Raw genomic sequence first — 57,671 nt, forward strand, 5'->3', positions numbered from 1 at the left:
TGCCAGATCAATACCAATTATCTTATGCTTAACCATGGTCTTATCCTTCTCGATTTCAGATAGTAGAAACAACACTATCTTGGCGCATTATGACGCCGTTTGGGAGAGGGAGGAGACCATCTCATCATTACATTCTGCCCCATTCCTTGTTTGTAACAGTCAGACGTTGCTTTCATGACTGTCCGATTGGATCACATCTAATGACGCAGAGTGCCAGCTCGAGTATTAATCAGTACAATCTATTTGACCTTTTTACTTTGGCATATCCTAGCTGATTTTGGTTTCTCAATCTTGCCAGAACTTCCACCACTTCTTACTGTTCTCTTCTCTTTGTTCCTGACCTTTTTCAGAGCCTTTTCCTTGCTCGTTGCGCTCTTGCTCGGCTTTTTTCTGCTGCTGTTTATCCAGATCACTTGACGATGAGCCATTACTTTTATTCTTCTTATCTTTATCGGTCTTTTGGCCTTTAACTTTTTCTTTCAGGGTATCAACTTCTTCTTGAGCCTCTTCAAGCTCTTCGATTTCCTTTTCGAGCTTTTCCTTCTCTTTTTTATTTTTTGTCTTTTTATGTGCCTGTTGTTTGTCTTGCAACAGCAACTCTAATTGTTGCTCGCGTTCTTCCAGATCAGAGATTACATTTTGCTTGTCTTCTGCATTTCTGATCTCTGCAAGATTAGGTTTTCCTTTACCAGCCCAGTCAGGCTTATCTGCGTAGACTGATGGCGTAAAAATAAGTGCTATGGCAACGGCCAGAAGGTATTTTTTCATGTGACGTCCTGTTTATGCTCAATTTATTATCTGCTTACTTCCTTTGATAAAAGGATAAATTAGGATCCTCTTTTTTACCATTTTAAAAGGAATTAAACTTTCCGCTTATCTCGGAGCTGAGTTCAAATATACGCGCCATACAATAAACCGCTGAGATGAAAAAGGATTGTCGGTGCCTATCCAAGACTGCGAACAATTCCGGCCTGACTTTCCTGTCGATTCTAATGAAATATTTTACAAAATCTCTGTCGCCCCCTTATACCGGGTCACTAAAAGTGGTTAAACTCTGACAATCATAATTCTAAGACAACCAAGGGATCTTACTCTGGTATGAAAATGGCTTTGATACACGCCCTCAGCCGCTTCAAGCGGGCTCCTAAATCAGTGCGAGTTCTCACTAATCTATTGTTGGCCTATGGCTGTTATGCCATGCTGCTGGCGCTGCTCATACCGGCAGTCATCCAATCTCAAGCGCCAAAAAAGCTCAGTGAACTTCTTGGACGTGACGTCCGGATAGCTGAGGCCAGCATTAACCCCTTTTTGTTGCGGGCGCGGATTAGCGGTTTCGAAATCAGCGAGCAAGAGAAGCCCGTCAACTTTGCCAGCTTTCAGCAGCTTGAGCTTGAGTTCAGCTTCTGGCGCAGCCTTTTGCAATTTACCCCAAGCCTGGATCACCTGCATATTGAACGGCCACAGATCAACATCACCAGATTGGCCGCCGCGGCAGACAACCCCGAGTTTAACTTTAGCGACATACTTAAGCGTTTGACCGTGCAGCAGAGCGAAGCACCTCGGCCCGATGCGAACCAAGCCCCCTCCGGCATTCCTCCCTTTCGCGCTCGTGTTATCAAAATCGAACAAGGTAGCTTTAGCTTTCAGGATCAGCAGACCGACGCTAACCTTCAATATCAGGGACTCAACTTCAGCCTGCAGCAACTTGACTCACAGGCGCTGACTCTGAACCAGCCACAAATCACATCCGCGGATAAGAAAAAGCCTCAATTCAACCCAGAGGCCAACCGCTATACCTTTGCAGTAACTGGTGCAGACCAAGGCCAGTTGCAGTTGGAGGGACAATTCCAGTTGCAACCACTGGAGATCCGCGGTGAACTGACGCTGGCCAAAGTTACTCTACCTCCCTTCTGGCCCTTTGCTGCCAAGTTGGTGAAGGCCAAATTAAGCAGTGGTGAAGTCAATGTTGAATCCAGCTTTCATCTCAAGCAGGAGCAAGAACAGTTCAGCTTTGATACTGACAAGGGCCGTTTTGTTCTCGCCAATCTGGCGTTCAATGACAATGAAGCACCAAAAGTGAAACTGCCCCAACTGGTGGTCGATGGCATAGCCCTTAGCAGTGCTTCGCAAACTGTGGATCTGAAAGCCCTGCAAGTGCAGGGGATCTGGGTTGATGCCAGCCTGAACGACAAGGGTCTGGATCTGCAGCAGCTCTTTATGCCCGCTGGCACCAAAGCGGCAGAAGACTCAGCACCGGGCAATCCCGACGCGGCCGATAAGGCTGCCGCCAAAGGCTGGCAGGTACGCCTCAATAGCTTCGAGATGGCAGACACCGATCTTAATCTCACCGAAAACCTTATCAGCCAGGGTGTGCATTGGCGTATCTATCCGCTGACACTAAGTACTAGCGCTGTGCTGAGCGACTTGAGCCAGCCACTGGATTACCAGCTGGCTCTCAGCTTAAGTTCTGACACTAAGGCTCCGCCGCTCAATGATCGCGGCCAGTTCAGCAGCAGCGGCAGTCTGGATGCCAAGACACTCGGTATCGACGGCAAACTGCAATTAACTGCGCTGGATCTCAGCCAGTTCCAGCCCTATCTGGAGTCCTTTCTGAATCTGCAACTGAGCAGCGGCAGCCTGACCACTGGCGGTGATTTCAGTGCCAATCATCAGGGCAAAGTTGTTTATCAGGGGCAAGCTGCAATAGATGATCTGCTGATCAAGGACAGGCTGGAATATCAACCCCTGCTGAAATGGCAACAGATGTCTATAGACGCACTTCAGTTTGACCTGCAGAACAAGCAGATGAAAATTGACAATATTATGCTGGATGCCCCCTATGCCAAAGTGCTGATCGCCAAAGACAGGCGCACCAATATCAGCGAAATTCTGGTAACCGAAACCAAGACGCCCGCGGATGCTACATTGGCAAACAAGCCAGAGAGTGAAACTGTTCAATCTAAGGATACTGAAACCACCCAATCCGCACCGATGACAACAGAACCGCAACCAGAGCAGGCTTTTGCGCTGGATATCGGCAGTATTAAAATCGCCAAGGGCTCGGCCTATTTCGCCGACAACTCCCTGACACCTAACTTTGCCTCCGGCATAGAGTCGTTGGAGGGTCACATCAGCCACCTGTCCTCGACCCCGAGCACTAAGGCTCAAGTTGATCTCAAAGGTAAAATTGACAAATACGCCCCGATGACACTTAGCGGTGAGATCAACCCGCTGCTCCAGTCGCCCTACCTGGATCTGGATCTGGTGTTCAATAGCGTGGAGCTGACATCCGTCAACCCTTATTCCGGTACCTATGTCGGCTATTACATCGATAAGGGCCAGCTCTCGTTGACACTTAACTATCAACTGGAAAACAATCAGCTAAAGGGCAGCAATCATCTGGTCATCGATCAGCTGCAGCTGGGTAAACCCAGCGAATCGGATCTGGCCACCAGTTTGCCGCTGACACTGGGCATTGCCCTGTTGCAGGATCGCCATGGAGTCATCGATCTGGGACTCGACGTGTCGGGTGATGTCGATAGCCCCGATTTCAGCTTCGGCAGCATCATAATGAATGCCATCACCAATGTGATCACCAAGGCAGTGACGGCGCCCTTCTCCCTGTTAGCCGATCTGGCTGGCACGGATGAGGAACTCAGTCATGTGCAATTCCGCCCGGGGCTCGCCAGCCTTGATACCGCAGAGCAGGATCGCCTTAGCAAGCTCGCCAAGGCCTTAGATGACAGGCCCATACTCAAGGTCAGCATTGAAGGCTCGGTGGCCCTTGCCGACGACAGCAAAGCACTGGCAGAAGAAAAATTACAACAGGAGCTACTGCAGCTCAGCGGTCTAGCCAGTCTGCCCCAGGATCTCAGCGCCAGTCGTTTCCCTGCATCTGGCCCACTGGCCACGGCACTGGAACGCCTGTTCGTTCAACAGCTGAAGCTGGACATCAACGCGGAGCGTGCCAAGGTGGAACAGATGCTGAAGGAAAAGGCCAACACCGAGGCGGAGCTGGATCCGGCCCAGATAACCACAGTTGTGCATATTGGCATGTATAACCAGTTGCTCAATGCACAAGAGATCAGCCACAGCGAACTGGGCAATCTTGCCGAAGCCAGAGCACGAGCGATCAAAGCCTTTATGGTGAATGACAAGATGGTGAATCCGGAGCGGGTCTTTCTCCTGGACAGCAAGTCACAGCTCAATACACAGGAAAGCCGGGCCATGCTGACTCTGAGCGCTAGTTAACAACGCCAGGTGCAATGTCGGTCCGAGTGGTATGCAGCCATTCGGGCCGGGAGTATCTTAGACTGGCCTTCTGTTGTTTTCTTAAGTATCCCTATTCTCTTTCCGGATGGAAAATTCCTGTTGTTGTTCCTACACTTTCATATACATTGGCCTACTGAAGGGAAATTATAGCGCTGTGCTCTGTGCTCTGTGCTCTGTGCTCTGTGCCATGAAAACCAAGGGCCAAAATAAGCTATAGCAGATCAACAAGATCACGAAAGTTTATTACTAAGGATGTTTCCGATGGATAAGCTATTTCTACATCACGTCAAGTCGCCATTTGCCGTCGGCGACCACCCCAAAGACCTCTTTGTGGTCAGTTTTTCCGATAATATCAATACAGCAGCAAGAGAACTGCAGGCCAAGGAGTGCCTTCTGTACACACGGCACAAAAACTTGGCCCAGTCCCTTATCAAACTGACAGAATCTTTTGAATTTAAGGCCGATCTAAAAACGGTTGCCTTTATACTTCGATCGCTCGATAGCACGAGCTACACGTCATACCTGGATCAGATGAAGAAACACTGTAATAACGATACTGAGTATTACCAGGTACTGAAAAACCTCATTGACGATTACATACAAAAGGAATACGTGCCTGACAGCAACGGGCATTTCACCGATTATACGCCTTACCACGATTTTCACTGCAGGAGCAAAGCCTCTTTCGTTAAGAGGTATCGCTCCTATGATTAGAGTCCGTATCAAATAGTCACTTTATGCATCAGTGACCTCAGAGATGGATGACGTTAAAAATAGAGAATACATATACCCAAGCCACTTCCTAGAGTGGTATCAATTATGAATTCAAAAAAACGCTATTGTATTACCAGCGGATAGACATATAATATTCTAAACTAATCAATAACTTATATTTACAGGGACGATAATGACCGCAACCGACTACCTTAATTCACTGAACCAACGCTATTTATCTATTCATAGAAAAAAAGAAGACTTCTTTTGGGAAACGTACATGGGGATCAGTGATGACCATGATGGTTCAACTAAAGCAGAAACCGAGTGGAATCAATTTTTAAGCGCTTCTTCTCAAATCACAGAGCTTAAAAAGCAAATAGAGATGGCAAAATCGCTTACTGATCCTGACGAAAAAAATCAAACCCTGATCGGATTAAAGGGCTGGCTCGCCACTTTTCAAGCTCATGCGCTAGAGTCTGAACAGGCACAAACGCTTAAGGCGGAATTGATTAAGTTCGAAGCGGATTTGTTTGAGAAAAAACAAAACTACGTCATGACTTATGTCGATGAAGACGGTAAAGACGCGGAGGGATCTTTGCCTGTGCTTGGTGCAAACATTCGTACCAGTGCCAACGAAAATGTTCGTCAGACATCTCATCAAGCCCTGCTCGATTTAGAACAGTGGCTACTGCAAAACGGTTTTTTAGAACTCGTCAAACTACGTAATAAGTTTGCAAAATCATTAGGATATGACAACTTTTTTGATTACTCGATAGTTAAAACAGAGCAGATGACGACCGCAGAGCTGTTTACTATTCTTGATGACTTTGAAGCCAGAACCAAAGACAGCCACCGAAATAGCGTAAATCGTTTAGTTGAAGCCATGGGTCCTCAATCCCTTCAAGGGCATAACTTTGTATTTTCGTTTTCGGGTGATGCGATGCGCGACTTTGATCCCTATGTCCCGTTTTCACAATCATTACGCCGCTGGGTAGAATCATTTGGCCGCTTAAACATTGATTACTCTGGCGCTGAACTCACGCTAGATCTTCTTGACCGTAAAGGAAAATATCAGAACGGCTTCTGTCATGGCCCTGTTCCCGCGTTTTATGATCAAGGCAACTGGGTTGCCGCTAAGGTCAACTTCACCAGCAATGCCAAACCGGATCAAGTCGGCAGTGGATATGACGGGATCAACACCTTGTTCCACGAAGGCGGACATGCCGCCCATTTCTCTAACGTAAAAATGAATGCCCCGTGCTTCTCGCAAGAGTTCGCGCCGACCTCGATGGCATATGCTGAAACTCAGTCGATGTTTTGCGACAGCCTACTAGGCGATGCCGATTGGTTAAAGCAGTACGCCTTTGATGCAAAAGGGAACGTCGTGCCAGATGCAGTCATTAAATCGATGATTGACAGTAAACAACCCTTCAGAGCGTATATCGAAAGAAGTATTTTGGTTGTGCCGTACTTTGAACGAGCGCTGTATCAACTGAATGACGATGAACTGAGTGCTGAGACGGTGACACAGTTAGCGCGGGCGATGGAGAACAAGATCCTCGATCTGGAATGCAGCCCGCGTCCGTTAATGGCTATTCCACATCTTCTCTCCGATGAGTCGGCATGTTCTTATCAAGGCTACCTACTGGCCAATATGGCGGTTTATCAGACCAGAGCTTACTTTACCGAGAAGTTCGGCTACTTAACCGATAACCCGGAAATCGGCCCGCTACTTGCGAAACACTATTGGAATCGAGGCAATAGCGTTAATCATAACGCCACAATAGTGAGTCTAACAGGCGAAGGATTTAACGCTAAATATCTCGCGGATGAATGCAATCTGTCTGCCGAGCAAGCGTGGGAAATCGAGAAGGAAAAAATCTCAGCGCTTCAATCCAGATCACGAGCGGATGTTGCTTCTTTAAATGCCAGTATCAACATTGTTGATGGTGCTAACCAGATTGCCAGTAATCTTAGATCTGACAGTGACATGTGCCGCGAGTTCGAGCAGTACATTGTGTCGACATACGGCCGATAAATAAAAAATGACTGCTCTGCGGTTGTGGAGTGGTCATGAATTTAAATTGGGCGGATAGGCATCAGCAGAGGCTGTATTTATCCAGTTAATACCTGACTCTAATGCAGCATGAACGGTGTTTATCGGGGACTTTTGTTACATATAAGGGATCATTATGCGTACATTACTGCTGAGTTTTATTTCTCTTGTTTTCTTCTCCGCATCAGCCTTAGCTGATAATGGCCTTATGCGTATAAAAAGCGCTCATAATGTAAAGAGCACAGCGGATCGCCTTGAAAAGGCGCTTACGATGAAAGGCATGACGGTGTTCGCAAGGATTTTTTGAACTCAATTCGATTATTGATGAGGATAATTTTATGAATTTTGGTTATATGATCTATCAAGAGGGAACCGGTTATACCGATGGTGTTTACAGCGACTTAAACACAGCAAAAAAGATTCTCGAACATTTCAAAGAAAAAGACCCATCTGGAAATTATTTTTTAGTGCTCGTTTTTGATGGCGATCTGAGTAGCGACTATCAACATAAACTAAAAGATTTACCATAAACGCATTATGCAATCTAAACAAAAAAATGAAGGGAAATACATTTTAAACCTAAGCAACCTCAAGATGCTCGTTTCAGCGAGAATCCTGCATCTTGAGGTAACTTGGGAATATAGCCCCCAATAAACCGTCCCCAATTACGAAACATATCTTACGACAATCATTAACAGCTTTAGTATTAACAACCGTCGATGTGCAAATAATCAGCAATTAAAGCCATTTATACTCAACAATAACTTTAATTATCTTACTATCGCTGTAAAATCCAGCCCTTCACTCTAAATTCAATATCAGAATCATGATCGATTTTTCTATACTGCCGGTGTATTTGACCGCTGTAATTGCCCTGCTGCTGATCCCGGGGCCAGACATGCTGCTTATCGCCAGTTCCAGCCTTAGCTATGGCCGTAAAGTGGGCGTATTTGCCAGCTTAGGTAACGCGACTTCAGGCCTGCTGCTAACGCTGTTAGCGGCTATGGGCGTATCGGCACTTATCGCGGTGAATCCAATCGCATTGCAGGTGCTTCGCCTGCTGGGAGGTGCTTACCTGCTGAAAATGGGCTGGGATTGCATGCGCACCACGCCAGCAGATACACCAGAACTAGAACAGCAATCGGGGATGGCAGCGACACTCTACCGCCGTGCAGTGATCAGTAACCTGCTAAACCCGAAAGCATTGATTTTCTTTGTCCTGTTCTTGCCGCAGTTCGTGTCAGCTCAGGCGACAGCAACCTCTGGCGAACAGATGCTGGTGCTGGGTCTGCTGCTCAATGTTCTCGGCCTGCTGTTTAACCTGTTTCTGGTGACTATGGTAGGCAGCTTAGGTAAGCCGTTACTGAAGAATGAAAAATTCCGTACCAATCAGCACAAGTTTATGGGCCTGATCTTTTTTGTTCTTGCTATCTGGTTACTGGCTTCTCAGGTGCCGACGCCAGCAATTTGACGCCTGCCAGACTAAATATACCAGATATAAAAAAGGCTTTAACCTCCCCTCATCAGAGAGTTCGGTTAAAGCCTTTTTTGTTACTTTAGGGATTATGCCTGTTGGGATCCGTCGTTTTCAATCAACAAGACACGGCATTCATAAGGTTTCAGTGCCAGCTGATGGCAGGGTACTTGATGTTGATGATCAGAATAGTTACCCAGAATATAATGCCCTTGCTTAACATGAAGCGTCTCTGGCAGCTGGCATTCGGTTTCCTGACCATAGTAGTTATTGATACAAACCAAGGTTTGCTTGTCAGACTGGCGGCGATAGCAAAACAGCTGCGGGTGCTCGGGCATTAAATCCGTGTAATCACCGGTTGTGATCACGGCTAACTCTTTGCGTAATTTAATCAGCTTACGATAATAATGGAATACGGAATCGTCATCCGCCACGGCTTTTTCGGCGTTGATTTCAGGATAATTCACCGCCACTTCCAGCCATGGCTGACCTTGGGTAAATCCGGCATGTTTACGGTCATTCCACTGCATTGGCGTACGTGAGTTATCACGGGATTTCTGCGCTAAAATAGCCAGCATCTCGGCTTCACTCACACCTTGCTGATTCACCATGATGTCGTACATATTGGTACTTTCCACATCACGGTACTGCGCAATTGAGGTATACCCCGGATTGGTCATGCCAATCTCTTCGCCTTGATAAACGTATGGTGTGCCCTGCATCATGTGCACAGAGGTCGCCAGCATTTTCGCCGATTCGACACGGTACTGCTGATCATCACCTAAGCGGCTGACCACCCGTGGCTGATCATGGTTACACCAGAACAACGCCCCCCAGCCTTTGTTGTGCAGCCCCTGCTGCCAGTGGCTGAATATTTGCTTAAGCTGAAGAAAATCAAACGGCGCTTTCGTCCATTTGTCGCCATTAAGATAATCGGCTTTCAGGTGGTGGAAGTTGAATACCATCGACAGCTCTTTACCGTCAGGCGACGAATACTGCTGGCAATGCTCAAGTGTGGTTGATGACATTTCACCGACCGTTACCGATCCGTATTGCTGGAATACCGCCTCGCTGATTTCCTGCAGGTATTGATGAACACGCGGGCCATCAGTATAAAAACGGCGGCCATCACCATTATCGTCATTCTGAAAGTCTTGCTGCTTGGAAATCAGGTTGATCACATCCAGGCGGAAACCGTCTACGCCCTTCTCCGCCCAGAAACTGATCACTTCTTTCACTTCGGCCCGAACCTTTGGGTTTTCCCAGTTCAGATCGGCTTGTTCTTTGGCAAACAGATGCAGGTAGTACTGACCGGTTGCATCATCCAGCGCCCAGGCATTACCGCCGAATTTAGATTCCCAGTTTGTTGGTGCCTGACCGTTAACCGGATCTTTCCAGATGTAGTAATCACGATACGGGCTTTGTGTATCGCCCAATGCCGACTTAAACCACGCATGCTCTGTTGAGGTATGGTTTACCACGATATCCATCACAATGCGGATACCTTTTTGGTGCGCCTCGGCCAGTAGCTGCTCGAAATCAGTCATGGTGCCAAAATCAGGATTGATATTGTAATAATCAGAAATATCGTAACCGTTATCGACCATTGGCGAACAGTACACTGGGGTTAACCAGATGGCATCGACACCCAGCGTTTTGAGATAATCGAGCTTAGAAATAATCCCTTGAATATCGCCAGTACCCTGACTTCCGCTGTCACAAAAGCTTTTCGGATAAATTTGATAAATAGTCGCAGTACGCCACCATTCCTGTTGTTCTGTCATCATGCTTGTTTACTCACAGAAAATTGATTCAAAAGAAAATTTACTTATAAAAGCGAGGATAGCCCAGGCGCTTGGGCTATCCCATTATGAAGATTTAAATGGTTTGCGGTGTTTGCTCAGTGCTCTCAATCTGGCCCTTGGCCTGTGCGCGCTTATAAAGCACCAGCGTTAAGGCAATAGGGACGATAATCGCGACCAGCATGGCAACCAGGTACACCATCCAGTACTGTGGCTGAATAGACAGAATGCCCGGCAGACCGCCGACACCGATGCCGTTGGCCATCACGCCGGCACTGCCACAAATCGCAGCGGCGATGGCGGAACCAATCATCGCGGTTAGCATCGGGAATTTGTATTTCAGGTTGATCCCGTACATCGCGGGCTCCGTTACCCCAAGGAAGGCCGAGATTGCTGCAGGGACTGATATTTCACGCTCATTATGTTTTTTGCTGATCCAGATAATGCCGACAACCGCTGAGGCCTGAGCAATATTAGACAGTGCAATCAAAGGCCAGATCGGTGTACCGCCCATATCCTGCATTAGCTGCAAATCGACGGCATTGGTCGTATGATGAATCCCCGTAATGACCAATGGCGCATACAAGAAGCCAAAGATCATCGAGCCGAGCACGGCAAAGTCACCGGTCATCGCTATTTTTGCCGCATAGGCCACACCATTACCAATCACCCGGCCAAACGGACCAATAAAGGCATGCGCCAGGATCACAGCCAGAATGAGCGAAATAAACGGCACGATGACTAAATACAGATAAGATGGAATGATCCGCTTCAGGTTAGTTTCAATCATTGCCAGTGCGATACCCGCAAGCATGGCAGGAATAACCTGAGCCTGATATCCCACTTTCTCTATCACAAACCAGCCAAAGTCCCAGACTTCGGGCACTTGCTTGCCGATCAGGTAGGCATTCATTAATTGTGGAGAAACAAGGGTGACACCCAGAACGATACCCAGGATCGGTGTACCGCCAAGCTTTTTCACCGTAGACCAACAGACGCCGACCGGCAGGAAGAAGAAGATCGCCTCACCAATCAGCCACAGGAAGGAATGCACTGTGGACCAGAATTGGCTGATTTCAACCAACGTTTTGCCATCGAACATCCGAATGTCGCCGATAACATTACGGAAGCCCAGAATTAAACCACCGGTAATAATGGCCGGTAAAAGGGGAACAAAAATTTCGGCCAAGTGGGAAATACTGCGCTCAAGCAGGCTCATATTCTGACGAGCAGCGACTTTCGCTTCTTCTTTCGATGCGCCAGCATTGCCCGTCATGCCTGATAGGATCTTATAAACTTCATCAACCTCTGTACCAATCACCACCTGAAACTGGCCCGCATTGGTAAAGCAGCCCTTTACCATCGGAATGGTTTCAATTTCTTTAACCTTTGCCAGATCCGTATCGTTTAGTACAAAGCGTAGTCGGGTAAGGCAATGACTTACGCTGGCAATATTGTCAGCACCGCCGATGAATTCAACCAGGCGCTCTATGTGCTGCCGATTTATCTTACTCATACCGTTGTCCATCTCATGTTGTGAAAGGTACTTATCGTTGTTTAGTGTTCCCGCAAGCGGGAATGTTCCCACTCGTGGTTATGATAATGACAAAAGAGTAGCAAAAACGAAATGGGAACATTCCCAATCCGTGAAAGAGTTCACACCGTGCGGGCAAAAAAACGTCCCGACACATTATTAGAATAGAAGGTAACGATGACTTTTTAGCTGATCGTGTTTTAATTTAAGGGTTAATTAGACAGGGTCGCTTGCTGCGTCAAATGAGTTATCGCACACTGACCTGACAGCTGCCTGATCAGCAAGTTTGCCGAGGCTTTACCCGCCTCAAAATAACCGGGGTCGATACTGAAAGTATTAGGAAAAATAAATGATAGCAAATCGGTGGCTCCTACCCCTGATACCACCACATCGCTGCGGTTTAATTCCTGCAGACGCTTAGCAACCCCCATCGCAAGGGTATCACTGGCACAGACGATGGCCTCTGTTAGCGGAGTTAATACGCTATCGGTCAACGCATAGGCACTTTCATGGCTGAGCTGACCGGTCTGATAGAGCGGAGTAATATCAGCCGCTTTACAATAGGTTAAGTAGGCATTCAGGCGCATTTGGCCGGTCGTCTTATCACTCGGATCAACCCCCACAAAACTGATCTCGCGTTTACCTTGTTGCAGTAAATGCGTCATCGCCAGCTCAATGACACCATGATTGTCATAGCCGACCGATGAAATTGTGTCGGTATCAATGGCAATAACAACGGCTTTATGCTGTAACATTTCTACCGCCGTTAAATCACAGCCGGTAAAACCAAACAAGATCACACCATCGACATTACGCTTTTGTAAAACCGCTAAATGTTCATTGGTTTTCTCGGCACTAAACTGACTTTCCATGATCACCGCATCATAACCAGCAGCATAAATCACATCCAAAATGCCACTCACCGCTCTGTTCTCAGACGGTGAATCGAGACGAGACAGAATAATTCCGACAACTTTTGTGCTGCCTCCTCGCATGGTCTGTGCGGATTTTGACGGCACAAAACCAGAATCCCTGATCACTTGCTCAACCCTTTCACGGGTTGCCGCTTTTACTCTAGGATCATTGGTCAATACGCGAGAAACCGTGGATTTTCCAACCCCGGCTAATTTAGCAATATCCAGAATGGTGAGCTTTTTAGTCATAAATAAGTTCAGGCTAAGATAAACCTCTTTATTGTCACTCTCCGCAACGATATTTCAATCAATTTTCTTCCGAACAACAAAAAACCTTTCGGTAAACATGATTTTTCCACGAAAACGCTGCGTTTATACCCATAAGACACCTAAATGGAACCTTAATTAAATAGTGTCCTAATCACCACGAAGGCAAATACTTAGTAACAACTCTGTTCTAAATCTCTACAAGCAAAAAATGGCTTTAAAACTGACATACAGCAAACAAAAAAGGGAGTGATTTCAGATATATTGGATTTTGTGCAATTATTTGAAGATGATTACGGGTATTGCATTGAAATACGGTTTTTCAATACCCATATTATTCTAAATACATAGATTAAATAACCTTGTGTTGGCATCCTCTTTTCTTTTTGCCTTTTAGTGCCCACAAGAACTATCAGTCCCTGTTCATTCGGGAAGAGGCATTAAGGATTTTTATGATTACTCATGTTGGCGTTATCGACCAAGACCCCGTAAGACTTATTACCCCGTTATTAGACCACGCTATTCCGGCCGATAAGATGATTTTTATCGGCACGGCAAGCCAGAAAGAGCAGTACGAGCGCTTGGCATCAATACTGACACCCAGAGATATTGAGGTTGAATTTTTCCAGATCCCTGATTCCATCAGTATCACTAGCCTTCGTCAACGACTCAACGAATTAGCAGATAAGCTCAGACAAACCCAGACTGAAGTCTGGTTTAATACCAGCTGTGGTTTACGTCACCGCCTGCTTTCTGCGTATGAAGTTTTCCGTTCTTTTCATTGGCCGATTTATGTCATCGAACCTTTCAGTGACGAAATGTGCTGGCTCTACCCGTCGGATCGCAAACAACAACAAGTTGAAGACCGTATTCAGCTGGCTGACTACCTCACTATTTTTGGTGCGAGAAGTGAGCTGCCAGAAACAACAGTACCGGATTCACTCAACAATCAGCTATGGGAACTGGGACAACGCTGGGCAAGCTCGGCACTGGAACTGGGGCCTGGATTGGCAACGCTGAACTACCTGGCAACCACCTGCCGTAAAGAGCAGAAGCTCGATGTTGCCCTGAGTGAAAAACAACAAGGCTATAGAGAGTTAGGCATGTTAATTGCCGATCTGCAGGATACCGGGCTGGCAACCTACGAAAAGGGCATTCTGACTTTCAAACATGAAGACGCGCGTCGTTTCGCAAATGGCGAATGGCTGGAAAATCTGGTGCACAGCACGGTTCGTGCGATTCAGAATGAACTGCCAACCATTCAGGATCACTCATTAGGGGTTCAGGTTTACCGTAAGATCGGAGACCGTGAAGTCCGTAACGAACTGGATGTCGCGACAGTTGTAAATAATAAGCTGCACATTATTGAGTGCAAAACCAAAGGAATGCGTGATGATGGTGACGACACGCTTTACAAGCTGGAATCACTGCGTGATTTATTAGGCGGCCTGCAAGCACGTGCAATGCTGGTGAGCTTCCGTCCATTGCGTCATCATGATTTAGTCCGTGCCCAGGATTTAGGCCTTGCTATCATTGGCCCGGATCAACTTGGTGACTTGCAAACCCACCTTCACAACTGGCTGAAAGATGCTGGTGGCCAGACGCATAATATTGCGTAAACTAGAAACTAGAAACTAGAAACTAGAAACTAGAAACTAGATGAGGTTCATTGAAAAAGGTCGAAATTACGACCTTTTTTGTACTTTCTTTACTCTTTCTATATGTACAAAAAAACCGATACATTAGTATCGGTTTTCATCTTGAATAGTGAGATAACTCGTAGGTATTTAGCTCGATGGCAAGGCGGAAGCGCGGAGTTGATGAACATCAATGAGCACTTCCAACACAGCTATCGTGTTAAATAACAAGAGTAATCATATTATTCAGCTAGCATAAGACGAGCAGCTTCTACTACCACTTTGATTGAGCGTGCTTCCGTCTCTTTCAGCGTCGCGTGATCAGGGATCTCTTTCTGAGTACGGTTGATGATAACACCCGCAACACAACCGGCACGCAGACCAGAACTAGCACACATAGTTAACAGTGTTGCTGATTCCATTTCATAGTTCAGAACGCCCATCTCCTGCCACTCTTTCATTGAGCCCTGGAAACGTCGAACAACACGACCTGAGAACGTATCGTAACGCTCCTGACCAGGGTAGAACGTATCACTCGAAGCCGTTACACCTGTGTGTACTGTTGCACCTTCTGCTACAACTGCAGCTTTCATTGCTGTTGCAACATCAAAGTCAGCAACCGCTGGGAATTCCATTGGGGCAAAATGCAAGCTCGCACCGTCAAGGCGTACAGAACCCGTTGATACGATCATATCACCCACATTGATGTGTGGTTGAATCGCCCCCGTTGTACCAACACGCAGGAACGTACGGATACCTAATTGCGCCAATTCTTCAACCGCGATAGACGTTGACGGACCGCCAATACCTGTAGAGCAAACAATCACAGTTTTACCGTCTAAAACGGCGCGATAAAGCGTATATTCGCGTGAGCTTGCTAGAAACTCAGGGTTATCCATCAGATTCGCGATCTTTTCAACACGTGCTGGATCACCTGGAATAATAGCGAGTTCCGCACCATTAAGATCCGCTTTTGTCACACCTAAATGGAAAACTGTAGTATCAGACATAATCATATCCTTTTATTGTTTGCCGCTCTGTATAGGGAAGTCAGAGGTTGTGGCTTTAAACTAATTTTGATGTTTAGGCAGTACTCATCACATATTATAAATATATATAAATAAATACTCTCAAAACACCCGCTAAAGATATCCTATAGAATCACAGTTTTAAGTGATGGAACTCACAGTATACAAAATGAAACAATTTGCGAGTTACACGGAAAAGTGATCGAGATCACCCTTAACCGTTTGCTGTTGTCCTTCATCACAAATTAAATTAAAAAAACGGCATCACCTTTATCCACCTCTGAGAGCTATAAGAATAGGTGATGCCGTTTTTTTTGTGGTATTAATTCTGTGCGCTATATCCAGTTATTTTTTCAACCTGCCTTCAGGGTTAAAGCGCAACAAACGCAATGCATTCAATGTCACCAGTGCCGTTGCCCCGCTATCGGCCAGTACCGCAACCCATAGACCTGTGATGCCCAGCAAAGTCGTTACCAGGAATATACCTTTCAATCCTAACGCCAGAACTATATTCTGACGGATGTTTCTGAGCGTGGCACGAGACAACTCAATCATCATCGGAAGTTCCGACAGGCGGTTATGAGTGAGCGCCGCATCTGCCGTTTCCAGCGCGACGTCTGTTCCGCTGCCCATTGCTATACCAATCGATGCTGTTTTCATTGCCGGGGCATCATTAATACCATCACCGACCATTGCCACATTGGCTTTTTCATTGGCGGTTTGTACTTCTGTTACCTTATCTGCAGGTAATAACCCGGCACGATAATCGATGCCGATTTCCTCGGCGATAGCAGCGGCTGCCCGGGGGTTGTCACCGGTTAACATCACTGACCTGATCCCCATCTGCTTAAGCTGTTTAATGGTATTAGCTGCATCATCACGCAGGTTATCTCGCCATGCAATCACACCAATAGCAATGCAATCACGCAGTGCAACAACCAGGGTTTTACCTTCCGTTTCCAGTGACATCACCTGCGCGTGTTGTTCAGCGGTTAATACCACTGACTTAGGTAAGCGATCAGCCGCACACAGCAGCAGAGTCTCACCGTCAATCACACCTTGAATGCCGCGTCCGGGCAGTGCTTCACGCTCAGCGGCTTCAGTAACTATCAATCCACGATCTTCCGCCGCCTTAACAACCGCAACGGCCAACGGGTGCAATGATCCGGCTTCGATTGCTGCTGACTGGCGAAGTAATGTATCTTCGTTACCATCCCAACAGATCAGATCGGTCATCACGGGTTTACCCTGAGTTAAGGTTCCCGTTTTATCGAATGCAATAGTGCCAATATGCCCGAGCTGCTCTAACGCAGCACCGCCCTTAATCAAGGCACCACGGCGAGCAGCAGCGGCTAAACCTGATGTAATCGCTGCTGGTGTAGAGATCACTAATGCACAAGGGCAGGCAATCAGCAATAAGACTAAACCGCGATATATCCACTCATGCCATGATTGGGCAAACAGCACCGGTGGGATCACAATAACCAGTGCCGCAAGCACAATCATTGCCGGGGTGTACCAGCGACTGAAGCGGTCTAAAAATCGCTCTAACGGCGCTTTACGTGATTCAGCATCTTCGATTAAGTGAAGAATGCGATCAATCGCATTATCACCCTGCTCTGAGATAACGGTCAGCCGCACGACCTTATCAGCGACCAGTGAACCCGCCATCACTTTCTCACCCGGCAAGTGTTCGACCGGTACCGATTCGCCGGTTAAAGCACTTTCATCAAAACTCGCGCTAGTATCGAGCAATTGGGCATCAGCCGACAAGCGTGCTCCCGGCGCAACTTCAATCACGTCACCCTTCTTGAGATCTTCCGCTGCTACTCTTTCTTTCGTGCCATCAGGGTGGATCACGGTCGCTTCTTCCGGCACCAAATCCATCAGGGCTTTTACCCCGCTGCGGGCACGGGATGATGCATACCCTTCGAGTTGTTCACCGATCAAGAAAAGCAGCAAGACCATGGCTGCTTCTGCGGTTTCGCCTAAATACAGCGCGCCAATAGCCGCAATACTCATCAGGGTTTCAATCGAGAACGGTGTACCCGATTTGGTCAGATTAACGGCTTTTTTTACGATGGGGAGCAGCCCCAAAACTGTCGTCAGTGTAAAGGCAAGCTGACCATAGAATTCTGAACTACGGCTAATTAAGAATGAAACCAGCATCATCACGGCGATGATAATCACCGGCAGGTATTGCTTGATGAAACCGGGATTTTCCTGTTCCTTAACCTTTCTACCTGTCACTAATTTAAAACCCGTTTCTAGTGCTTTGGCTTCAACCTCTGCAGCCAGCGATGCTGATTGGCAGTTTACCACCAGCTTTTCTGTCGCAAACATAACCTTTGCGTGCTCAACACCGACAATATTGAGCAGCGCTTTTTCCAGTTTACGGGCACAGCTAGGGCAATCCATGCCAAGGATCTTCCAACTTTGGCTGTGACCTAAATTCGATTCAGCTAATTGCTCTTCTGCACGCTGAGGATCTTGATTTTCTAAAGAGAGAGATGCGGCAGAACAACTATTGGTTGTACAGCAACAATTTTCCGCTGACGGTAGCGATTCTGAATGCACAGGGGGTATGACGGCGGCCGATGATGACAACGACAATTTCCCTGACTTAGGCTTATTTAAACCACCGTCAAGGGAAAAGGATAGATTAGTCAACTTGTGACCGGAAGCAGGATCGTCGGAACCTGATTCTCCACCGCTTTCACTGTCACTCGACTCAACATAGGTGCTGCTCATACTGCAACACTCTGTTGCCATAGCGGCGACAACCTGTACCGTGCTCGATTTAGCTGCGGTTGGTTTTACGGTATGAATATGAGGTTTCTTATTATTACATTGGGCACACATTGTGATTCTCCTTGTTTGCTCTTATTACACAATAATGGGTCTTACCAATGCGATAATTATAAACCTTTGAGTAAGGTCAAAGGTCAACAAAAAAACCAAAACAATTTGCTTTGGCTTTTAATGAATATCTAGGGCCGAACCAGATACCGCTATTGTAGTCGTCTGAAAATAACACTGTTATCGAGAATGTCGATCCACGGCTGATAATCGAAGCCCATATCAAATACATACTCGGTGATCAGGTTCCGGGCTGAAGTGAGCAATACTTCAGCTTTCCAGGGTTTTTCAAAATAGCTTTCAATCCGAGCCCGGTTAATCGCAGCAATAGTATCTTGGTGTGTCGCCTGACCGGTTAACAGTACTTTTTTGGTGAACCTGAAACGTGAGTCCTGTGATACTTCCGTTAACAATTCAACCCCGGTTTTACCCGGCATCACATGGTCGGATATCACCAGAGCCACATACTCGCCTTCGGCATCAAGCTCATCCATCAGCTCTAATGCTTCATCCGCCGACTCACAATCTTCAACATGAAAATAGTCATTCAGCGGCGCTAAGTCTTTGAGTACGGCACTTAGCACTTCCCTTTGGTCATCAACGCAGATGATATTTAGCTTTTCCATAACCGTCCCTTACGCAATAGGCAGTTTAATTCGAAATTTGGTTTTCTCTGGGTCACTTTTCAGTGCAATCGTACCGCCGTAACTGTTCACAATACGCTGTACGATGGACAAACCCAGCCCTAAGCCAAACGACAACCCCCCTTTCTTGGTGGTGAAGTTTGGCTGAAAAATTTTTCTCCGTGTTGCTTCATCAATCATCGGGCCATTATTGCTAATGGTGATCAGCAACCGATTTTTGGAATAACGGGTGATGATTTCAATCTGCGCCTCAGGCGTTTGCTCCATAGCATCACAGGCATTTTTAATGATATTGACCCACACCTGCACCAACTCAGTCGCACTTGCGGTAATCGTGGGTAATACCGCGGGACGCAATACCACATTGACGCGACGTAAGTTGCTCTGCAGCAATGCCAGTGATTTGTGAATCGTATCGTTCACGTCGATATCCGACTGGCGAGTCTGATCACTGCCCCCCAGCTGTTTCACCGAACGCACGATACTGGCTGCATGCTTACCAGCAAGCCGCATATCATGCAGATCACGACCTATGTCCCAATACTGCAAAGCATCATCAATAGTAGCCAACCAGGCATCAGGCACATCACCTTGCGGTAAGGCCCGCGCTAACTGGCGGGCCTGATCGCGAGTGAGGCAATACTTTTCCTGCAACTCTTTTGCCCGCTTTCTCACCTCAGCGGAAGTAGATGACTGACCGTCACAGATCCCACGCTCTAAAAACGGTGAAACTTCCGGTCTGTTTTCTTCAAGAAAATGGCAAATTGAGTTTTGGATCCCTTCCGTTTTACTGCTCAAGACACCAACGGCATTATTCAGTTCATGAGCAATACCCGCAGCCAGCTGACCTAATGTCGTCATTTGCTCAGCAGCATACAGTTTTTGTAGTGCTTTTTCTTTTTCCAGTGCTTGCAAGCCTGTCAGCATTTGCCGTTGTGCCAGCTCGTGAACCATCACCGGCATGAACTGCTCGATCAGCGATCCATACTTCTCTGGCTCGGCCGCCTGGGTATTTAAATCAATCCAGGCGATCTCACTGTCTTTTTCCGCAATCACCGTGGTTGAGGCCACCAGCGTCTGAGCAAAATAACTGTGCACGCCAAAATACATGCCTTGTTCGACCCGAAACACTTTCGCCGTTAAGCCACTATTTTCATTGTACAGGTAACCCGACAACTCACCCTTTTTAACCCAATACAACCTGTCGTTAAAGCCATCCTGCTTTAACACCTGAGTGTTCGCACTGACCGATATTGTGCGCGTGCGATCCTGAAAATAAACATCGACAATGCGCTGTAATGCTTTCGGTTGATGCATGAATACGCCTTTTCGTTCCTTAAAGTCGGGGATCTAGTGCCTAGATACTAGGTTCTAGTCTCTAGGTACTCGCTACTCGCTACTCGCTACTCGACCCTCGCCTCTCCTTAGATATGATCAATTAAATGCAGCAACCAAATCATCGCAAAGCTTAAGATCACACCGACCACACCAACAACTACCCCAATACGTGCCATCTGGCTACTCTGAACATGGCCGGTAGCATGTGCCAGCGCATTCGGTGGAGTACTGATGGGTAACGACATTCCCAGTGAAGCGGCAAAAGTCACGACCAGGATCAGGGTAATTTCGCCACCTAATGGCACCAATGAACTCATCGATGTGCCCAAAGCAGCCATAATTGGCATCAGCAAGTTTGCTGTTGCGGTATGAGACATGAAATTCGCCATCAATAAACACAGTAACGCTGCACCCGCCAGCACCACGTAAGGTGAGAAGCTATCAAACGGAATACTATGTACCATCAAGCGTGCAAGACCGGTCCGATCGAGTGCCAGACCCAGAGCAATACCACCCGACACCAGCCAGAGTACATCCCATGAAATTTTCTTTAAGTCTTCCTTGTTGATAATGCCGGTCAGTGAAAATACCGCAACAGGGATCAATGCGACGGTGTATGAATTCATGCCATGGGACGAGCCCATCAGCCACAACAAAATGGTCAAACCAAAGGTGATATACACTGTGATCGCTTTAGGTGTTTTCAGGAACTTTCCTTTAATGGTCAGTTCAATTTTTTCCTGCGAGGCCGGGTACAAAAAGTTTATCAGTACCCATGCAAACACCAGCATGATCGCGACAAATGGCACACCAAAGAACATCCATTCACCGAAAGTGATCATGTTCTCTTCACTCAGGTATTTCAGCGCAATCGCATTTGGCGGCGTACCGATCGGTGTACCAATACCACCAATGTTCGCCGCAACGGGTACACACAAAGCGAACGCGATCTTACCCGGATCTTTATTACCAAACAGAGCAATAACTGGTGCCAGAATAGACAGCATCATCGCCGTGGTGGCGGTGTTCGACATAAACATTGAGAAAATTGCGGTGATCAGCATCAAACCAAACATCACATACTTCGGCTGAGTCCCGAAAGGCTTTAGCAGTACACGAGCTAAATTGACATCTAAACGGTATTTCGTTGCTGCCATCGCCAGGAAGAAACCACCTAAGAACAGCATGATGATTGGGCTGGCGAACGTAGCCATGATGTCGCTGTAAACCAGCAAATCACCAAAGTGCTCTTGTCCTTCAGCTTGCCGGAACAAATAAAGCCCTTTATCTGATAGCAACAATAATTCTAAAACGATGATGACCACAGAAGTAGCATAAATTGGAATGGGCTCAAGAACCCAGCACAAAGCCGCCAGCAAGAAGATTGCAATAACCCGTTGCTGGACAATTGTCAGCCCCTCAACAGGAAATGCGGTTGCCGGCAACAAAAGAATCAAAAGCGGGATCAGAATAGGTACGATATACCTGATATATTGACGCATAATGGTGTTATTCCCTTAAAACAAAATGTAAAAACGTCACTCATAATCTCTGCGTTCATTCCTTTTTTTCTTGCTTATACATTGGAATAACCAGCAGTGATTTATCGCCCGTGCGAACCTCCGTTCATCGTCGTGCGAATGATATATAACCAAACCACTTCAAGTTGTATTAACACCGCATATTGAAGTGGTTTGGGTATAAATCTTTGACGTTAATCATTCTGCTTCTTAATCCGCTTTATTTCACCCTTTCAGATCAATAATTTTGTTAAATATGAAAGGCTTTTGATCTACGTCTCTCATTCCAAACCATCTGTAAGACAGATAGTTATTGCAAGATAAGTTAAATCGCGACTTTAATCACAATAAATTTGAAATATGACTTATATTCAAGGTCTAAAACTTATTTGTCATACTTATAAGGCTAAATAAAAATGTCGTCGACTTTCGCTCTTGCTGCAAACATCTGAAATTATCGATACCCAAGCCACCTTAAGATGCAGAGGTAGTTTGGATATATATTCAACAAAAAAGGCGCCAATGCGCCTTTCTTCAATAAAATAAGTTGATGTTAAAGTCATACGGGGTGTTTAAAACACGCGCCAATCTGAGTACTGATGGCCGTTAACACATCACGTCGGGTGATCACACCCACCAATTTTCCATTCTTTGGATCGACGACCGGATAAATTTTAGGCTTCTGAGCCGACATGATTTCTGCCAGCTCAATGATTGAGTCTTCAGGAGACACCGTCAGAACATCAGAACGCATACAATCTTGCACATTGTCTGTGTCCTGGCAGTAATACCCCACTTTCAGTAACTTGTGGATCATGTCTTGTTCCGACAAAAATCCCACGACTTTCTTTTGCTCATCAACAACCGGACCGCCAATTTGTTTTGATGTTAATAGCTTATCCAATGCAACAGATAACGACATTTTCGGGTCAAATGTTACTGGCTGCAACTTCATATAATCTTTTACTTTTAACGATTCCATGTATCCCCCAGAACCTATTGTTAATGCCGGATAAACAGGCTACGAGCTTTTTTTATGGCAAAATACCTGTCTTCGTTAAATTAAGTGTCGTCTATTTCTTTAAAATTACTAAATGGAAATAATCAATTTCATCAATAGGTATAACTGATTAAAGGTAAGCCGATATAAACCACTATAAAAATGCTACATAAACAACATTAACAGCATGGCCAGCGGTAATTGTTCACCCGATGCCAAGACGATCTGGTCCCCGTCAATTTGCAGTTGCATTTTGTACTGACCGCTTTCCTTCACAACCACACCGCCTTGCTCCATCATTGCCGCTTTTTCAGACAAAATAGGATCTTCATCGACAATTGCCTGTGGCAGGATCAGGTTAATCTGCCCGGATAACTTATCTGTAATTTGCGCGATATTTTCCGACGCGCGGGCAATCCCCGGTGCGATCACCACATTGATGTTACTTTTCACATCGCCTTGCGGTGTCGTTACACTTAAATCTTCAAGATTAAACGTCAGCCCTTTAGCCACCAACAGATCAAGTGCTAATGAGGCTTCTTTAGCCTGCTCGGCCGTCATTTGATCGTCAAGCTCATCAGCCATGTCACCCAAGCGACTAATTGCACGATAGTTCAGATCAGCGAATGCCATTTTGAAGTTGAAATTACTGAACTCTTCACCATCAAGCGATATTATTTTAGCAATAGTCACCGTATTCAGATTAGTGAGATGTTGTTCTGCAATATCAGATGCCGGATCGGGTTGGGTCAGGGTATTGCTCATTGCCAGCGTTACATCCTCAACATCGACGCTCTTATCATTGACCTGATCAATAAAGCTCACGCTGTTAAGGCTGAAATTCTGACTGCCAATCCAGAACTGGCCATCTAATACGCCTTTACCGCCCCCGACAAACCCTTTCATAACCATAGCTTCATCAGCCAAGGTGATAATCTTGGCTTCAGGTAAACGATACCGGAATTCACTCGCACCTTCCGCATCAACCGTGCCTTCCATTACAAAAGCCTTGATATCTGCTTTGGTTCCGGTTTCTTCCATGTAAGAAACCGGGTTAATGGTGATGTTAAAGTCTGTTTTGCGGGTCAATGCCGTCGATGTGGTAAAGGTGATCGGTGCGACGCCGTCCCCCCATAGATCGTTGGCAATCGGTTGAAACGCTTCATCCAACACCAGAGAACTGACAGAGCTTACCCCAAACAGGCCATGTTTCACCTTATGTTCAATGTACCAGACGGTTGGTAAACCCTCATCTTCAAAAATCGCCTTAAAGGCATCTTTAATCTCTATCCGAGATACCGCATCAGAAGATAAGTAACCACGATCATAATTGGCATTGGTAATGCTTACGTAAGGGCTATCATATTTTCCAACAGTATCGAGATATATCCGCTCTCCTACCTGACCTGTCGCAAATGGCCAGCACAGTGCAATAACAACTGCACCACCAGCCGCAGCTACTTTCTTCAGCATGTCATATCCTGATTTAAAAATTTAAGTGAATGTGTACCCAAGCTAGCGAAATATGCCGTATCAAGCATCTTGCGCTAGCTTAGGTATAGTCTATTACAACTGGGAATATTCCTCTATTGATCAATCACTAATGAAACGCTTCTTTACAGGTTTGTAATCAGCGTCTCAGTCCTTTTCGGTGAATTATCATACACTCTCAGCAATGATATTTTTTATAGGGATGTGTGGGTGAACAGTTTTGTCATCTTATGCCTCGACGATGACCATGAAGTGGTTGAACGATTAAGCCGGGATTTAGCGCCTTTTGCAAAATTGTTCGATATTGTTGGTGCCGACAGCATTAAAGAGGCCAATGAAACACTTCACTTTATCGAACAAAATGGCCAACGGGCTGCCATGGTAATTTGTGATAACGAATTAGGGACCGATCAGGGCGTAGATTTTCTGATCCGACTTGATCAGTCCCCGGCTACCGAGCAAGCACGTACCATTCTTCTCAATAATAGGCCGCAACTTGATACCATCATGCAAGCCGTCAATGAAGGCCGCTTAAATTACTGCCTGACCAAGCCCTGGAATAAAGACGAACTCTATCGGGTTTTGGTTAAAGAGCTCACTACCTACATTCTCAAGCACCCGGAAGAAGACTGGCTAAAATACAGCCAAGTGCTGGATCATCGCCGTATTCTAAAAGCCCATATCGACCGTCAGATGTCGAGTTTCCGTTCCGGTTTCATTCAAAATACCAACAGTCTGGATGATGAAAGCTTAGCAACGCAGGTCGCTGATGCACTGCATGAATTTTTTGATGGTAATGATGAAAGCCGGGCCTGCCGTACCTACAGTGCAGGCCATTTGCTCACCACCGAGGGGGAACCCAACAGTTTTCTCTGGCTCATCACTCTGGGGGAAGTCGCGCTCTATAAGAAAGATAATGACGGCTGCAAACATGAAGTGGTCAGGGTCGGTCCCGGACATTTAGTGGGCGGGATGTCATTTGTTACCGGTGAACCTTCCTTCTCAACCGGTATCACCCTCAGTAAAACTGATGTTATCAAGCTCGACCGCCAGCTATTTACTAAGGTCATGAACTCACGTAACGAGTTATTGCCGCTGTTTACCAACTTACTGTTACGTAACTTCAACCGCCGTTTACAAGGCAGTATTAAAACAGAATTGCGACTACAGCAGACATTGAAATCGTTGGATGAGGCCTACCATCAACTGGTCGAGAAAGAAAAAATGGCTATCTTGGGGCAGCTGGTTGCAGGGGTCGCCCATGAGCTCAATAACCCGGTCTCTGCTATTTTACGTGGCAGTGAAACCCTGAAAGATACGGTCAGTAAACTCACAGAGTCTCAGCTTAGCCATGACAACAAAACGCGTGGTAACCATATTCTGCAGCAGGCCATGCAATCGAGGCCATTATCAACCTCGGAAACCCGTCAGCGTGCCAAGCAGTTAGAAGGACTGCTTGGTGATCGCCAGCTTGCCCGTAAAGCAGTACAAATGGGCATTGATGATCATGACCATCTGACTTCGTGGTTATTACCGCAGAAAAACCAGTTAAAGCAGGTAATGACAGAGTGGGATAACTATTATCAGATGGGTAATTTTCTACGTTCAATTAACGTCTGCGCACACCGCATAGCCGATTTGGTAAAAAGTTTAAAAAGTTATGCCCGTCAGGATGACGAAACATTGCATACGGTTGATGTACACGAAGGGCTAGAAGACACCTTAGTTATCTTTGAAAACCGTTTAAAGCGTCATCATGTCACGAAAGAGTATGCAGACCTTCCCGCGATCACCTGTCAGCCTATCGCCTTACAGCAAGTCTGGACAAACCTTATTGCCAATGCATTGGATGCCATTGAAGAGTCAGGAGAGCCTGGAGAGATCCATATCACAACTCGCTTTACTCCAGAGAGTAACCAGCAAAAAATTGATATTGTTTTTGAAGACAACGGCAAGGGGATCCCCGAAGATGAGCAACAGAAAATCTTTGCATTGAATTACACGACCAAACGCGAAGGCGATTTCGGTTTAGGTATCGGGTTATCGGTTTGCCAGCAGCTCATCAACCAACACCATGGACAGATTCGGGTGGAATCAGAACCCGGTCAATTTACTCGAATGATAGTCACGCTGCCGGTCAAGTAAATGCAGCTAAAGGAGACCATATGAACAAATACCTCATCTTATGTGTCGATGACGAAAGAGAAGTGCTGGACAGCGTTTTGCATGATCTCAATACACTTGAAGAACACTTTATCATTGAGGCGGCGGAATCGGTGGATGAAGCAAAAGAAGTACTGGCAGAAGCCATTGCGGATCATATCCCACTGGCACTAATTTTATGCGATCACATTATGCCGGGAGAAACCGGAATCGATTTTCTCATCGAATTGAAGCACCAGTCAGAAACCACCAAGGCACGAAAAGTATTGCTGACTGGCCAGGCCGGATTAGAAGAAACCGTCCAGGCCGTCAATAACGCCAGTCTGGATTATTTTATTTCAAAACCCTGGAACGGCGATCAGTTAAAGGATGTTGCCATTAACCAATTAACCACCTATATGATTGATAACGAGAAAGATTTAATGCCATGGGCACGCATACTGGATACCGCCAGAATCATGCAAGCACTTAGCAACAATCGCTTATCCCTATCAGACATATAATTGTCATACAAACCTTCCCGGGAGAACCCATAAATGTTATGTTGATCACATAATAGTTCTCCGGAAAGGTGACATATGAAAATTGCAGTCTTCAGCACCAAAAAGTACGATCAGACCTCTTTCGAGCTGATTAATGACAACTACCAGCACGAACTGGTTTACTTTGATTTCCGCCTGACCAGGCAAACCGCCCGCATGGCTCACGGGTTTGACGCTGTGTGTGCATTTGTTAACGATGATTTAAGCGAGCCCGTACTACAAGAACTGACTAGCAACGGTGTCCGCCTGATTGCAATGCGCTGTGCGGGCTTCGACAAAGTCGATCTTAACGCCGCAAAAGCATTAAACATTCAGGTAGTTCGTGTTCCAGCCTATTCTCCGGAAGCTATCGCCGAGCATACCTTAGGGCTAATGCTAAGCCTCAACCGAAAAATTCACCGTGCCTATCAACGTACCCGTGATGCGAACTTTTCATTAGAAGGTTTAACCGGGTTTAACTTTAACGGTAGAACTGTCGGTGTTATTGGTACCGGCAAAATCGGCATCGCCACTATCAAGATCTTAAAAGGCTTAGGCATGAATATTCTGGCCTATGATCCTTACGAAAATCCAACGGCCATTAAGTTAGGTGTAAACTACACCACCCTTGATGAAATTTACCATCAAGCGGATGTCATTACATTGCACTGCCCGATGACAAAAGAAAACTACCACATGCTTAATGCTGATGCGTTTAATAAAATGCGTGACGGCGTGATGATCATCAATACCAGCCGTGGTGAACTGCTGAACTCTAAAGATGCTATCGAAGCACTTAAAACCGGCAAGATTGGTTCGCTGGGTATTGATGTTTATGAAAACGAAAAAGATCTGTTTTTCCAGGATAAGTCAAATGACGTCATTCAGGATGACGTCTTCCGTCGCCTCTCTTCATGCCACAACGTCTTATTTACTGGCCATCAGGCCTTTCTGACAGAAGAGGCGCTGGGGAATATTGCTGATACGACATTAAATAACATTCGCCATTTTGAAGTCGGTACGGTATCGGGTAATGAATTGGTTCAGTAATACCAAGTCTATTCATTGAACTGTCTGTTCTAAATTTCACCTTACGGGGAACATCGTATTGCTTCCTGTAAGGTTAAGCCCGCAAAAATTCACTCTAACTTGATATTATCCATTACACTAGCTTTCATCTGCCTATTTTTTAAACACTTATATGCTCTTAATCTCATTAGGTCAGAATGATAATCTAGTTTCAGATCACGCTTTTCTGTGATTTTTGCTGCATTTTTACCCACACACACATCAATTTCTCAACTAAATAGGCCAAAAATCTATTATTGAATTTATTTGTCCATTAAAATGAGAGGATTATTTTGCTCCTTGGACTAATTATCATGCGTAAATTTCTTTGTGCTACAGGCATTATGCTGGCATCTGTTTCAGCAGTCCATGCTGAGTCATCAACAACGATGAGTAACTTCAGTTACGATTACGCTGAGGCGCGTATTGGTATTAGCCCGCTAACGTACGGCGCAGGTTTCAGTAAATCGATTCACCCAAACGCACATATTACCGGCAATATTGACACAGAATTCGAGGAAGACTGGAGCCTGGCTCTGGGTGTTGGTTTCCACGCGCCGATTAACAACTGGGCCGACATCACCGGTCAGCTTAAGCTTCGCAACGAAAAAAGTGATAAGCACACGAGTTCCAGCGGAGAATTCGGCATGGAAGTAAACGTTGGTATTCGCCAGTGGCTTGGGCCGCAACTTGAAGTTGGCGGTCTGATTGGCCACACCAGCATCGATGATGATGAGAACACTATCGGTGCAGCGTACGCGCGATTCCATGCGACAGAGCTATTCTCTCTTGGCGCAGAAGCTCGTTTCAACGACACTTACAACGACCAGATCATGCTGACCACTCGCTTCAAATACTAAATGAAAAAGCCCCGCCAGGGGCTTTTTTATGGCGGCTTGCTTGGCGTTCAGTCTGAGATTTCACTGGTTATCCACTGCTGAAATGCCTTAATCCGCGGTGAAGAAACCACTTCCTGGCGACATACCACGTAGTAACTTAGTGGGGAACGTACAGGCCGATTAATCGGTGTTACTAAGCGATTGGTTGCTAATTGCTCGGCGATAAAAGACATCCGTCCCATCGCTACACCCAGCCCTCTTTCAGCAGCTTGTAAGGCCAAATCAGCACGATCAAAGGTGCAGCCACTCTCGGGTAAAGTAACCCCTTGTCGCTGTGCCCAGTATTGCCATTCATCGTTACGACCTGCTCTGGCCCATGGTGCTGCATCATGCAACAACATACATGAAATCAGATTATCGGGCTGCTCATAAAGATTATGTACCGTCGCATATTCATGGCTACACACTGGCAGTATAGTTTCATCCATTAACTTCTCTGAATGCAGACCAGCATATTTTCCGTGGCCAAAGTAGATCGCGCAGTCAAATGATTCAGTCTGGAAGTCAACCAGATCATTACGGGTACGAAGATGAAAACGTAATGCTGGATATTTATCGATGAAATGCTTAAGACGAGGTAACAGCCAGGTTTGAGCAAAGGTCGGCGGCACTGAAACATTCAGATCACCACTCAGCTCTAATGTTTTTAAATCCCTAATTTCATGGACTATATCTCCAAAATTGTGCGCAACAACGGCTTTTAGACGCTTACCTTCTTCAGTCAATAACAGCTTACGTGGCTGTCGGATAAATAATTGCACTCCCAGGCTGGCTTCCAGGTTCTTTATTTTATGACTAACTGCACTTTGGGTAAGGTAAAGAATTTCAGCGGCACGAGTAAAGCTCATCTGATCAGCTGCAATAAGAAAGCAATGCAAGCCAGACAACACAGATCCCGTAAGTTTAGGTAATTGCATAGAGTCCCAAATGGAGCATATTTATTTGGTCGCATTATACCAAATAAAAAATACCAAATAAAAAGCCACCCAAAAAGGTGGCCGGACTATATGGATAGATAGTTTCATTTAATAGCGCTTAACAAACTTTGTTTCTGATCTTCTTTCAATAGCGTCCAATGACAACCATCAATTGCACCCGCAAACATCCAGAGCAATTTCACGTCAACATCACTGCCGTGTGTGCTCCTTACTTTGCGATACACTTCAGCAGCACCTAATGTAACAAAGCTACTGACATCCGGAATGCCCGCCTTTTTGACCATCCGCTCTAAGGTCAGGCGCATATTCGGTAGGTCTCGCAATCGCTTACTCTGCTCCGAAGTTTTAAAAGCCTTCTCTTTCCGCGAAATTTCAATAGACTCATTGACGAGTACACTACATTTTTTCGCATCACGTAAAAACAATTGAGTAATATCATAATAATTGACTACAGCTGTTGTACTTCTTTTGATGTGTTTGAATTTCACACAGCCTGACGCAACAAGTTTCTCATCAAGATCTCCTCCTCCACGGAGAAACAATGAGGTTTCCGTTAAAATCGCATACATTGCACCATTGATAAAAACACCTGTTCCACCGAACATCGAGCGTTTCTCATGGCATCCGAAGCCGCTCAGATAGTTAAAAAACTCTTCCTTGAACGAAGTCACTGTATATCCTCCTGCCAAACGTTATTGGTCTTTTTTCCGGTAACGCCCAACAAAAAGCGCCAACAAATTGACAATGACACACGGGAATTATAATTACCACATATGAAACAAAGAACAGTTCATTTTGAGATTTAAGGCATATTATTCATCGCGAAATAAGGGAAAAGTGACAAAATTTGACCATATTTTTCGCCGAGTAATATCTCAAAAACATCAAATAATATGTCAATGTCTTATCGTTATTCTTATCACTGAGGTCTATTGTTAATAATAATCAGTTGAGGGTATAAAATGGCACGCACGGCACTACTTCCATCATCAGGACATGTCTTACCTGGCGGGAGGCTCGAAATCACGGTTGCTGAAGCAAAATACATTCGTATGGTAAAGGAATCGCTAGCATCAAGCTCTGGTTTTACTATATGCATGATCAATGAGGCCGATGAAAACCAAGAGGTAAAAAAAATTCCTGCTATTGCAACTCTGGTCAACATTGTTGATTTTAATGCGCTTGAAGGGGGGTTGCTGGGAATTACTGTTGAGGGGAGTAAAAAAATCCGTCTGATCGATATCCATATTGACTATGACGGGCTTCTGATTGGAGAATATAAGCCTTACATTCAGTGGCACTCACTGCCAATTAGTCGTTTGACACAATGTTTGAGTGATAAACTGAAGCTGTTTTACTCCACCATGCCTGAAATCGGTGCATTATATTCAGCCCCTAAATACAATGATATTAGTTGGATCTGCCAGAGATGGATTGAGATCTTACCTCTCGAGGTTCAATATAAACAACTACTCATTACCCAGGAAAGCCCAAAATTAACAATCAGATTCCTGCTGAAATTGCTAGATACCGAATATCATGACGATGAATAGCGAGAATTGATTTAACTTCTTTCTTTTTTTTTGGGCCACGACCCTGTCCATCACTCTCCGCTCGCGTTAGAATCTTTTTATCTATCATTAACTAAAATCAGTAATGACACATTTATCTTTTTTTTGGCTAAAGCCCGAAAATGAAAAAATCATCAAAGGGCTGGAGTCTGAATTTTGCTCTCTTGTAAAAGACGCAGTCAGAAAAAATCGTCTATCACTTCCCCCTATACCTGAGGTATTGGCTCAGCTACATACGCTCTGTAACGCCGACGATACAACGGTTCGTGATATTGCTGATCTTTTGCTCGATGACCCAAGCCTGGCAGCATCGATTGTCCGCACTTCGAATACTATTATGTTTAATCGACGCAATATTATTTGTCATGATCTTCAAGCCGCAGTATCACGCTTAGGTATTCTAAGAGTCAGAGATATTGTCACAGCACAAGCAATTGAAGAGCTGAAAAATAAAAATCATTTTGGTCACGAGTGTAATCTATTATTATCGCAAAGTGCTATTCGTTCGCGCCAGCTAGCAGGTACCATGGCATTGATCTGTCAGGGGATAACGAAGCATAGTGATAAACAGTTAAGCCTTGAACCAGAAAAAGCCTTACTGACTGGTTTATTAGCCGATATCGGCGTATTTGGTTTAATTAATGAGTACCATTCTTACTTGAACCACGGTAATTACCTAGATCTCGACATCGCGACCTATGTTTTCCAGCAATGCTGTGGTGAAGCAACTTCCATGGTGCTCAAGCATTGGGGATTTGATGATGATTATCTGGAAGTCGCTTCAAATAAAGCGATGCCCTATAAAGAACAGTACAATAAAACCAGTTATCTGGATATCGCTCGAATGGCCAACCACTTGTTGATGTTTAAAGATAATGATGAGGCCATCAATGAACACCATGTCGAACTTGATTTGGCTGGTGCCGAAGTCATGTATGAACTCACCAACATGCCTGACGCCGATTTCGAAAGCCAAATTCGGAATGTCATGAAAGACAGCGGTATGTAACCCTCCTCCCCAATGCGGTGCAATGCGCCGCATTGTTTCAATTGACCATGGCTAAGCGCTATTGATAAGCTATTAAAATACTTATCAAATATTGATATTTAGAAAATACGTTAAGGATGCTCATGTTCTCAGGGATGCTCTACATTTTCCTGCCATTGATAATTGGCTATTTAATACCGGTTAGTAAAAGTTCGGTATTAGCCTTCATTAATACCCAGACCAGCCGCCTTGTGTTGGTGATCCTTGCGTTGATGGGGTTAAGTCTGGCCGGATTGGATAACTTGGGGCAGAACCTGAGCCAAATTATCATCTATACCCTGACGTTTTTCATCTCGATTAGCTTATGTAATCTGGCTGCACTACCTTTCTTAGATCGGCTATGGCCAACGGATACCAATCACGATCATCGTCAACTTCCCCTTAGCAAAATGGTCATGGAATCAGTACGTTTGGTTTTAGTGGTCGCCGGCGGGCTGTTCGTGGGGATCACACTGGGTTTCGAGCTTTCCTGGGTAGACCAAGCCAGTGAAACAATACTGCTCATTTTGCTATTTCTGATTGGCATTCAACTTAGAAATAGCGGCATGACTTTACGTCAAATATTATTAAATAAGAAAGGCATTATTATTGCTCTCGTGATCATCGCCACCTCCTTAACTGGCGGCCTGGTTGCGGCTTATATCTTGGATATTCCATTTAACCACGGTTTAGCGATGGCTTCTGGTTTTGGCTGGTACTCGTTGGCCGGCATATTAATCGGCGATGGCCTGGGGCCAATTTATGGTGGCGCCGCGTTCTTAAATGAATTGCTCAGAGAACTTATTGCCCTGACGCTGATCCCAATCATTATTCAGCGTTATCCCAATACGGCTATCGGCTATGCCGGCGCCACTGCGATGGACTTTACTTTGCCGGTCATTCAGAACTGCGGTGGCATTCGCTGTGTTCCCATTGCGATTGTCAGCGGTTTCATCCTGAGCTTGTTGGTTCCCGTACTGATGTTGTTCTTTTTGTCGCTCTAGGACGGGACAGTGCAGGCAAGTACCAAAAGGGAAGCCAAAGCTTCCCTTTATATCCAAGTGACTAAATCAGTGAACCGTCTTAGTGATTACGTATCCACTCATCCATGTCAGTTTTCAGGTTATCTGACTTAGTACCAAAGATAGCCTGAACCCCTCCCCCTGCGATAACTACCCCTGCTGCGCCTAATTTCTTCAGTTTATCCTGATCAACGTTGTCGATGCTTGCAACTGAAACACGCAGACGTGTGATACATGCATCCAGACCGGTAATGTTGTCTTTACCGCCGAATGCCATAACCAGCTCTTTCGCCATTTCAGACCCAGTAAAAGCAACTGCAGCCTCTTCTTCTTCCTCTTCTCGCCCTGGTGTTTTCAGGTCAAACTTCGCGATAACTGTACGGAACACGCCATAGTAGATAGCCGCGTAGATAAGGCCCACTAATGGGAACAACGCTATTTTCTGAGCGTTTGCAGAAAGAACCACAAAATCAATGAAACCATGCGAGAAAGACGTACCGTGCACCATCCCTAGCATGTTGGTCACTACAAATGCAGAACCCGCCAGTAACGCGTGAATTCCGTATAGAATTGGAGCAACAAACAAGAATGAGAATTCGATTGGCTCGGTAATACCCGTCAGGAATGACGTCAGTGCCGCAGAGATCATGATCCCGCCCACTTTCGCCCGGTTCTCAGGCTTCGCGGAATGCCAGATAGCGATTGCTGCCGCTGGCAGACCGTACATCTTGAACATGTAACCACCGGCAAGCTGTCCAAAGCCGTTACCGGCAAGACGAGTTGCTTCGTTAGCTTCAAGATAACAAGTCAGTACACCCGTACGTGCTTCACCCGCAGCATTGATACAGCTACCGGCTTCAAAGAAGAATGGGACATTCCAGATGTGGTGCAGACCAAATGGGATCAAAGAACGTTCAACAATACCGTAGATACCAAACGCAACCGTTGGGTTTTGTTCTGCAGCCCAGTGAGAGAATAATTCAATTGCCCCTCCGATTGGTGGCCAGATCACTGAAAGAACGACACCAAGACCAATTGCACAGAAACCGGTCATGATCGGTACAAAACGTTTACCTGCAAAGAAACCCAGGTAATCTGGCAGCTGAATACGGAAAAAACGATTAAAAGCCCATGCGGCCAAACCACCGACAAGGATACCGCCAAGTACCCCTGTATCGATTTTCTCTGCCCCCATCACGCTGGCCATCACGGCTAGCGTTGCCGTCATGATGCCGTAGCCAACGATAGCAGCCAGACCGGCAACCCCGTCGTTGTGCGTAAAGCCGAGTGCAACACCTACTGCAAACAATAGTGACATTTGACCAAATACGGAACCACCAGCTTGTTCCATAATCTGAGAAACAATTTCTGGCAGCCAGCTAAAGTTAGCGGCGCCAACTCCCAATAGAATACCGGCTACCGGCAGAACCGATACAGGCAACATAAGTGCCTTACCGACTTTCTGCAGGTTAGCAAAAAGATTCTTAAACATATTGTGCTCCTGAGTGCGATGTTTTATTTAGAGATCAATATACGTGCAAGCGATATACCCCCGCAGTCATAATGCTAGCACTACTTTTCTCATTTATTTCATTGTTACTATAAAACATAGCCTTAAATATGAGCTGACAGCAATCAAAACGCCCACGCGGCATCAAATAAAATTTCAAAATATAATCATGAAGGTCAATGCATCATGCTTACAAGCGGCCCAATTACCCAGCAACCCATTGTTTTAATGAATAAATAACAACCAGCAAAGAAGGCATTCTTTCAATTGCCACTAAGTTTTCGAAGGATTATTGCCAGATATCGGTTAGTTACCGTTTGTTCACTTAATGTTGTTAAGTGTATTAAATGTGAAAATGTCTCTAAACCAAAACATATTCACTAATTTGGAACAGGAGGAATAAAAAAGGAGCCCAGGCTCCTTTTTTAATCATCCAATGTTCTAACGTTCTGCTCGCGAAAAAAGTGTAAAGAAGTTATTGGTTGTGGCTTCTTCAACTTCTTCAACTGACACCCCTTTTAATAACGCGATGTACTGTGCGACTTCGCGTACATAAGCCGGTTGGTTTTGTTTCCCTCGATACGGAATTGGTGCAAGGTATGGGGAATCAGTTTCAACCAGCAAGCGTTCGAGTGGTAAGTTACTGACGACATTTTTGAGTTCGCTGGCCTTGTTGAAGGTTACAATACCTGAAATTGAGATGTAAAAACCTAACTCAACCGCTTCTTGTGCCATTTCCAGGCTCTCAGTGAAGCAATGCAATACTCCGCCGCACTTTTCAGCGCCTTCTTCACGTAAAATACGCATCGTATCTTCGCGCGCCATACGAGTATGGATGATCAATGGCTTATCCAGCTCTACCGCTAAACGTACATGCTGTCGGAAAATGTCCTGCTGTTGTCCTGCAAGTTCAGGCTGATAGTGATAATCCAACCCTGTTTCACCAATCGCAACAACACGTTCATGCTGTGCAAACGCCTTTAGCTGGTCAAAATCAAAACCTTCTTCAATATCCAGCGGATGTACACCGCAAGATGCGAACACATTTTCATGGGGTTCAATCATTGCCATCATTGAAGGAAAACTTTTTAGCGTAACCCCAACCGAAAGGAAGTAGTCGACACCACGCGATTTGGCCTTAGCTAACACATCATCAATCCCTGTATGAAGCTGCTCGTAATCTAATTTATCCAGGTGACAATGTGAATCAACTAACACTGTTATTCTCTCCTAAAAAACCGGTTAACCACTCGACAAGGAGCAGATCTGTATTTAATCCGCGTTGTTTTTCTAACATTCTATGTAATTCGTTAATCTTTCTTACCTGCTGTATTAAGACTGCAGGCGGCACAAGCCCGGCAACCGTTTGTACTTTAGCTAAAGACTCGCCGTGAACTAAGTATTCACTGACCCCTTGTTGAAGTTTAATACAGTCAACCATGAAATAGCTTAGCCACTTCAAGCTGGTAATACCTTCACCTGAACATAAACCAGCCACATCGTAGATACCGATATAAGGAGGTTGTAAAAATGCCGCAAAGGCGTCGATCAGATTACCATGGCGGATATCTTGACCTTGCTCGACAAACTGCATGGTTGCCAGAGGCGCACCGTTATTAAGACGGACCGCCTCTATCTTAATCGACTGCATTAACTGCTTTTCAACCCACCTCTTAACGTCCTGCTCATCCGGTGTTGTCAAACGCCATTTGTTACAACGACTCACAATCGTCGGTAACAAACTATCAAGCGACTGTGCCGTTAAAATAAACTGGCAGCCAGAAGGCGGCTCTTCAAGGGTTTTCAATATCGCATTAGCACCGGCTTCGCCCATCGCATCAGCGTGTTCAATCATGATCACCCGCTGACCAGCCAGTTGTGAGGTTTCCACCGCCCACCGATTACATTGACGAATGGCATCAACCCCAATTTGCTTGCCTTCTTGTTCTGGCTTCACAATATGGAAATCTGGATGGGTCTCAGCGGCAAACAACTGGCAGCTATGGCAAACTCCACAAGGCTCAGTATCGCAATTTTGGCACAACACCGTCTTCGCCAGCTGTTTAGCTAAAACCTCTCTTCCACTCCCCTTAGCAGAGAGCAGCAATACCGCATGATGCAGACGCCCCTGCCCCAGCAATTGCTGCCAGCTTTGCCACAATGATTGATGCCAAGGATAAAGCATATTATTGCTGCTCCAACCATCGAGTTAGTGCCTGCGTTATATCCGTGGTGACGGCTTCAAGTGACTGACTCGCATCAATGACCAATACCGTCGGATCATTTTCCGACAATTCAAGAAAACGCGCACGGGCACGGTGGAAGAAGTCAATGTTCATTTGCTCGATACGGTCTAACTCGCCGCGCCCACGCGCACGCTCAAGGCCAAGTACGGGATCGATATCCATGTAGATGGTGAGGTCCGGACGAAAATCACCCAGAACCGTATCACGCAAGTTTTCCATCAGCGCTTTATCGAAGCCTCGGCCGCCCCCCTGATAAGCTTGTGATGACATATCATGACGATCACCGACAACCCAACGACCTTGGGCCAGGGCTGGCTTAATGACGTTATCAACTAACTGAATACGTGCGGCGTACAACAATAGCAGCTCAGCCATATCGGTTAATGGCTCATCAGGATGACCTTCTTTTACCAACGTCCGCATTTGTTCGGCAAGTGGCGTACCGCCTGGTTCACGAGTTGATTCTGGATCATCAATACCGTGTGCTGCCAGAGTTTTAATCACTTGATTAATAGCCGTGCTCTTACCTGCGCCTTCAAGGCCTTCGATTACAATAAATTTACCAGTCATCAGTTTCTTAACGTCTTTAAATAAGCTCGTACAGCGCGGTTATGCTCTGTGAGTGATTTCGAAAATTTATGGCCGCCTTTACCATCAGCCACAAAATAAAGGTATGTACTTATTTCTGGATTCACAGCCGCCAGAACAGAAGCCTTGCTCGGCATCGCAATTGGTGTCGGCGGTAAGCCAAAAATAGTGTAGGTGTTATAAGGCGTCGGGGTGCGTAAATCCTTTCTGCGGATGTTACCGTCATATTTATCGCCCATACCATAGATCACGGTTGGATCCGTTTGCAGTCGCATTCCTTTAACCAGCCGGTTCATAAATACCGACGAAACTAATGTGCGCTCTGAATCTATCGCCGTTTCTTTTTCGATAATGGATGCCATTATCAGTGCATCATACGGGGATTTGAGGGGGATTTTGCTATCACGTGCCTGCCAGGCTTCGGCCAGCAGAGCAGTCATTTTCCGATAAGCACGCGTTAACAATTCAATATCCGTCGTGCCTTTAGTGTAATGATAGGTCTCAGGCAGCAGATAGCCTTCTAGTTTTTCTACATCGGCACCGATGGCTTTGGCAATCTCAGCTTCCGACATTCCTGCCGTTTTATATTCCAATGCCGGCGCCTGGCTGAGCTGAACCAGCCAGTCGACCAGGCGGTCACCTTCGACCAGAGTGATCACAAACTGGTGCTCTTTCCCTGACGTAATCACCGTAAGCGCATCACGTAAGCTCTGTGCCGGTAAAACTTGATAGGTACCCGCTTTAATCTGAGTCAGCTGAGGCTCGATTCTGCCTATCCAGCGCATCCACTGCGAAGGAGTGATCACTTCGGCATCGGCTAGCTGATTCAATAAACCACGAAAACTGGTTCCTGATTTGACCGTGATAAATACTTCCTGGTTGTTAATGACAGGCTGCTCCAGTGAGGCCTTAACTTGTTGGTATGACCAACCAACAGCTCCTGCGGCAATGACGCCCAACACCACTACAGCAATAACCAACTTCTTCAGCACGAATACAACCTCTTGTTCAATACACTGATCGCAGTACGCTCAGGAAAATCTCGACCATCAATTCTTGTCACAGGCACTAACGCCATCAGGGCATTAGTAATAAAGATTTCCTCGGCGCAAAGCAATCCCTCGAGCGTTTTTTTGACAAACTCTAAACAATACTCGGTACCTGCAATCAGCTCAATAACATGGGCTCGCATCACCCCGTGCACACCTGACACATCGAGCTCCGGGGTATAAATGATTTTGCCATTACGCCAGAAAACATTCGAAGCCGTGGTTTCCATGACATGCCCATTAACATCCAATACCACCGCATCTTGCCAACCGTTGCATTCAAGCTCTCGTTTCAGCAATACCTGTTCTAGGCGGTTTAGATGCTTAAGCCCGGCTAGCATCGGCACTAATCCCAATCGTTGCTCACTGACACCAAGTTCAATACCTTGCTGCTGCCACTGAGCGTAATGTTGCGGCCAGGAAAAATCAGATACGACAACCTGAGTATCATCACAGCCAATGGCGCTGTAACCCCGGCCACCGACACCACGACTGATCAGCACCTTAACCACTCCTTTGTCAGAGTAGCTTGCCGCTCGCTGATGCACGAGGCGAGCCAGCGCCCCCCAGTCGGGTTCTGTAATGTAAAGCGCCGAGACATTTTTTTGCAATCGCTGCAGATGTAACGGCCATAATCTAGGTTTACCCAGCTCCACTAAAATGGTGGTGAAGCAGCCGTCACCATATTGCATCGCGCGATCTGCAACCGGTACGGTAGTCTGTTCACAGCCGTTTATCAGTACCATTCTTACGCCTTACCCATACTGCATATAAAAAAACGGCCCGATACATGAGCATCGGGCCGTTCTATGATATCAGGTTATTGTTAGATTTTCTTAAACAGTAACGAACCGTTTGTGCCACCAAAACCAAAGGAGTTACACAGTGCGTACTCAAGGTTTACCTGGCGTGCTTCACCGGCAACGTAATCAAGATCACAACCTTCATCAGGATTATCCAGGTTGATTGTTGGCGGTACCGCCTGATCAACAAGAGACATCACGGAAATAATCGCTTCAACAGAGCCCGCGGCACCTAGCAGGTGACCGGTCATTGATTTGGTTGAAGAGACCAATACATCATTCACTGCCGCACCCATGGCACGCTTGATACCAAGAGTTTCAGCAACGTCACCTGCCGGCGTTGAAGTACCGTGTGCATTGATATAACCGATCTTGTCAGCATTGATACCTGCATCACGAAGGGTAGCTTCCATAGCCAGTGCACCACCAGAACCATCAGGTGTTGGTGATGTCATATGGTAAGCATCGCCACTCATACCAAAACCTACCAGTTCAGCATAGATATTAGCGCCACGAGCTTTAGCATGTTCGTATTCTTCTACAACCATCATGCCAGCACCATCACCCAGAACAAAACCGTCACGGTCTTTATCCCAAGGACGTGAAGCCGCTTGTGGGTCGTCATTACGAGTCGACAACGCTTTAGCAGCAGCAAAGCCGCCCATACCGAGTTCAGTCGATGCTTTTTCAGCACCACCGGCCAGCATGACGTCTGCATCGCCATATGCAATCATACGTGCTGCATGGCCAATGTTATGAAGGCCAGTAGTACAAGCAGTAGAGATAGCGATGTTAGGACCACGCAGACCATGCATGATAGACATGTGGCCCGCAATCATGTTTACGATTGTTGATGGAACAAAGAACGGGCTAATTTTGCGCGGACCTTTTTCCAAATATGCACGATGGTTTGATTCAATAAGACCAAGACCACCAATACCAGAACCGATAGCAACACCAATACGGTGTGCGTTTTCTTCTGTCACTTCAATGCCAGAATCTTTAAATGCTTGCACGCCAGCAGCAATGCCGTATTGGATAAACAGATCCATTTTACGGGCATCTTTCTTGGTCATGTATTCTTCAGGGTTAAAGTCTTTTACCATTCCGGCAAATTGAGTAGCGAACAAGCTAGCATCAAAGTGCTCAATCGTACTGATACCGCTGGTACCAGATAGTAAAGCCTTCCAAGAAGATTCAACCGAATTGCCAACAGGAGTTAGCATACCCATGCCAGTAACAACTACACGACGTTTGGACACGATTAATTTCTCCGGGTATTGAGGGGGTTTAACAGATTTAAAAAAATCAGGCGGTCATGGTGACCGCCTGGGGATGTTCTTATTACTCAGAAGCGCTGTTTACGTAGTCGATTGCAGCTTGAACTGTAGTAATTTTTTCAGCTTCTTCGTCAGGAATCTCAGTATCGAATTCTTCTTCAAGAGCCATTACTAGTTCAACTGTATCTAGTGAATCAGCACCTAGATCGTCAACGAAAGAAGCTTCGTTTTTAACTTCTGCTTCGTCTACGCCTAGTTGCTCAATGATGATTTTTCTTACGCGATCTTCGATGTTGCTCATACTAATATATTTCCTTAAAACAAGAATTCGCTAATGCGATTTGCTGTAGTTTATTCATTACGGCAAAAGTTGCAAGACTCTCATTGCTGGTCAAACCACGATTTTGCCTTAAAACATGGTGAGTTTGACTTGCGTCATCAAGTATTGCAACTTTTTTGATTAAATCATGTACATGCCGCCGTTAACATGCAGTGTCTCACCGGTTACATAAGCAGCATCGTCAGACGCTAAAAAAGCGACTGCTGCTGCAATTTCACGCGGATCACCCAAGCGGCCAGCTGGTACGTTAGCTAGTGTAGCAGCCCGTTGCTCATCATTCAGGGCTTTTGTCATATCAGTTTCAATAAAGCCAGGCGCAACCGCATTCACGGTAATGCCTCGCGATGCGACTTCACGCGCCATCGACTTGGTGAAACCAATCAAACCGGCTTTCGCTGCTGCGTAGTTCGTCTGTCCTGCGTTACCCATGGTACCCACCACAGAGCCAATGCTGATAATACGGCCATGACGTTTTTTCATCATCGCACGCAATACCGCTTTAGACAGGCGGAAAACAGATGTCAGGTTAGTATCGAGGATATCTTGCCATTCGTCATCTTTCATACGCATAAGCAGGTTGTCACGAGTGATACCCGCGTTATTAACCAAAATATCAACATCGCCAAACTGTTCTTTAATCTGTTTTAGCGTATCAGCAATTGATTCAGGTGACGTCACGTTCAGGGCTAGACCTTTACCGTTATCACCTAAATATGCACTAATGGCTTCTGCACCATTCTCAGATGTTGCGGTACCAATAACGATAGCGCCACGCTCAACCAAAATTTCGGCTATCGCACGGCCGATACCGCGGCTAGCGCCCGTTACCAGAGCAACTTTACCTTCCAGGCTCATTGTTATTCCTCTTTAGCTAATACTTACTTAGCGGCTTCTAAACTTGCCGGATCATTGACAGCGGCACCGCCAAGTGCGCGATTAATACGTTTTGTAAGGCCCGTCAATACTTTGCCAGGCCCCATTTCAAATAGTTGTTCTATGCCTTCGCCAGCCATACGCTCAACAGATTCAGTCCAGCGAACCGGGCCGTATAACTGTTTAACCAATGCCAGCTTAATGGCTGCAGGATCGGTCTCGGTCTGCACATCCGCATTATTGATGACAGGAATTGACGGCGTATTAAAATGAATGCTTTCTAACGCCACTGCCAACTTCTCTGCCGCGGGCTTCATCAGCTCACAGTGAGAAGGAACAGAAACCGGCAATGGAAGTGCGCGCTTTGCGCCAGCTTCTTTACACAATACGTTTGCACGCTCTACGGCTTCTTTATTACCGGCAATAACCACTTGTCCCGGTGAGTTAAAGTTAACCGGTGAAACAACCTGATCTTGCGCGGCGTCTTCACATGCTTTAGCGATTGCGTCGTTATCTAAACCGATGATTGCAGACATTGCGCCGACGCCAGCTGGAACAGCTTCTTGCATAAGCTGACCACGAAGTTCAACAAGCTTAACCGCTTCTTTGAAGTCGATAACACCAGCACACACCAATGCGGAGTATTCTCCCAGGCTATGACCAGCCAGTACTGCCGGCTGCTCACCACCCTGTTGTTGCCATACACGCCAGATAGCAACAGAAGCGGTCAATAGCGCAGGCTGAGTGCGGTGAGTCTGATTCAGGTCTTCCGCGGGGCCGTTTTGAATCAACGCCCACAGGTCATAACCAAGAGCTTCAGATGCTTCAGCAAAAGTTTGCTTAACAACATCAAATTGCTCTGCCAGCTCTGCCAGCATGCCTACCGCCTGAGAACCCTGCCCAGGAAAAACAATCGCGAACTTAGACATTCGAGGATCCTTAATTTTTATTTTGTTAAAACTTAACTAATGCCGAGCCCCAAGTGAAACCGCCACCAAAAGCTTCCAGCAACAAGGTCTGGCCACGCTGAATGCGACCATCACGCACGGCTTCATCAAGCGCCGTCGGTACCGTTGCTGCTGAAGTATTGCCATGGCGATCAAGGGTAACAACCACCTGATCCATGGACAGAGACAGTTTTTTTGCCGTGGCCGAAATAATTCGCAAATTGGCTTGATGAGGGACTAACCAATCAAGCTCTGACTTATCCATATCATTAGCGGCTAACGTATTTTTCACTAAATTTGACAGCTGAGTAACGGCGACTTTAAAGACTTCATTACCGGCCATATAGAGCCATTGGTCATCAGTAAATGGTTGCCCGTGTTCCGGCGTTGCCAGGCTTAGCAGGCCACCAAAATGACCATCCGCATGCAGGTGAGTCGAAATAATACCCGGCTCTTCACTCGCGCCCACAACCACAGCACCAGCAGCATCACCAAACAAAATGATCGTTGAACGATCTTCCGGATCACATTTATGTGACAGAGCATCAGCACCAATCACCAGCACATTTTTTGCCATCCCGGTCTTGATGTGCTGATCAGCAATGCTTAACGCATAGACAAAACCAGAACACGCGGCTGCAATATCGAATGCAGGACAGCCTTTAATATCTAACATGCCCTGAACCTGACAAGCGGCAGAAGGGAAGGAATGGCTGGCACTGGTCGTCGCGACAATAATAAGATCAATCTCTTCTTTATCAATACCCGCCATTTCGATAGCGTTTAAAGAAGCTTGATACCCCATCACGGCGACGGTTTCATCCGCCGCAGCAATGCGTCGCTCACGGATCCCGGTACGAGCAACAATCCATTCATCACTGGTCTCGACCATCTGTTCTAAGTCGGCGTTAGAACGCACTTGGGCTGGCAGGTAGCTGCCTGTACCTAAAATTTTGCTATACATGAAGACTAATATGGCCTCTCGAGTAATACTTCTTCCAAACGGTCACTAATTTTTGTCGGTATTTGCCGTTTGATCTCGTGTACCGCTTCGCCAATTGCATTAGCGAAAGCGGGAATATCAGCACTTCCGTGGCTTTTGACCACAATACCGCGCAATCCTAACAGACTTGCGCCGTTGTACTGGTCGGGGTTCAACTGTTTGAGGCTAACAAATAGGTCACGAAACAACCATTTAGCCACTAAACGTTTAATTGGATTGCCGGTAACGGCCTGCTTAATACTATTGATAAAGAGATTCGCAACCCCTTCACTGGTTTTAAGGCTGACATTTCCAACAAAACCATCACAGACAATCACATCCGCTTTGCCTGCGTATAATTGGTCACCTTCAATGTAGCCTATATAGTGAATATCTGGCGAGCTACTGAGCATTTCGGCACAGCGCTTAACCAAATCATTGCCTTTTATCTCTTCTTCACCAATGTTGAGTAGCGCAACGCGGGGTTTCGACGCTAAACATTGTTCGGCGAGCACCGAGCCCATTACCGCAAATTGAAACAGAGTATCGGCATCGCAGGAGACATTTGCACCAAGATCTAACAACCAGGTCTTATGCTTGCTGTGAGTTGGTATCGCTGTCACCAATGCAGGCCGTTCGATGCCAGGCAACTGCTTTAGAGTATAGCGAGACAGCGCCATTAAAGCCCCGGTATTACCGGCACTGACACAGGCATCGGCATTGCCTTCTGCAACGGAGTCTAAAGCCATCCGCATGGAAGTGCCTTGGCTACGGCGTAATGCTTGTGACGGACGAGTATCATTGGCGATAGTCTGTTCACTATGAATAATGGTGATTCGAGGGTTGCTAGGTTGATTCAGGAGAGATAGCTGAGATGTGATCGCACTTTGATCACCATAGAGAATAATTTTTAGCTCCGGGTATTGTAACAGTGCCTGCACGGCGGCAGGCACTGTTACATGAGGACCGAAATCCCCACCCATTGCATCAAGTGCAACGGTTAGACCAGTCAAGGCTCAACCTTATTTGTTGATAACCTTGCGGCCGCGGTAGAAACCGTCAGCAGTCACATGGTGACGTAGGTGGGTTTCACCGCTTGCTGAATCTACAGATACAGCTGCAGTTGTTAGTGCATCGTGTGAACGACGCATACCACGTGCTGCACGTGATTTTTTGCTCTTTTGTACGGCCATTAACCCTACTCCTTAAATAAACTCTTAACTTCGATTTTTCAATACTGCAAACGGATTCGGACGCTCATCAGCAATGGGGATCTCACCAAAAGTCATGTTTCCGCTGGCTTTACAGTCAGCTTCATCATGCATAGCGACTTGAGGCAACTCTAGAATCAACTCATCTTCGATGATTTGAAGCAGATTGATCTCACCATTTTCGTCGACTTCAGCCGGCTCATAAGCTTCCGGAAACTCGTCTTCTTCCTCTGGTTTGAGGAGCGGACTATAACAGAATTCCACACTAACAGTGTGATTGAACCCTTCCTGGCATCGCTGACAGGTCAATACCACTTCAACATCTGCACGACCGTGCATAAATGCGAGGTGACGTCGGTCAAAGTCAAATGACAAGGTGACGTTTGCATCACTTACTACGCTCTGAGTGGATTCAGCCAGACGTGTCAGTAACTCGGCTTTGATGATGCCATCAAAATCAAGCATTTTCTGAGCAGCGCGGACCGGATCGACCGTTAGCGGCAATTTTACCTTTTGCATAGGGCGCGAATATTAGCCTTCTAATTTGTTTGAGTCAAAGGAAATGTGTACGAATTAACAGCTTTTAGCCATTTCATCTGCTTGCCTTAAACACGTCGAGGTTTAAGATCCACCTTCCCATCGGATGAACGGTTATTTACCAGTGACTCAACCACTTGCTCCCTTCATCTAAAGCGGATAAATAACCGACAAATACAGTTTGAAAATCACTCAACACGGCAGCATTAGTGCTATCTGTGCCCAGTTTAATCACCGCTTTTTTAAACCGTGATTCTATCGCTTTTTCTTTGGGACAATACCGGAGTATTAATGCCCTCCTCTCGTCACGAATGACCATGACAAGCTCATGGAAAAAGTGAAAAACTCGCATCTCTTATCTGAGCTGGTTAAACTATTGTGACCATCCACCAATCAGATACCACCATGACTCAACCTTTGCTACTTGCATCAACCTCCCCTTTCAGAAAAGCGCTACTGGAAAAATTCCAGTATCCATTCGAAACCACCAGCCCGGAGATCGATGAAAGTGCTCTTCACGGAGAATCAGCAGAAGATCTGGTTAAAAGATTAGCAGAGCAAAAAGCAAAAGCCTGTGAAAACAATTTTCCTGATCATCTAATTATTGGTTCAGATCAGGTCTGTGTCATCAACGGGCGCATTGTCGGCAAACCCCACACCGTTGAAAACGCATGCCAGCAACTCAAAGCCGCTAGCGGACAAACGGTAACGTTCTATACCGGTTTGTGTCTATATAATGCCAAAACCAAACAGAGCGACATACTTTGTGAACCTTTCCATGTGCACTTCAGAGAACTATCTGAACAAGAAATTCGTCACTATGTCGAACGTGAGATGCCATTAAACTGCGCTGGCAGCTTTAAGAGTGAAGGGTTAGGTATCGCTCTATTTAACAAGCTCGATGGCCGTGACCCTAACACCCTCGTCGGCTTACCATTGATGGCACTACGTGAACAGCTCGCCAAACAAGGCGTTGATATCCTATAGCGGCGAGTAACGAGAATTGTGGGCTCATAGCTAGGTTACACGCATCTCGTATCTCAACTACTGCTTACGCAATTGTTCAATTGCACGATTTAACGTCGCATCCATAGGTGCACTGATATCTACCAGCTCTTCTGTCTGCGGGTGCGTAAACTTAATATTCGCCGCATGCAGGAACAAACGCCCCAGACCGACTTTTTTCGTGTAAGCATCAAAACGCGGATCACCATAGCGGTCATCCCAGGCAATAGGGTGGCCGGCGTACTGACAATGAACACGAATTTGATGCGTTCGTCCAGTGACAGGGCTAGCCTGCACTAACGTCGCCTGTTCAAAGCGCTCTAATACTTTAAACCGAGTATCCGACGCTTTCCCGTTAGGATTAACACGCACAATACTGTTCACTTCATTTTTCAATAAAGGTGCGGTTACCTTTTTGCAGCTGGCTTTCCATTCGCCCATCACCAAGGCGAAGTAATACTTCTGCACCGTTTTATTGCGGAACTGCTCTTGCAGTCTGCGCAACGCTGAACGTTTTTTTGCGATCAGTAAGATACCAGAGGTATCACGGTCGATACGGTGAACCAGTTCGAGGAACCTTGCGTCCGGGCGCAATGCACGCAGCGCTTCAATGGCACCGAACTTCAGCCCGCTACCACCATGAACCGCAGTCCCGGATGGTTTGTTCAGGATCAGCATATAATCGTCTTCATAGATGATACATGATTCCAGTTCAGCCACTTTAGTCAGCTTTGTACTGACCGGAGCCTGATTTTCCGGCTCCGGTACAAAAACCGGCGGGACTCGAACCAGATCACCGTCTTGTAACTTATATTCAGGTTTTATGCGTTTTTTGTTTACTCGCACCTCACCTTTGCGCACAATGCGATAAATCATACTTTTTGGAACGTTTTTAAGCCGAGCGCGGAGAAAATTATCGATCCGCTGGCCAGCAAAGTCATCGGATATCTCGATGAATTGCACTTTTGGTTTATCTTCTTTCATAGGTTTTGATTGTATCATGCATGCAAAGCAGATTGCCGCAAAAAAGTCACCCTGCTATCATTGCGTACAGGGTAGGGAAATATGCCTACTTTAATGACAAGGTGAGCAAAAGCCCACCTGAATGACTATTTCTTATGCAGCTCTAGTGATATACGCAGCACACGGCGTAAGACGTTATGGTCGCTAGAGCCATTATTAGCGCGTCAGATTATAAATTTTTTATTGGTGTGATAGATACAACCGCGTCGAAGCGGTGATACCAGCGATATATTTCAGATCTAACCATCTCGATACCGTTGGATGATAAGTGTTGCCAGAAGCACTCCTGAATTTCCAGCCGTGAGGCTGCACTCGTACATAAGACTTGGAGTCCGGCACCACCGATAAAGCATTTTTAATTAGCTCGCTAAAACAACGACAATAAAACGAGTACAATATAATGAAAAGAATGTTGATTAACGCGACTCAGAAGGAAGAGTTGCGCGTCGCATTAGTTGATGGGCAGAAGCTCTTCGATCTTGATATCGAAAGCCCTGGCCACGAATCTAAAAAAGCAAATATCTATAAAGGCCGTATCACCCGCATCGAACCAAGCCTGGAAGCTGCGTTTGTTGACTATGGCGCTGAACGTCACGGTTTTCTTCCTCTTAAAGAGGTTGCTCGCGATTACTTCCCAGCTAACTACTCTTACCAGGGCCGTCCTAACATCAAGGAAGTGCTGAAAGAAGGTCAGGAAGTTATCGTTCAGGTAGACAAAGAAGAACGTGGTAATAAAGGTGCGGCTCTCACCACTTTTATCTCACTGGCTGGTAGCTACCTTGTTCTGATGCCTAATAATCCTCGTGCTGGCGGTATTTCTCGTCGCATCGAAGGTGAAGAACGTACCCAACTCAAAGCAGCACTTAGTACGCTAGAACTGCCAAATGGCATGGGCTTAATCGTTCGTACTGCGGGTGTAGGCAAATCGGGGGAAGAACTGGAGTGGGATCTAAACGTTCTGCTTAATCACTGGAGTGCCGTTAAAGAAGCCGCAGACTCAAACCCTGCACCTTTCCTTATCCACCAGGAAAGTAATGTAATTGCTCGTGCAATTCGCGATTATCTACGTCGTGATATCGGTGAAATTCTTATCGATAGCCCGAAAATCTTCGATCGTGCACGTGATCACATTAAGCTTATTCGTCCTGATTTCCTGTCTCGAGTAAAACAGTACGAAGGCGAAGTACCGCTATTTAGCCACTACCAGATTGAAAGCCAGATTGAATCTGCGTTCCAGCGTAATGTTCATCTGCCATCTGGTGGCTCCATTGTTATCGATCCGACTGAAGCATTAACATCTATCGATATCAACTCAGCGCGTGCGACTAAAGGCAGTGATATTGAAGAAACTGCACTGCAAACAAACCTTGAAGCGGCAGATGAAATTGCGCGTCAACTTCGTTTGCGTGATTTAGGCGGCCTTGTTGTTATTGACTTTATCGATATGACGCCGGTTCGTAATCAGCGTGAAGTTGAGAATCGTCTGCGTGAAGCAGTACGTATGGACCGTGCACGTGTGCAAATTGGTCGTATTTCTCGCTTCGGTCTGCTTGAAATGTCACGTCAGCGTTTAAGCCCGTCACTGGCTGAAGCAAGTCACCACGTGTGTCCTCGCTGTACCGGTACCGGTGTTGTGCGTGATAACGAATCACTGTCATTGTCTATCCTTCGTCTGATTGAAGAAGAGGCGCTGAAAGACAACAGTGCACAGGTTTTGGCCATTGTACCGGTTGCAGTTGCTTCATACCTGTTGAACGAAAAACGTCGTTCTGTTCAACATATTGAGAAGTATCACAAAGTTCGTGTTGTGATCGTACCTAATTCTGATATGGAAACACCTCACTTTGAAGTGATGCGTGTACGCGAAGGTGATGAGAAAGATACACTTTCTTACCACATTCCAAAGATTATCGATGAACTGAAAGAAGCTGAAGCAGCAGAATCTCCGCAGCAAGAGCGTATTGTTAAAAAACGCGAAGAGCCTGTACTGCAAGGTTTTGCTGCACCAAAAGAACCTGCGCCAATTGCTAAGAAGCCTCAGGCATCGGCTAAAATTGAAACAGAGCAGAAACCAGGCCTGTTCAGTCGTCTTTTCTCTGCATTAACTGATCTTTTCTCTGGTCAAGCTGAAGCAGTACCAGAGAAGAAAGCGACAGAAGAAAAAGACGACCGCAGCCGCCGCGATAACCGCCGCGATGGCCGCCGCGATAGCCGCCGCGATAACCGCCGCGATGGTCGCCGCGATGGTCGCCGCGATGGTCGCCGCGATAGCCGACGTGATGACGATGCTTCACGTAAGAATCGTAACCGTCAGGAAGCTGATGGTGAGCAACGTCAACAACGTCGTCGCCAGGAAAAGCCAAAGCAAGATCAACAACCGCAAGCGGAGAAGCAAACTAAACAACGTCCGCAGCGTGACGAAGCGAAGCGTCAGCCACGTAAAGACGAGTCCAAACCTCAGAAGCCACGTCATCAGGAAGAACAACAAGTTAAAGTTGAAAAGCCTGTCCTCGACGAGCCACGTGTTACTGAGCAAGAAAAAGCCGCGAAAGTGAAACAACGCCGTCAGCGTCGTCAGCTTCGTAAAAAAGTACGCATCACAGATGACGTCGACAATGCGCCAGTACAAACCCCGGCCGCTCAGACAGAAATAGCGGAAGAGAATAAAGTCGCTTCTCCTTTGCAGGAAATGGGTACGGCTGTTGCCAAAGAAGCATTAGCTCAAGATGTTCAGGTTGATAACGAGCAGCAAGAACAGAACAATGAGCAGGAAGGTGGTCAGCGCCGTAATCGACGTTCTCCACGTCATCTACGTGCCAGCGGTCAACGCCGTCGTCGTATGCGTGATACCAAGGTTGAAAAAACCGACTTTGTTGATCAGGCAGTTACTGATGCTGTAGGCCATGCTGTTGAAGAAGCTTCAGATACATTAAACAATCTGGAAAATGTTGTTTCAGTTGTAGAGAAGCCTAAATCGTCCCGTCCAGTTTCAGGTGTCGCATCTCCGGAAATGGCAATGGGTAAAGTTTGGTGTCGTGCAGCTAAACCTGTCGTAGAAGCCGTTGAACCAACAGCTGAAGTTGCTGAAGCAGCACCTCTTACTGAGGCTCCTGTTGTTGAAACCGCACCTGCTGCTGAAGCAGTAACCGCTGAAATCGTTGATGCGAAAGAAACGGTTCAAACAACTTTAGGTGGCGTTGCAATGCCTGAACTGGCAATGGGTAAAGCGTTCCCGCTTCGTCCTGCTGCCAAGGCTCAGGTTGCAGACGCGATTGAGACCGTTGAAGCTAAAACAACCGCAGAGCCCGTCGCCGAAAGCGTTGAACCTGCTTTCTCCTCAACACCGGTTGCTGAAGAGAAAGAGGCTGATATTGCTGAATCCACTGTGATAGAGCCTGTGGTTGTAGAGCCTGTTGTTGTAGAGCCTGTTGTTGCAGCCGAAGCACCTGTCGCAAAACCTGTCACAGTGAAAGGTACGCATGCAGCAGTAACATCAACAGCACCTCGTGGACGCCATACCACATCTCCGATGGTTAAAGCGCCGGCACCCGCAGAAACTGATGAGGTGGAGGTTGTTGCCTGTGCTCCTGTGCGCGAAGCACGAGCTAAAACTCGTCAAGCGGGCAGTACAACTGCCACGAGCACAGCGACGGCACCGATGACGAAGCCTTCGCTAGACTAAGTTCCATAAACCGAAAAAAGCCATGCTTTAAGCATGGCTTTTTTTTACCTTAAATTCAGCAATGCGAAAATCATAATTTTTCACCCTTAACCCATGTCATATCAAACTTTCATGCTAATTTTGACGTTTCTGTAAAGTTATTTAGTATGAAAGTTGAACCAAATCACATATTTCTGTAGGATTCGCGTCTTTCAATGCTCAGTAATACCAACCGTATTAAATAACTGAACATTCAGCGCAGTTACTTAATGCGATTGATATCATCAACCGGACTGAAACAAAACTTACTATAATGTTTGAATTTCCTCAATTTTCACACCACTCTGTCAAAAATGACATACTCTCGGGTTTGACCGTTGCGTTAGCCCTAATTCCTGAAGCCGTTGCCTTTGCCTTTGTGGCCGGTGTCGACCCTATGGTTGGCCTGTATGCTGCTTTCATTGTCGGTATCATCACGGCTATTTTAGGCGGTCGCCCCGGTATGATTTCTGGTGCAACGGGTGCTATGGCCGTTGTAATGGTCAGCCTTGTCTCTGAACATGGTGTTCAATACCTGTTTGCCGCCATTATGCTGGCTGGCGTGTTCCAGATTCTGGCAGGCATTTTCAAACTCGGTAAATTCATCCGCATGGTGCCGCACCCTGTGATGATCGGTTTTGTTAACGGTCTGGCCATCGTTATATTCCTTGCTCAGTTAGGCCAATTCAAAGTACCTGATGCTACAGGTGCACTTGAGTGGATGCAGGGCTCTCAGCTGTACATCATGTTAGGCCTTGTTGCCCTGACGATGTTCATCATCCATTTTTTGCCAAAACTCACAACAGCAGTACCTTCTTCTCTTGTGGCCATTATTACCGTTACTGTGCTTGTGAACGTTCTGGGGCTTGATTCCCGTACCGTTGTCGACTTCGTTCGCGCTATGAGTGGTGATGTTAATGCAACCCTGGCCGGTACACTGCCAAGCTTTGCTTTACCGGAAGTCGGTTTCAATATGGAAACCCTGCGTATTATCCTTCCTTATTCATTGATCCTTGCTGCTGTGGGTTTGATTGAATCACTACTGACTCTGACAGTTATTGATGAAATGACAGGAACTCGTGGTCAAGGTAACCGTGAATGTGTAGGTCAGGGTATTGCCAATATGACCTGTTCAGTCTTCGGCGCCATGGGTGGTTGTGCGATGATTGGTCAGTCTATGATCAACATTAACTCTGGAGGTCGCGGTCGTCTGTCTGGTATCTCTGGTGCGGTTGGCTTGTTGTGCTTCATTCTTTTCGGTTCGGCACTGATTGAGATGATCCCGCTGGCAGCACTGGTCGGTGTAATGTTCATGGTAGTGATCGGTACCTTCGAGTGGGCAAGCTTTAAGATGGCCCGCAAGGTACCGAAGCATGACTTCTTCACGATCATTCTGGTGACTTGCGTCACTGTTGCTGCCGACCTTGCCGTTGCGGTTATCGTTGGTGTTATCTATTCTGCGCTGGTATTCGCCTGGGATCACGCTAAGCATGTTTACGCAGCAACGCATACTGATGAGAAAGGCACTAAGATCTACGAAGTAAATGGTCCGATTTTCTTTGGTTCTGTTTCTCACTTCCAGGAGCTGTTCGACGCGAAAAGCGACCCTAAAGATGTCATCATTGATTTTGCTAAATCGCGTGTCGCTGATCATTCTGCGATTGAAGCAATTGATACCATCGCTGAGCGTTATGCCAGCCAGGGCAAAACATTGCATATCCGTCATTTAAGCCCAGAGTGCCGTGGCTTACTGAAAAAAGCCGGTAATCTGGTTGAAGTTAATATGCTGGAAGATCCAACCTATAAAGTTGCAACAGATACCTTAGGGGGATAATCCCCTTTCTGGTCGGCTTCACCTGCAATACTGAAAACTGATACTGTCAGCTTCAAGCTGACAACATAGAAACGCCCGCGATTGCGGGCGTTTTTTTCTGAAATTTTTCATTGCTTTGTATCCTTCTCTCCCGCAAAATTTCTCTTGCTGTCTCATCTATACCCAAACTACTTCAAGCTGCTGAACTCTGCAGCTTGAAGTAGTTTGGGTATAGGCAGTTCATCACATTAAACGTTCCTGACTCACTGGCTACCATTATTGGTCACTAGTGCAACTGCCTTATTACTTTGCCTGCCACAAGGAGAGCGGTTCCATGTTTACCATCACCCGACCAGACACCATGCTTTCAGCACAGATTCAGAATAAAATTAACAATAAAACCAAGCCATTAGGGTCTCTAGGACAATTAGAAACGGTTGCAATGCAGCTAGCGCTCATTCAGCAAACTGAGACCATTTCGGTCAACCAGCCTCACCTGCTAGTCTTTGCTGGTGATCATGGAATTGCCCGGCATGGCCTGAGCATCGCTCCAAGCGAAGTGACGGGGCAGATGGTCGCTAACTTCCTTGCCGGAGGCGCAGCCATTAACTGCTTCTGCCGAACCAATAATATGGCATTAAAGGTCATTGATGCCGGCATTAAAGCTGAGCCCGCAGATCATCACCACCTGATCAAACACCGTTTGGGCCATGGCACCGCTGATTTCAGCCAGCAACCCGCAATGCCTGTTGATACCGCACTGCAAGGCATAAAGTATGGTGCCGACATCGTTGATACACTTTCTCGGCAAGGCTGTAATTTGGTTGGGTTTGGCGAGATGGGGATCGGCAATACCAGCAGTGCATCGGCCATTATGGCAGCTTTGCTGGGTATTCCTGCCGATGAATGCGTTGGCCGCGGTACCGGGATCGATGATCAGCAGATGCAGCGTAAAGTTGACCTGATCACTCAGGCACTCGACCTGCATAAAGACCGCTTTAATGATCCTTTGCACATACTTGCAAGCATCGGTGGATTTGAAATTGCTCAAATTGTCGGCGGTATGTTGAAAGCGGCTGAAAATAAAATGGTGGTACTCGTCGATGGATTCATTTCAACCGCTGCCGCAATGATTGCTGTCAGTATGCATCCCGAGGCGAACGCTTACTTCATTTACTGCCATTGCTCGGAAGAGTCTGGTCACCAGCGTATGCTGCAGCATCTTGAAGCAACCCCATTATTGAACCTGGGGCTACGCCTGGGCGAGGGAACCGGGGCAGCCCTGGCACTGCCGATTATCGAATCTGCCTGTACTTTCTATAATGAAATGGCCAGCTTCACCGATGCAGGAGTCACGGTGTGAGCCAGCAAAACACTGAACATCTCGGGTCATCAGAACAAACGGCCATGCCACCGGCAGTAAACGAAGCAACGGGCTGGCGGCTACAATGGCAGATATTCCTTGTCTCGCTGGCCTTTTTTACCCGGATCCCGGTTCCGGCAAATACCCCCTACTCAACTCAGCGCCTCAATCAGGCAAACCGCTATTTTGGTGCTGTCGGCATTATTATTGGATTAATCAGTGCGGCGGTTTACTTACTCGCCATCCTCATTTGGCCACCGGAACTCGCCATTGCCCTCGCAATGGTCGCCAGCATCCTGGCCACCGGGGCTTTTCATGAAGATGGACTCGCCGATGTCTTTGATGGCTTCGGCGGTGGCTGGACGGTTGAACGCAAGCTCGACATAATGAAAGATTCGCGCTTGGGTACCTATGGTGCAGCTTCATTAGTCATGATGCTCGGGTGTAAATGGGTCAGTTTGTCTGCACTGGCAAGTATTGATCCAGCCTTGCCGGCAATCCTTCTGATTGTAATGCACAGCATAAGCCGTATTTGTTCTGCCAGCCTGATTTTTTCATATCCATACGTCAGGGCCGATCAGCAAAGTAAAGTTAAACCACTGGCTAACCAGCAAAGCAAACAGGATTTGTGGGTTCTGATCGGCTCTGGATTAATTATATTACTGTTACTGCCGATTGAAGCCGCCGTTACCTTAACGCTTGTTATGGTTGCAATACGCTATCTGTGTGGCCGGTGGTTTCAACAGCAATTGGGCGGCTATACTGGTGATTGTCTGGGTGCCGCACAGCAAATTGCTGAACTATCAGGGTATATGGCTTTGTTAGCACTGTTCTCATAATGATTTCATATATTAAATTTGACATATAAACAGAGGAAGTCCCATGGTTGACGAAACCAGTAAAGACGAACGCTATAAAGCACGCCAACAGAAAGTAAAAGATCAAGTGGATGCACGTGTTGAAGCGGCTCAGATAGAAAAAGGGATTTTTCTGATCATTACAGGTAATGGCAAAGGGAAATCAACCTCCGGTTTTGGCACCATCGCCCGTGCAGTTGGCCATGGTCTTAAGTGTGGCGTTGGCCAGTTCATAAAAGGAACCTGGGATTGCGGTGAACGTAACTTACTGGAACAGCACAGCGTCGATTTCGCGGTAATGGCTACCGGTTTCACCTGGGATACACAGAACAAAGAAGCCGATACCGCCGCAGCACAAGCTACCTGGGGCGAATGTAAAAAGATGCTGGCAGATGACAGCTATGATGTCGTACTGCTTGATGAAATGACGTACATGGTCACGTATGGCTATGTCGAGCTGGATGAAGTCATTGAAGCGATCAGTAACCGCCCAACGATGCAGTCTGTCATTATTACAGGCCGCGCAGCCCACCGTTCGTTAATGGATATGGCAGATACCGTCTCTGAAGTCAGAAGCATTAAACATGCATTTGAAAGCGGGATTAAAGCCCGTAAAGGTATCGACTGGTAAGTGATTACAAACATCCTGCGACGGTGCAAGCACACTGCCGCAGGATTTGTTATTCGCTTTGCGTATAAGTAATTATTCCAATAAGCCGTGATAACACGGTTCAGGCAGTATGCCCGGAGAGTTTATGCCATCACATTTACCTAAAGCCTTCAGCTCTCGGTTTCTGAAGGTTTTTCATGTTCTTGAAGCTATTTTATTAGTCGCCATCACTCTGGCAACCCTGTTTGCCATGATCAATGAATTCATTCATGTGCTCGTTAACCGCGATATTCAGCTGACAGATATCTTGCTGATGTTTATTTATCTGGAAGTATTAGCCATGGTGCAGCAATTCGTTACTAACGGGAAAATCCCCGTTCGCTATCCTATCTATATCGCAATAATGGCGATAGCACGATATATCACACTGGGAATGAAAGACTTGGACGGCATTTTGGTCGTCTGGCTGGCATTGGCCGCGTTTATCCTTGCAGCCGCCACACTGATGATCCGTATCGGCCACCATTACTGGCCTTATGAGATAGTGACCGATCCGAATAAAAATCAGCCTGAAGATTAATTCAGCGTAAACAGACACTTATTCCGATTGAGATAAAAAGGGAGCTGAATGCTCCCTTTTTTATTACTTCTTCACTGCTGTTTAAACAACAATCTGAGCAATAGTATAGCCCGCGACACATGCTGATATGACACCAATCAAACCAGGCATCATGAAGCTATGATTAAAGTACCATTTACCGATCTTCGTTGTACCGGTAACATCAAAGTTACAGGTTGCAATATCTGATGGGTAGTTTGGAATGAAGAAATAACCATATGTTGCTGGCATCAAACCAATTAGCAACGCCGGAGATAAGCCCATCGCCATACCGACAGGTAACATCATACGTGCTGTTGCTGCCTGGCTATTCACGACAACGGAGACCGTAAAGAGTGCCAGTGCGAATGTCCACGGATAATTCTGTACCATCTCGGTAATGCCGGATTTAAACGTTGGCATAGCATACTGAAAATATGTATCACTCATCCATGCAATACCGAAAATCGCGATTGCCGCTACCATTCCGGATTTAAACACCACACCTTCTGGGACTTTTTGCACATTCGTGCGAGTTACTAACAGAATTAACCCACCAAATGCCAACATCATC

Annotated in this window: 51 protein-coding genes (1 of these 51 running past the window's edge); 21 read left to right on the forward strand and 30 right to left on the reverse strand. The window is 46.3% G+C overall.

Features of this window, described 5'->3' with window-relative positions; translation table 11 throughout:
* Positions 1–285: 285 nt before the first annotated feature.
* A complete protein-coding gene (locus tag C9I89_RS20170; protein WP_107285123.1) occupies positions 286–768 on the reverse strand; it encodes a hypothetical protein in 483 nt (160 codons plus the stop codon).
* A gap of 330 nt (positions 769–1,098) precedes the next feature.
* Between C9I89_RS20170 and C9I89_RS20175 the strand changes: the two genes are divergently transcribed.
* The 6 genes from C9I89_RS20175 to C9I89_RS20195 all read left to right on the forward strand — a co-directional run bounded on the left by C9I89_RS20175 (position 1,099) and on the right by C9I89_RS20195 (position 8,516).
* On the forward strand, positions 1,099–4,251 hold the full coding sequence (locus tag C9I89_RS20175) for a DUF748 domain-containing protein (protein ID WP_107285124.1): 3,153 nt from the start codon (positions 1,099–1,101) through the stop codon (positions 4,249–4,251).
* Between the two features lie 282 nt (positions 4,252–4,533).
* Entirely contained in the window at positions 4,534–4,986 is a 453-nt protein-coding gene (locus C9I89_RS20180) for a hypothetical protein (protein WP_107285125.1), read from the forward strand.
* A 193-nt stretch (positions 4,987–5,179) separates the two neighbouring features.
* Positions 5,180–7,027, forward strand: coding sequence for a M3 family metallopeptidase (locus C9I89_RS20185; protein WP_107285126.1), 1,848 nt, complete (start codon positions 5,180–5,182; stop codon positions 7,025–7,027).
* A 154-nt stretch (positions 7,028–7,181) separates the two neighbouring features.
* Positions 7,182–7,352 carry a DUF302 domain-containing protein gene (locus C9I89_RS22595; protein ID WP_170107748.1) on the forward strand — a complete coding sequence of 57 codons (171 nt, stop codon included), beginning with the start codon at positions 7,182–7,184 and terminating at the stop codon, positions 7,350–7,352.
* 31 nt (positions 7,353–7,383) lie between these two features.
* Positions 7,384–7,575 (forward strand): hypothetical protein, encoded by a 192-nt coding sequence (locus C9I89_RS20190; protein WP_107285127.1) that lies wholly within the window; start codon positions 7,384–7,386, stop codon positions 7,573–7,575.
* Between the two features lie 296 nt (positions 7,576–7,871).
* Positions 7,872–8,516 carry a LysE family translocator gene (locus C9I89_RS20195; RefSeq protein ID WP_107285128.1) on the forward strand — a complete coding sequence of 215 codons (645 nt, stop codon included), beginning with the start codon at positions 7,872–7,874 and terminating at the stop codon, positions 8,514–8,516.
* Between the two features lie 92 nt (positions 8,517–8,608).
* Here the strand turns inward: C9I89_RS20195 and treC are convergent, their stop codons facing one another.
* From treC to treR, 3 genes are all read right to left on the reverse strand, one after another.
* A complete protein-coding gene (gene treC, locus C9I89_RS20200; protein ID WP_107285129.1) occupies positions 8,609–10,306 on the reverse strand; it encodes an alpha,alpha-phosphotrehalase in 1,698 nt (565 codons plus the stop codon).
* 91 nt (positions 10,307–10,397) lie between these two features.
* Positions 10,398–11,837 carry a PTS trehalose transporter subunit IIBC gene (treB, locus tag C9I89_RS20205; protein ID WP_211315285.1) on the reverse strand — a complete coding sequence of 480 codons (1,440 nt, stop codon included), beginning with the start codon at positions 11,835–11,837 and terminating at the stop codon, positions 10,398–10,400.
* Between the two features lie 230 nt (positions 11,838–12,067).
* Complete coding sequence (gene treR / locus C9I89_RS20210) at positions 12,068–13,018, reverse strand: trehalose operon repressor TreR (RefSeq protein WP_107285131.1); 951 nt, start codon at positions 13,016–13,018, stop codon at positions 12,068–12,070.
* 470 nt (positions 13,019–13,488) lie between these two features.
* On the opposite strand from treR, the gene C9I89_RS20215 reads away from it, so the two are divergent.
* Complete coding sequence (locus tag C9I89_RS20215) at positions 13,489–14,655, forward strand: Card1-like endonuclease domain-containing protein (RefSeq protein ID WP_107285132.1); 1,167 nt, start codon at positions 13,489–13,491, stop codon at positions 14,653–14,655.
* A 260-nt stretch (positions 14,656–14,915) separates the two neighbouring features.
* On the opposite strand, the gene udp is transcribed toward C9I89_RS20215, so the two are convergent.
* The 7 genes from udp to C9I89_RS20250 form a co-directional block, all read right to left on the reverse strand.
* On the reverse strand, positions 14,916–15,683 hold the full coding sequence (gene udp / locus C9I89_RS20220; protein WP_107285133.1) for a uridine phosphorylase: 768 nt from the start codon (positions 15,681–15,683) through the stop codon (positions 14,916–14,918).
* 363 nt (positions 15,684–16,046) lie between these two features.
* Entirely contained in the window at positions 16,047–18,563 is a 2,517-nt protein-coding gene (locus tag C9I89_RS20225; protein WP_107285134.1) for a zinc/cadmium/mercury/lead-transporting ATPase, read from the reverse strand.
* Positions 18,564–18,712: 149 nt separating this feature from the next.
* Positions 18,713–19,186, reverse strand: coding sequence for a response regulator (locus C9I89_RS20230; RefSeq protein WP_107285135.1), 474 nt, complete (start codon positions 19,184–19,186; stop codon positions 18,713–18,715).
* A 9-nt stretch (positions 19,187–19,195) separates the two neighbouring features.
* The gene (locus tag C9I89_RS20235; RefSeq protein WP_107285136.1) at positions 19,196–20,521 is read right to left on the reverse strand and encodes an ATP-binding protein; all 1,326 of its coding nucleotides are present in this window, start codon (positions 20,519–20,521) and stop codon (positions 19,196–19,198) included.
* Positions 20,522–20,628: 107 nt separating this feature from the next.
* Complete coding sequence (locus tag C9I89_RS20240; protein WP_107285137.1) at positions 20,629–22,044, reverse strand: SLC13 family permease; 1,416 nt, start codon at positions 22,042–22,044, stop codon at positions 20,629–20,631.
* Between the two features lie 577 nt (positions 22,045–22,621).
* Positions 22,622–23,044 carry a CBS domain-containing protein gene (locus C9I89_RS20245; protein WP_107285138.1) on the reverse strand — a complete coding sequence of 141 codons (423 nt, stop codon included), beginning with the start codon at positions 23,042–23,044 and terminating at the stop codon, positions 22,622–22,624.
* A 183-nt stretch (positions 23,045–23,227) separates the two neighbouring features.
* Complete coding sequence (locus C9I89_RS20250; protein WP_107285139.1) at positions 23,228–24,535, reverse strand: DUF945 family protein; 1,308 nt, start codon at positions 24,533–24,535, stop codon at positions 23,228–23,230.
* Positions 24,536–24,763: 228 nt separating this feature from the next.
* Here C9I89_RS20250 and C9I89_RS20255 point away from each other — a divergent pair, with 228 nt between their 5' ends.
* From C9I89_RS20255 to C9I89_RS20270, 4 genes are all read left to right on the forward strand, one after another.
* Positions 24,764–26,698 carry an ATP-binding protein gene (locus C9I89_RS20255; protein ID WP_107285140.1) on the forward strand — a complete coding sequence of 645 codons (1,935 nt, stop codon included), beginning with the start codon at positions 24,764–24,766 and terminating at the stop codon, positions 26,696–26,698.
* Between the two features lie 20 nt (positions 26,699–26,718).
* A complete protein-coding gene (locus tag C9I89_RS20260) occupies positions 26,719–27,219 on the forward strand; it encodes a response regulator (protein ID WP_107285141.1) in 501 nt (166 codons plus the stop codon).
* 75 nt (positions 27,220–27,294) lie between these two features.
* Complete coding sequence (locus C9I89_RS20265; RefSeq protein ID WP_107285142.1) at positions 27,295–28,287, forward strand: 2-hydroxyacid dehydrogenase; 993 nt, start codon at positions 27,295–27,297, stop codon at positions 28,285–28,287.
* Between the two features lie 332 nt (positions 28,288–28,619).
* On the forward strand, positions 28,620–29,165 hold the full coding sequence (locus tag C9I89_RS20270) for a hypothetical protein (protein ID WP_107285143.1): 546 nt from the start codon (positions 28,620–28,622) through the stop codon (positions 29,163–29,165).
* Between the two features lie 47 nt (positions 29,166–29,212).
* Here C9I89_RS20270 and dsdC read toward each other — a convergent pair whose 3' ends face one another.
* Together dsdC and C9I89_RS20280 are read right to left on the reverse strand one after the other, a co-directional pair.
* Positions 29,213–30,121 carry a DNA-binding transcriptional regulator DsdC gene (dsdC, locus tag C9I89_RS20275; RefSeq protein WP_107285144.1) on the reverse strand — a complete coding sequence of 303 codons (909 nt, stop codon included), beginning with the start codon at positions 30,119–30,121 and terminating at the stop codon, positions 29,213–29,215.
* A gap of 104 nt (positions 30,122–30,225) precedes the next feature.
* Positions 30,226–30,813: a TfoX/Sxy family DNA transformation protein gene (locus C9I89_RS20280; RefSeq protein WP_107285145.1), complete on the reverse strand. Its 588-nt coding sequence runs from the start codon at positions 30,811–30,813 to the stop codon at positions 30,226–30,228.
* Positions 30,814–31,104: 291 nt separating this feature from the next.
* On the opposite strand from C9I89_RS20280, the gene C9I89_RS20285 reads away from it, so the two are divergent.
* The 3 genes from C9I89_RS20285 (at position 31,105) to C9I89_RS20295 (ending at position 33,744) form a co-directional block, all read left to right on the forward strand.
* Positions 31,105–31,695, forward strand: coding sequence for an LON peptidase substrate-binding domain-containing protein (locus tag C9I89_RS20285; protein ID WP_107285146.1), 591 nt, complete (start codon positions 31,105–31,107; stop codon positions 31,693–31,695).
* 103 nt (positions 31,696–31,798) lie between these two features.
* Positions 31,799–32,722 carry an HDOD domain-containing protein gene (locus C9I89_RS20290; protein WP_107285147.1) on the forward strand — a complete coding sequence of 308 codons (924 nt, stop codon included), beginning with the start codon at positions 31,799–31,801 and terminating at the stop codon, positions 32,720–32,722.
* Positions 32,723–32,844: 122 nt separating this feature from the next.
* Positions 32,845–33,744 carry a LysO family transporter gene (locus tag C9I89_RS20295; RefSeq protein WP_107285148.1) on the forward strand — a complete coding sequence of 300 codons (900 nt, stop codon included), beginning with the start codon at positions 32,845–32,847 and terminating at the stop codon, positions 33,742–33,744.
* A 79-nt stretch (positions 33,745–33,823) separates the two neighbouring features.
* Here the strand turns inward: C9I89_RS20295 and ptsG are convergent, their stop codons facing one another.
* The 15 genes from ptsG to C9I89_RS20370 all read right to left on the reverse strand — a co-directional run bounded on the left by ptsG (position 33,824) and on the right by C9I89_RS20370 (position 46,447).
* A complete protein-coding gene (ptsG, locus tag C9I89_RS20300) occupies positions 33,824–35,254 on the reverse strand; it encodes a PTS glucose transporter subunit IIBC (protein WP_107285149.1) in 1,431 nt (476 codons plus the stop codon).
* A gap of 459 nt (positions 35,255–35,713) precedes the next feature.
* Positions 35,714–36,490 (reverse strand): TatD family hydrolase, encoded by a 777-nt coding sequence (locus C9I89_RS20305; RefSeq protein ID WP_107285150.1) that lies wholly within the window; start codon positions 36,488–36,490, stop codon positions 35,714–35,716.
* On the reverse strand, positions 36,480–37,457 hold the full coding sequence (gene holB / locus C9I89_RS20310) for a DNA polymerase III subunit delta' (RefSeq protein ID WP_107285151.1): 978 nt from the start codon (positions 37,455–37,457) through the stop codon (positions 36,480–36,482). The genes C9I89_RS20305 and holB overlap by 11 nt, the downstream gene beginning before the upstream one ends.
* Position 37,458: 1 nt before the next feature.
* The gene (gene tmk / locus C9I89_RS20315; RefSeq protein WP_107285152.1) at positions 37,459–38,088 is read right to left on the reverse strand and encodes a dTMP kinase; all 630 of its coding nucleotides are present in this window, start codon (positions 38,086–38,088) and stop codon (positions 37,459–37,461) included.
* The gene (mltG, locus tag C9I89_RS20320) at positions 38,088–39,098 is read right to left on the reverse strand and encodes an endolytic transglycosylase MltG (RefSeq protein ID WP_107285153.1); all 1,011 of its coding nucleotides are present in this window, start codon (positions 39,096–39,098) and stop codon (positions 38,088–38,090) included. Before mltG ends, tmk begins: the two co-directional genes overlap by 1 nt.
* The gene (gene pabC / locus C9I89_RS20325; RefSeq protein ID WP_107285154.1) at positions 39,092–39,901 is read right to left on the reverse strand and encodes an aminodeoxychorismate lyase; all 810 of its coding nucleotides are present in this window, start codon (positions 39,899–39,901) and stop codon (positions 39,092–39,094) included. The genes mltG and pabC overlap by 7 nt, the downstream gene beginning before the upstream one ends.
* 80 nt (positions 39,902–39,981) lie before the next feature.
* Positions 39,982–41,220, reverse strand: a complete 1,239-nt coding sequence (gene fabF / locus C9I89_RS20330; RefSeq protein WP_107285155.1) for a beta-ketoacyl-ACP synthase II — start codon at positions 41,218–41,220, stop codon at positions 39,982–39,984.
* A gap of 82 nt (positions 41,221–41,302) precedes the next feature.
* Positions 41,303–41,539: an acyl carrier protein gene (gene acpP / locus C9I89_RS20335; RefSeq protein WP_107253049.1), complete on the reverse strand. Its 237-nt coding sequence runs from the start codon at positions 41,537–41,539 to the stop codon at positions 41,303–41,305.
* A 159-nt stretch (positions 41,540–41,698) separates the two neighbouring features.
* Positions 41,699–42,433 (reverse strand): 3-oxoacyl-ACP reductase FabG, encoded by a 735-nt coding sequence (gene fabG / locus C9I89_RS20340; RefSeq protein ID WP_107285156.1) that lies wholly within the window; start codon positions 42,431–42,433, stop codon positions 41,699–41,701.
* A 23-nt stretch (positions 42,434–42,456) separates the two neighbouring features.
* Complete coding sequence (fabD, locus tag C9I89_RS20345) at positions 42,457–43,380, reverse strand: ACP S-malonyltransferase (protein WP_107285157.1); 924 nt, start codon at positions 43,378–43,380, stop codon at positions 42,457–42,459.
* A gap of 25 nt (positions 43,381–43,405) precedes the next feature.
* Positions 43,406–44,362, reverse strand: a complete 957-nt coding sequence (locus C9I89_RS20350; protein ID WP_107285158.1) for a beta-ketoacyl-ACP synthase III — start codon at positions 44,360–44,362, stop codon at positions 43,406–43,408.
* 5 nt (positions 44,363–44,367) lie between these two features.
* Complete coding sequence (gene plsX, locus C9I89_RS20355) at positions 44,368–45,393, reverse strand: phosphate acyltransferase PlsX (protein ID WP_107285159.1); 1,026 nt, start codon at positions 45,391–45,393, stop codon at positions 44,368–44,370.
* A 9-nt stretch (positions 45,394–45,402) separates the two neighbouring features.
* The gene (rpmF, locus tag C9I89_RS20360; protein WP_006231206.1) at positions 45,403–45,573 is read right to left on the reverse strand and encodes a 50S ribosomal protein L32; all 171 of its coding nucleotides are present in this window, start codon (positions 45,571–45,573) and stop codon (positions 45,403–45,405) included.
* 24 nt (positions 45,574–45,597) lie between these two features.
* Positions 45,598–46,110, reverse strand: a complete 513-nt coding sequence (yceD, locus tag C9I89_RS20365; protein ID WP_107285160.1) for a 23S rRNA accumulation protein YceD — start codon at positions 46,108–46,110, stop codon at positions 45,598–45,600.
* A 136-nt stretch (positions 46,111–46,246) separates the two neighbouring features.
* Positions 46,247–46,447: a hypothetical protein gene (locus C9I89_RS20370; protein ID WP_107285161.1), complete on the reverse strand. Its 201-nt coding sequence runs from the start codon at positions 46,445–46,447 to the stop codon at positions 46,247–46,249.
* Positions 46,448–46,533: 86 nt separating this feature from the next.
* Between C9I89_RS20370 and C9I89_RS20375 the strand changes: the two genes are divergently transcribed.
* Positions 46,534–47,115: a Maf family protein gene (locus C9I89_RS20375; protein WP_107285170.1), complete on the forward strand. Its 582-nt coding sequence runs from the start codon at positions 46,534–46,536 to the stop codon at positions 47,113–47,115.
* A 57-nt stretch (positions 47,116–47,172) separates the two neighbouring features.
* On the opposite strand, the gene rluC is transcribed toward C9I89_RS20375, so the two are convergent.
* Positions 47,173–48,117, reverse strand: a complete 945-nt coding sequence (rluC, locus tag C9I89_RS20380) for a 23S rRNA pseudouridine(955/2504/2580) synthase RluC (RefSeq protein WP_107285162.1) — start codon at positions 48,115–48,117, stop codon at positions 47,173–47,175.
* A gap of 439 nt (positions 48,118–48,556) precedes the next feature.
* Between rluC and rne the strand changes: the two genes are divergently transcribed.
* From rne to C9I89_RS20410, 6 genes are all read left to right on the forward strand, one after another.
* A complete protein-coding gene (rne, locus tag C9I89_RS20385; protein WP_107285163.1) occupies positions 48,557–51,838 on the forward strand; it encodes a ribonuclease E in 3,282 nt (1,093 codons plus the stop codon).
* 292 nt (positions 51,839–52,130) lie between these two features.
* The gene (locus C9I89_RS20390) at positions 52,131–53,690 is read left to right on the forward strand and encodes a SulP family inorganic anion transporter (protein WP_107285164.1); all 1,560 of its coding nucleotides are present in this window, start codon (positions 52,131–52,133) and stop codon (positions 53,688–53,690) included.
* A gap of 313 nt (positions 53,691–54,003) precedes the next feature.
* Positions 54,004–55,032, forward strand: coding sequence for a nicotinate-nucleotide--dimethylbenzimidazole phosphoribosyltransferase (gene cobT / locus C9I89_RS20395; RefSeq protein WP_107285165.1), 1,029 nt, complete (start codon positions 54,004–54,006; stop codon positions 55,030–55,032).
* A 44-nt stretch (positions 55,033–55,076) separates the two neighbouring features.
* The gene (locus C9I89_RS20400; protein ID WP_107285171.1) at positions 55,077–55,871 is read left to right on the forward strand and encodes an adenosylcobinamide-GDP ribazoletransferase; all 795 of its coding nucleotides are present in this window, start codon (positions 55,077–55,079) and stop codon (positions 55,869–55,871) included.
* Positions 55,872–55,914: 43 nt separating this feature from the next.
* A complete protein-coding gene (gene cobO / locus C9I89_RS20405; protein WP_107285166.1) occupies positions 55,915–56,520 on the forward strand; it encodes a cob(I)yrinic acid a,c-diamide adenosyltransferase in 606 nt (201 codons plus the stop codon).
* Between the two features lie 124 nt (positions 56,521–56,644).
* Complete coding sequence (locus tag C9I89_RS20410; protein ID WP_107285167.1) at positions 56,645–57,079, forward strand: phosphate-starvation-inducible protein PsiE; 435 nt, start codon at positions 56,645–56,647, stop codon at positions 57,077–57,079.
* Between the two features lie 81 nt (positions 57,080–57,160).
* Here C9I89_RS20410 and C9I89_RS20415 read toward each other — a convergent pair whose 3' ends face one another.
* Positions 57,161–57,671, reverse strand: partial view of an anaerobic C4-dicarboxylate transporter gene (locus tag C9I89_RS20415; protein ID WP_107285168.1) — the end only. Its footprint extends 815 nt past the window's final position; 511 of the gene's 1,326 nt are visible here — the last part of the coding sequence; the start codon falls outside the window, past its right edge — the gene reads right to left on this strand; its stop codon occupies positions 57,161–57,163.

The sequence above is a fragment of the Photobacterium lipolyticum genome, from assembly GCF_003026475.1.
In the GTDB taxonomy this organism is placed as follows: Bacteria; Pseudomonadota; Gammaproteobacteria; order Enterobacterales; family Vibrionaceae; genus Photobacterium; species Photobacterium lipolyticum.

Coding starts and splice junctions, on each gene's coding strand:
- C9I89_RS20170 (WP_107285123.1), bottom strand. CDS start 768: ATGAAAAAATACCTTCTGGCCGTTGCCATAGCACTTATTTTTACGCCA.
- C9I89_RS20175 (WP_107285124.1), top strand. CDS start 1,099: ATGAAAATGGCTTTGATACACGCCCTCAGCCGCTTCAAGCGGGCTCCT.
- C9I89_RS20180 (WP_107285125.1), top strand. CDS start 4,534: ATGGATAAGCTATTTCTACATCACGTCAAGTCGCCATTTGCCGTCGGC.
- C9I89_RS20185 (WP_107285126.1), top strand. CDS start 5,180: ATGACCGCAACCGACTACCTTAATTCACTGAACCAACGCTATTTATCT.
- C9I89_RS22595 (WP_170107748.1), top strand. CDS start 7,182: ATGCGTACATTACTGCTGAGTTTTATTTCTCTTGTTTTCTTCTCCGCA.
- C9I89_RS20190 (WP_107285127.1), top strand. CDS start 7,384: ATGAATTTTGGTTATATGATCTATCAAGAGGGAACCGGTTATACCGAT.
- C9I89_RS20195 (WP_107285128.1), top strand. CDS start 7,872: ATGATCGATTTTTCTATACTGCCGGTGTATTTGACCGCTGTAATTGCC.
- treC (WP_107285129.1), bottom strand. CDS start 10,306: ATGATGACAGAACAACAGGAATGGTGGCGTACTGCGACTATTTATCAA.
- treB (WP_211315285.1), bottom strand. CDS start 11,837: ATGAGTAAGATAAATCGGCAGCACATAGAGCGCCTGGTTGAATTCATC.
- treR (WP_107285131.1), bottom strand. CDS start 13,018: ATGACTAAAAAGCTCACCATTCTGGATATTGCTAAATTAGCCGGGGTT.
- C9I89_RS20215 (WP_107285132.1), top strand. CDS start 13,489: ATGATTACTCATGTTGGCGTTATCGACCAAGACCCCGTAAGACTTATT.
- udp (WP_107285133.1), bottom strand. CDS start 15,683: ATGTCTGATACTACAGTTTTCCATTTAGGTGTGACAAAAGCGGATCTT.
- C9I89_RS20225 (WP_107285134.1), bottom strand. CDS start 18,563: ATGTGTGCCCAATGTAATAATAAGAAACCTCATATTCATACCGTAAAA.
- C9I89_RS20230 (WP_107285135.1), bottom strand. CDS start 19,186: ATGGAAAAGCTAAATATCATCTGCGTTGATGACCAAAGGGAAGTGCTA.
- C9I89_RS20235 (WP_107285136.1), bottom strand. CDS start 20,521: ATGCATCAACCGAAAGCATTACAGCGCATTGTCGATGTTTATTTTCAG.
- C9I89_RS20240 (WP_107285137.1), bottom strand. CDS start 22,044: ATGCGTCAATATATCAGGTATATCGTACCTATTCTGATCCCGCTTTTG.
- C9I89_RS20245 (WP_107285138.1), bottom strand. CDS start 23,044: ATGGAATCGTTAAAAGTAAAAGATTATATGAAGTTGCAGCCAGTAACA.
- C9I89_RS20250 (WP_107285139.1), bottom strand. CDS start 24,535: ATGCTGAAGAAAGTAGCTGCGGCTGGTGGTGCAGTTGTTATTGCACTG.
- C9I89_RS20260 (WP_107285141.1), top strand. CDS start 26,719: ATGAACAAATACCTCATCTTATGTGTCGATGACGAAAGAGAAGTGCTG.
- C9I89_RS20265 (WP_107285142.1), top strand. CDS start 27,295: ATGAAAATTGCAGTCTTCAGCACCAAAAAGTACGATCAGACCTCTTTC.
- C9I89_RS20270 (WP_107285143.1), top strand. CDS start 28,620: ATGCGTAAATTTCTTTGTGCTACAGGCATTATGCTGGCATCTGTTTCA.
- dsdC (WP_107285144.1), bottom strand. CDS start 30,121: ATGCAATTACCTAAACTTACGGGATCTGTGTTGTCTGGCTTGCATTGC.
- C9I89_RS20285 (WP_107285146.1), top strand. CDS start 31,105: ATGGCACGCACGGCACTACTTCCATCATCAGGACATGTCTTACCTGGC.
- C9I89_RS20290 (WP_107285147.1), top strand. CDS start 31,799: ATGACACATTTATCTTTTTTTTGGCTAAAGCCCGAAAATGAAAAAATC.
- C9I89_RS20295 (WP_107285148.1), top strand. CDS start 32,845: ATGTTCTCAGGGATGCTCTACATTTTCCTGCCATTGATAATTGGCTAT.
- ptsG (WP_107285149.1), bottom strand. CDS start 35,254: ATGTTTAAGAATCTTTTTGCTAACCTGCAGAAAGTCGGTAAGGCACTT.
- holB (WP_107285151.1), bottom strand. CDS start 37,457: ATGCTTTATCCTTGGCATCAATCATTGTGGCAAAGCTGGCAGCAATTG.
- tmk (WP_107285152.1), bottom strand. CDS start 38,088: ATGACTGGTAAATTTATTGTAATCGAAGGCCTTGAAGGCGCAGGTAAG.
- pabC (WP_107285154.1), bottom strand. CDS start 39,901: ATGGTACTGATAAACGGCTGTGAACAGACTACCGTACCGGTTGCAGAT.
- acpP (WP_107253049.1), bottom strand. CDS start 41,539: ATGAGCAACATCGAAGATCGCGTAAGAAAAATCATCATTGAGCAACTA.
- fabG (WP_107285156.1), bottom strand. CDS start 42,433: ATGAGCCTGGAAGGTAAAGTTGCTCTGGTAACGGGCGCTAGCCGCGGT.
- fabD (WP_107285157.1), bottom strand. CDS start 43,380: ATGTCTAAGTTCGCGATTGTTTTTCCTGGGCAGGGTTCTCAGGCGGTA.
- C9I89_RS20350 (WP_107285158.1), bottom strand. CDS start 44,362: ATGTATAGCAAAATTTTAGGTACAGGCAGCTACCTGCCAGCCCAAGTG.
- rpmF (WP_006231206.1), bottom strand. CDS start 45,573: ATGGCCGTACAAAAGAGCAAAAAATCACGTGCAGCACGTGGTATGCGT.
- yceD (WP_107285160.1), bottom strand. CDS start 46,110: ATGCAAAAGGTAAAATTGCCGCTAACGGTCGATCCGGTCCGCGCTGCT.
- C9I89_RS20370 (WP_107285161.1), bottom strand. CDS start 46,447: ATGGTCATTCGTGACGAGAGGAGGGCATTAATACTCCGGTATTGTCCC.
- C9I89_RS20375 (WP_107285170.1), top strand. CDS start 46,534: ATGACTCAACCTTTGCTACTTGCATCAACCTCCCCTTTCAGAAAAGCG.
- rluC (WP_107285162.1), bottom strand. CDS start 48,117: ATGAAAGAAGATAAACCAAAAGTGCAATTCATCGAGATATCCGATGAC.
- rne (WP_107285163.1), top strand. CDS start 48,557: ATGAAAAGAATGTTGATTAACGCGACTCAGAAGGAAGAGTTGCGCGTC.
- C9I89_RS20390 (WP_107285164.1), top strand. CDS start 52,131: ATGTTTGAATTTCCTCAATTTTCACACCACTCTGTCAAAAATGACATA.
- cobT (WP_107285165.1), top strand. CDS start 54,004: ATGTTTACCATCACCCGACCAGACACCATGCTTTCAGCACAGATTCAG.
- C9I89_RS20400 (WP_107285171.1), top strand. CDS start 55,077: ATGCCACCGGCAGTAAACGAAGCAACGGGCTGGCGGCTACAATGGCAG.
- cobO (WP_107285166.1), top strand. CDS start 55,915: ATGGTTGACGAAACCAGTAAAGACGAACGCTATAAAGCACGCCAACAG.
- C9I89_RS20410 (WP_107285167.1), top strand. CDS start 56,645: ATGCCATCACATTTACCTAAAGCCTTCAGCTCTCGGTTTCTGAAGGTT.